Raw genomic sequence first — 55,624 nt, 5'->3', positions numbered from 1 at the left:
AGGCCGAGCCTTGGCCTTTGCCGTGATAGAAAAGTCCAGCGGTAAGCTGATTGGTACCACCCGTTACTGCAACGCGGAGCCTGCCAACCGACGGCTGGAAATCGGTTACACCTGGTACGCCAGTCGGGTGCAGCGCAGCGCCGTCAATACGCAATGCAAGCTGGCACTATTGCAGCATGCCTTCGAGCAGCTGGGCGCGATTGCTGTAGAGCTGCGTACCCATTGGCACAATCAGGCCTCGCGCGCGGCCATCGCACGGCTCGGAGCCAAGCAAGATGGCGTGCTGCGTAACCACCGACTGGAGCCGGATGGCGCGCGACGCGACACCGTGGTGTTTTCTATTCTTGATAGCGAATGGCCGTCCGTGCGCAAATCGCTGCAGTTCAAGCTGGCGCGCCGCGCCGCCGGTTAATCGGCGGTGACGGCATCCTGCTGTTTGACCACTTTGTGCTGGTCTTCGCTGATGCCGAGTTTCCAGTAGCTCGAGAGGTACAGGTCGCCGCGCTCCACCTGACGCTCTTCACGGAAGTAGCGGCGCAGTGCGCGCATGCCGCTGAACTCGCAGGCCGCCCAGACACTGGGGCGGCCATCAAGCCAGGGCAATGTCTGCAGGTGTTCAACGAGCAGTTCCGGCTGCGTACCCGGATGCGGGTTGACCAGCCAGATCAGCTCAACATTGGCCGGTACCTTGAGCGGCTGGATATCCGCCTCGCTGATGACTTCCAGCACCGCATAACCGCGAGCCTGTTCGGGCAGTTGTTCCAGATTCACGCTGATGGCTGGTAGAGCAGTCATGTCGCCTGCCACCAGATACCAGTCTGCCTCCGGATTCAGTGGTTTTTGCGGGCCGGGACCGCCGATCAGGATGCTGTCACCGGGCTGTGCTTCCTGTGCCCAGCTGGCTGCGGGGCCGCCATCGTGGTGCAGGACAAAATCGACGTCCATTTCCAGTTCGCGCTGATAACGTACGGTGTAGGTGCGGACGATGTCTTTGCCTTCGCCATCCGGCGGGAACATCAGCTTGATGTAGGCGCCGTCCTGGTCGGCGGGAAAGGTGCTCATGCCGCTGCCGCCCAGGGTGACGCGCAGCATGTTGGGGGTGACGGTGGTGCTGCGCAGAACCTGCAGCAGACGGGGTTCGGGTCGTTTCATGCGGACATCTCCAGCCTATTCAGTGGTCGGACGCGGGCGCGTCCAGATTGTCTGTCATGCGCCCGGCCAGGCGTATGAACAGGGCCACCTCATCGGCATTTATCTCACGGGTCATGCGCGCCAGAGTCTGTTGCTCAAGCTGTTTTATACGCTGCATCATGGCCTTGCCGGCAGTACTGGGTTCCAGTAACTGACTACGCCGGTCGGTAGGGTTGTCGCGTTTGTTGATCAGCCCGCTGGCGTGTAGCTCATTCAGCACGCGGGTGATCTGCGCCTTGTCCCGCCGCATGCGCTGGGCAATTCGCTGCGCGGTACACTCAGGCAGGTTGCCTACCGCCTTGAGTACCCGCACATGGGTAACCGGCAAGGGCACTTCGGCTTCGCGAATGGCGCTCGCCATCGCTGCGCGGTAGGCGTGTGTGACCCGTTGCAGGGCTTCATTCAGGGCGGTAGCTGGCATGATCAGGGCGGCGTTTCATGTTGACAGTGTCAACCTTATGCTTGGTGGTTGACACTGTCAATCAGTTTGCCGCGCCAAGGGTGGACTCAGGCGGGTTGATAGCCCCCTACCTCAGGGGCGAAGGCCACGCCAAAGCGGTTCCAGGCATTGATGGTGGCGATGGCTAGTGTGAGGTCGCTGAACTCTCGTTCACTGAAACACGCCTGTACCTGCTCGAACAGCTCTTCGGTCACCAGGTTATCCGTTAGCCGGGTCAGGGCTTCGGTCCAGCTCAATGCCGCGCGCTCGCGCGCGTCGAAGAACGGCGTCTCGCGCCAGGCATTGAGTGCGTAAATGCGTTGCTCGGTTTCGCCGAGGGCGCGGGCATCCTTGGTGTGCATGTCCAGGCAGTAAGCGCAGTGGTTGAGTTGCGAAGCCCGGATCTTGACCAACTCCAGCAAGCGCTTGGGCAGCTTGTCTGGGCCCGCCGCTTCCTTGTTCAAGTAGCCTTCCAACGCCATCATGGCGCGGGCGATACCCGGTGCAACGGTGAAATGATCGACTCGCATGGTTTATCTCCTTCAGTTGAATGTGAGCCCAATCTAGCCGCGCCCGGGGCAGCGGTATTGTAGATTTTCGACCTGCGCCGCGTGGTGCTTTGCTATGCTGCGAGCATGACTTCCACCCTTGCTTCGCTCTCCGCGCAGACCACCTGGCAACGCAATCTGGCGGCGTTTGGCTATCGGCAAATATCGCCGATGCTGGCGCTGGCGCCCTATGTGCAGCATTACTGGGAATTGGCGTTGCCCGCCGGGCAGACCTTGGCTCACCGCGAGCTGTTGCACCCCGATGGCGGCAGCTCCTTGCTGTTCCAGCTGGCGGGGGAGCTGAACATCAATGGAGTACGCGCGCAGCAGGGTGTGTTATTCAGCCCGACTGCTGCGCATTCCGGGCAGCTGTCGCTGGCGGCCGGAGTACGGGTGTTTGCGGTGCGTTTCCACCCCGGCATGGGAGCGGCATTCTGGCACTGTGCGGCCAGTGAGTTTGCCAGTGAAGTGCTGGGGCTGGAGGGCGCGCGTTACCTGCGCTTTGATCTACCCGCCTTGACCGAGCAGCTGCAGTTGGCGCCGGACATGCCCAGCCGCGTGGCGTTGCTGGAAACAGCCTTGCGCGGCGCTCTGGCGCAGGGTGCCACAGCGCCGGGAGCGTTAACGCCAACACTGGCGTTGTTGCGCGCGGCGCGAGGTCAACAGCCGCTGTCTCAGCTGCTGGCGCAGGCCGGGTTGGGGCAGCGTCAGCTGGAGCGTTTATTCAGCCGTTATCTGGGTTTGACCGCCAAGCAGTTCAGCCGTCTGCACCGGGTAGCCTACAGTCGCGAGTTGTTGAAACAGGCGCAACCCGAGCCGCTGGCCGAGATCGCCTACCTGGCTAGCTACAGTGATCAGGCGCACTTCAGCCACGACTTCAAGTCAGTTGTGGGGCTTACGCCCGGGCAGTATCTGCGCCGGGTGCGGGCGCGCTACCACAACGCAGAGCAGGCCGATGCCGCGATTGTTCATCGGCCTTGAGCTGCCCCGAACGCAGGCGGCGGCCCTGGCTGCATTGGCAGTGCCGGGCGCGGGCCTGCGCTGGCAAAGTCCCGCGCAACTGCACCTGACACTGCGTTTTCTCGGCGAGCTGAGCGATGCGCAAACCGACCGTGTGCAACAGGCATTGGCGGCATTGCACTGGGAGGGCTTTCCATTGCAGATCAGTGGCGCCGGTTATTTCGGCTCGCCCACCCGGCCCAGTGTTCTCTGGGCCGGTCTTGCCGATACTGCTGCGCTGCACAGTTTACGCGACAGGCTTGATGCCCGGCTGGCCGCCGAGCTAGCGCCCGACCCGCAACGCTTCGTGCCACACGTCACGCTGGCACGCTGCGGCAGCGGGGCAGGTAGCCCGGCCGAGTTCCTGGCCCGCCACCGTCAGTTGCAATTGCCCGCCTGGGCAGTGACCGAACTCTGTCTGTTCACCAGTGAGGCCGGCGAAAACGGCTCGCGCTATCGCGTGCTCGCTCGCTATCCATGCGTGTTGCCCTTGGGAGATAACGATTGTGGTGCCACTGATAAAACGCCTGGAGCCGGGCGCTGAGTACTATTTTGTAGAAGGTTGTTTTATCACCGAGCTGTCGAACAGCGAACAGGACCCTGCTGTCTCGGTGGCCCGTGCGCGCGTGCCGGTGGGTGGAACTACCCGCTGGCATGCGCTGAAAGAGGTGGTAGAGCGCTATTTGATCGAGGCAGGGCAGGGCGAGGTAGAACTCGGTGAGCTGCCACCGCAAAAGGTAGCGCCGGGCGACATGGTGCTGATCCCCGCCGGTTGTGCCCAGCGCATTCGCAACACCGGCGAGGAGCAATTGGTGTTTCTGGCGATCTGCTCGCCGCGCTTTCGGCCGGACTGCTATCAGGATCTGGAGGCCGAGGCTGGCTGATCGACCGAGGCAATTTCGGCAGTGGTCAAGGCACGGTACTGGCCCGGTAGCAGCGCCGGGTCCAGCACTATGTCGCCCATGCTTTCGCGGTGCAGCGTCGCCACCTGATTGCCTACGGCGTGGAACATGCGCTTGATCTGATGATAGCGCCCCTCGTAAATCGTCAGCCGTGCTTCACAGTGGCCCAGTTGCTGCAATTGGGCGGGCGAGGTGGTGAGCTGCTCGGTGGTCATGTAGATACCGGCGGCAAAGCGCTCGACCGTCTCCGCACTGATCGGCCGCAGCGTGGTGACGTGATAGGTTTTGGGCACCTTGATGCGTGGCTCGGTCAAGCGCCGTGACCATAGGCCGTCGTTGGTCAGAATCAGCAAGCCGGAGCTGCTGCGATCCAGGCGGCCGCCAATGTGCAGTTGCGCTTGCAGGTCCGGTGGCAGTAGCTCCATTACCGTGGGATGCTGCGGATCGCTGGTCGCACTGAGATAGCCGACCGGTTTGTGCAGCATCAGAAAGTGCGCCTCGCGGGCCTGCAGCAACTGACCGTCCAGGCTGATGGCCACAAACTGATCGACCTCGTGCCGTGGATCATGGGTGATCAGGCCGCCGACCAGCACGCGGCCGCTGGCTATCAGCAGGCGCGCTGCCTGCCGACTGTGTGCGGTGCGGTTGCTGATAAAGCGATCCAGTTTCATGGCGGGCGATTATACCCGCCGTGCGCGGGTGGCGGGTCAGTCGTCGCCACGTTCCCATTCCGGCGGGCGCCAGAGGTGCCTCAGTCGCTGACGCAGTGGTCCCGGTTGTCGCATGTCGCGCGCCAGATCGCGGTACTCGTGCAGCCAGTGCATCCACAGGCGGTTGTTGTGCTGCGGCGGGCGGGTAATGCCGTACTCGATGGGCACCCCCGCCCGTTCGCAGGTGAAGGTGCCGAACAGCCGATCGAAGACAATGAACACGCCGCCATAGTTGGTATCCACGTAATCCGGGTTGCGCGCGTGATGCACGCGGTGGTGATTGGGCGTGTTGAAGATGAATTCGATGGCCGGGTGCAGCCGGCCAACCAGGGTGGTGTGGATAAAAAACTGATAGACCAGCGAGAGGGCGTAGCACACGCCGATCCATACCGGATTGAAGCCAATCAACGCCAGGGGCACGTAAAATAACCAGCCGCCGTTGAAAATGTTGGTGGCATTCTGGCGCATGGCGGTCGAGAAATTCATCCGCTCAGAAGAGTGGTGGGTGACGTGCGCCGCCCACAGCCAGCGCACGCGGTGGGAGGAACGGTGCATCCAGTAAAAGCAGAAGTCGGTCAGCAGCCACAGAAGCGCGGCAGTGAACGGGTTCAGCGGGATATCCACTAGCCGGTGGTGGTAGGCAAAGGCGTACACCGGAAAGGCGATCAGCCCGGCAAACAGCAGCTCGGTGGTCTGATAACCGGCACCCAGAGCGAAGTTGCGCAGCGCCTCGCGGCCCTCCACCAGCTCGGGGTTGTGGCGGATCTTCAGATATTCCCAGGCAAACACGCTGATAAAGACCGGGGTCGCCAGCATGAACACCAATTGGCGTTCATCCAGCGCTAGCCAGCCCAGGCCGCTGTCCACCAGTACCTGCTGCAACAGTTCAAACAAGCTCATCGCAAGGCACCCTACGCATCAAGGTTTATCAGTGGACCAGCATGCACTGCGAGAAAGGGTATATATTGACTCTGCATGCCGTATTTTTGACTCTAAACGCCAAAACGGAGGCTGAATGGCGACGCCGCTAAGGGTAACTGGCGCCTGGGTACAACTACTGACCCACTGGCTCGACGATCAACAGCTGCCAGCGCCTGAGTTGCGGGTGCTGCTTGATAGCCGTGCCCCCGCCGACCTGGTGCCCATGCCGCTATGGCAGTCCATGCTGGAGCAGGCGGTGGCCATGGCGCCGTCTCGTTCGCTGGCCGCCTTGCAGATAGGTGCGCAGATAAAGCCGCGGCATGTGGGGGTATTGGGCTATCTGCTACTGGCCTGCCACGACCTGGCGCAGGGGATGGCGGCATACCAGCGCTATGAGCGCTTGTTCTACGGTGATGATCTGGTACAGGTCAGCCTGGGCACTAACGAGGTGAGCCTGGCCTGGCCCGCCGAGGCTTCAACCGGCGAGCTGGCGGATACCGTCGCCATAGCGGCGTTGCTGTGCCTGTTGCAGCGCCTGTTGGCAACGCCATTGCGCCCGCGGCGGGTGAGCTTCGCCTTTGTCGCGCCGGCCGAGGCGGGCGCCTATGCGTCCTTTTTCGGCTGTCCGGTAACTTTTTCGGCAGTAGTCACGCGGGTGGATTTTCCTATTGAGATGATGGCGCTGCGCTTGCCGCGCAGCGACCCCGGTGTACAGCAACTGTTGCACCGACAGGCGCAGGCGCTGCTGTTGGCGCTGCCAGACTCGGATGCCTTTGCTCGGGCGTTGCAGCACTGCATGCTGCGGTTGCTGCCGGAGGGCACGCTGAGTCTGAACCGGGTGGCGGCGGAGCTGCACCTCTCAGTGCGTAGTCTGCAGCGCCGGCTGGAAGCGCGCGGGGAAAGTTGGAGCGGCATGGTGGATGGTGTGCGGCAACAGTTGGCGCAGCAGTATTTGGCCGACTCGGCACTGCTGCTCAGCGATGTTGCGCTGTTACTGGGGTTTTCCGAGCAAAGTGCGTTCAATCGGGCTTTTCGGCGTTGGACTGGCGATACACCCGCCCGCGTGCGTCGGCGTCTGTTGTTGCATAGCTGATTCGGTTTACAGTGACGGTATAACCAATATTAGGAATCACCATGTACACGCTCGCCTCGTTCGTCACCCTGCTGGTCGCTCTGCTGCATGCCTACTTTCTGCTGCTGGAAATGTTCTTCTGGGATAAACCGCTGGGGCTCAAGGCGTTTGGCCAAACGCCCGAGAGCGCTGCCGCGACCAAGGTCATGGCGATCAATCAGGGTCTGTACAATGGCTTTCTTGCCGCCGGTCTGATCTGGGGCGTTGCGCTGGGGCCGGCCGGTGATGGTATCAAGCTGTTCTGCCTGGGTTGCGTGCTGCTTGCCGGTATCGTGGGTGCTATCACCGCCAGCCGCAAAATTCTCTATGTGCAGGCCGCGCCCGCCGCGCTGGCATTGGTGCTGTTATGGCTGGCTTGAACCAAGTGCTCCAGTGTGCACTAGACTGGACGCAGGATAAGCCGCAGCGACGTCGCGCCTGAATGCAAACCTACCTTCGCCCACTGCTCCGTTCCCTGCTGCTGTTACTGCTGCTGGGCGTGCTGGTGATCGAGCTGCTGCTTTGGCAGATCGGTGTTTCCACGCGCAGCCAAAGCGCGCAGGAGCTGCTGCTGCGCGGCGCCGAGGTGCGCAGCACGCTGGAAACCCGCCTGCGCGATGGCATTTATCTGAGTCGCGGCCTGGTTTCCTTTCTGCAAAGTCAGCGCGGCTTGCAAGAGCCGGAGAAGGTAGAGGCCTGGCTGGCCAGCATGAATCAGGAAGTCGATTACCTGATCAACATCGGTATAGCACCGGACAACCGCATCGCCTTGATTTTCCCGCGCGAGGGTAACGAGGCGGCACTCGGGCTCTACTATCCCGATATGCCGAAGCAGTGGGTCGCGGTGCAGCAGATTATGCGCAGTCAGCAACCGGCGCTAGCCGGCCCGCTAACCCTGGTTCAGGGTGCGCAGGGTCTGATCTACCGCACGCCGGTGTATATGGACGGTGAGTACTGGGGGCTGGTCAGCACCGTAATGGACGCGCCTGCGCTGCTGGGCATGCTGGATAGCGAGCCGCGCTGGCAGGACCTCAACTTGCAACTGCAGCGCCTTGAGGGTGAGCAGTACACCCGCTTCTGGGGGGCTGATCTGCAGCCGGAGCTTCTGCAGCAAGCGATGCAGATTCCGCTGCCGGGGGTGACTTGGCGTTTGGTGCTGCAACGGCGAGTAGGCGATGCACACTTGCTGCTCTATCGGCTCGGCATGTATGCGGCTCTGGCGTTGTTATTGCTGGCCGTGGGTTACGCGCATGCCAGCAAGCTGCGGCAGCAGCGTGAGCATGAGGCACTGCACGCCGAGACCGAGCGGATAAAAAACGAGTTCGTCTCGACCGTTAATCATGAGTTGCGCACACCGCTGACCAGTATCCTCGGTACCCTGGGGTTGCTGCAGGGCGGCGCGGTCGGTGCCTTGCCGGATGAAGCCAAGCGCATGCTGGCCCTGGCCAGACGCAACGCCGATCACTTGCTCAAGCTGATCAATGATTTGCTGGATATCGACAAGATCATGGCCGGACGGCTGCAGCTTGAGCTGCAGGACATGCCGCTCGACCAGTTGCTGCGCAGTGCGCTGCAGGAACTGGATGGCATGCTGGCCCAGCGCGAGCTGCGGCTGGAGTACACTAACCCGTTCGATGAGGCCCGCGTGACAGTAGATGCCACTCGCTTCAAACAGGTGCTGGACAATCTGCTCTCCAATGCCATCAAGTTTTCTCCGGCTGGCGGTCTGGTTACCGTGGGTGTCAGTCGCGTGAAGGCAGATGCATACTGGCGTATTGAGGTAAGTGATCAGGGTGAAGGCATTCCCCTGGCGTTTCAGGACAAGGTGTTTGAGCGTTTTTCGCAGGCCGATAGTTCATCACAGCGTAAAACCGGCGGCACCGGCCTGGGCCTGCCAATTACCCGTGGGTTGGTAGAGCAGATGGGCGGTGAGGTCGGGTTTACCACCTCGGCGGGCGGCACCTGCTTTTACCTGTTGTTGCCGGCCGCAGGCGCTGTATCCGATCCCACCGCCAGCCCATACAAGGAGCGTACATGAGTAAACTGACTGCTACCGAGATCAAGGCCTTTGTGCCCTCGCGCGACTACGCTGCGAGCAAGGCGTTTTACCGTGATATGGGGTTCACCATGGCCTCTGACATGGGCGATGTGGCCTACTTTCATCTGGGCAATTGCAGCTTTTTGCTGCAGAACTTCTATCAGGCGGCGCTGGCCGACAACTTCATGATGCACCTGCTGGTGGAGGACGCCGCTGCCTGGCATGCCGCCCTGAGCAAGGCCGATCTGGTGGGCAAGTACGGAGTTCGCCTGAGCGCGCTGGAAGAGCAGCCCTGGGGGATGCTCGACTTTACCCTCACCGATCCTGCCGGTGTGCTCTGGCGCATCGGCCAAAATACGTAGCCGGTTTGACCATGGATTTGCGCCGTTACCTGCTCAGCAAGCCTGAAGCCGAAGAAGACTTCCCGTTTGGCCCTGAGCCCGCTGTGTTCAAGATACAGGGCAAGCTGTTTGCCCTGGTCATGCGCCGTGAGGGCGCGATGTGCATCAATCTCAAGTGTGATCCGCAGCAGGCAATTGGGCTGCGCGATCTGTTCCCGGCGGTCACGCCCGGCTATCACATGAATAAGCGTCACTGGAACACGGTGCGCGATGATGGCTCCATCCCGACGGGGGAGCTGCAACGTATGATCGATCACTCCTACGCGCTGGTGGTTAAGGGGCTGAGCCGGCCGCAGCGGCAGGGGCTGGAGGCGCGTCACGGCAAGGCTCAGGTGTATGCCGGCCAAGGCGATGAAGATGACGGTTAATGAGGTCAAGGCCTATTGCGCGGTGCTACCCGGCGTCAGCAGCGAGCTGCACGATACGCCGACCAATGTGCTGGTGTACCGGCTGGCAGACAAGCGTTTTGCCTACTTCAAAACCAGCCAACCGCAACAGTGGCGCTTCAGCGTCAGGGTCATGCCCGAGCGCTTTCTGGAGCTGACGGATCAACCCGGTATCCAGCCCGCCCGCTACCTGCAGCGCTTTCACTGGATTACGCTGATCAACGTAGAGCAGATGCCGGGCGAGCAGCTGCGTGGGCTCATTGATTGGTCCTACGCGCGTGCGTTGCAGACGCTGCCCCAGCGTCAGCGTGAGGCACTGTTGTCTGGCTACGCTGAAAAGGAGTGACAGTGAACATCGGTATTTATCTTTACGATCAGGTTGAGGTGCTGGATTTTGCCGGTCCCTTCGAGGTGTTTTCTACCGCGGCGCGGTTGAGTGCGCCGAGCGGCTGCTTCAAAGTGTCATTGATTGCGCGGGATTCGGCTTTGGTACTGGCACGCGGCGGCATGCATGTTGCCCCAGATCACGGGCTGAGCGATCACCCGCCGCTGCACGCCTTGATCGTGCCGGGTGGTGTACATACCGAGCAACTGCAGCAGCCGGACGTATTGCACTGGCTGCGCGAGCAGTTTACCCAGGTGCAGATTATGGCGTCGGTCTGTACCGGAGCCTTTCTGCTGGCTGAGGCCGGCCTGTTGCAGGGCCAGCGGGTCACCACCCATTGGGAGGATATTGCCGATCTACGTGCGGGCTACCCGCAGCTCGAGGTTGTCGAGCAGCAACGCTGGGTAGATCAGGGCAAGCTGATCACCTCGGCCGGCATCTCCGCGGGCATCGATATGAGCCTGCATCTGGTGGCGCGTCTGCAATCGCGCGATCTGGCCGAACGCACCGCGCGCCAGATGGAGTTTGACTGGACTCGCAATGCATCTGCGTGAGGGCTCTGACGCCGACACGGTCTCCTGTGTCGCGCTTTTTACCGCCTCTGTGCATGGCTTGGCGGGTGAGTATTATACGCCGGCGCAGTGCCATGCCTGGGCGCCGCTGGCGCCCGATATGGGCTTCTGGCAGCAGCGCTTGGCCGGTCTGCAGTGCCTGCTGGCCGAAGACGAAACCGGGTTGCTGGGCTTTATCGGTTACACCCATGATGGGCATATCGACATGCTGTTCTGTGCGCCAACGGCAGCGCGGCGCGGCGTGGCCAGTGCGCTGTATCGCGATGCCGAAGCGCGCCTGCGTAGCCGTGGCGTTGGCTGGCTGCGGACCGAAGCCAGTCTGCTGGCGCAGCATTTTTTCTTGCGCCAGGGTTTCGTCAGCGAAGCACGCGAGGAGGTGGAGCGCGCGGGTGTGTTGTTGCCGCGCTATCGTATGAGCAAGACATTGGACTGAGCCTGCATTGCTGTCGGTGCCGGGGGCGGCTATCTTGGCGACTCCCGGTCCCAGGAAAACAACAAGATGACCACGCACCTGATTTTGCTACCTCTGTTGCTGCAAATTGCTCTGACGCTGGGGTTATACATAGCGCTCACCCGCGCCAAGGCCAAGGCGCTGACGGCAGGAGTGGTCGACGAGGCGCGCCGCGCTTTGCATGATGATGCCTGGCCCGACAGCGTACTGCAGATCAACAACTGCATCCGTAACCAGTTTGAAGTCCCTGTGCTCTTCTATGTGCTAGTGCTGGCTCTGCTGCAGTTGGGAGCAGCGGGCTGGTTGGCGCAGCTGTTGGCTTGGCTATTCGTGCTCAGCCGGCTCGCCCATGCTCTGGTACATACGGGCAGCAACCAGGTACCGCTGCGCCGTCGGCTATTTACCCTTGGCTGCGTGCTGCTGATGTTGATGACGGCATTGCTCGGTTGGGTTGTGGTGGTTGGTTGATGAGTGGCTTTGTTGCGCTGTTGCGTGGCCGCGGGCGGGTCTACCTGCTGGAGGCAATCCTCTGTTTTGCCAGCCCGGTGTTGCTGCTGGGGATGGGGTTGGTGGCCTTGCCGATAGCTTTCGCCGATAACGCCGAGCCGCTGCTGCGCTGGCAACTGACCGGCCTGCTGCTGGGCGGCTTTATCGGACTCTGGGGCGTTAGTCAGCTGGTCCTGAAGGTGGCTTACCCGAGGCGGGAGGTTGCCGGCCCCAGCGCTATAGTGCTCACCCTGTTGGTTGGCATTGGCGCCTTGTTGGTGTTTTATCAGATGATGCGCCTGTCACCCGCAGCTACGCTGTTGCTGGTGGTAATGCCCATGCTGGGCGCAGCACACTTTCTGTTTCTAGGCCGCAATTATCTGGTGCGCCGGCGTGGTTGACAGCCGATGGCTGACGCGTTGCACTGCCGCCTCTGCCTTGTCCTGTTGGAGTTAGCTGTCATATGTCTCTGTCTACCGATGAAGTGCAACTGGTTTCCATTAACGCGGGCGCGCCAAAATCACTGCTGGTAGGGCGCCGTGAGGCGCGTACCGGCCATTTCAAACAGCCGCTGAGCGGCCGGGTAGCGATTGACGCGCGGGGGCTCAGCGATGACTTTATTGGTGATCTCAAGCATCACGGCGGCGCTGATCAGGCGGTCTACCTGTATAGCCAGGACGACATCGACTGGTGGGCGGCGCAGCTGCAGCGCGACTTGGCCCCCGGCTTCTTCGGCGAGAACCTGACGGTCTCGCACTGGTGGCCGACCTTGCGTATCGGTGACCGTCTGCAGGCCGGTGATCTGCTGCTGGAGATTACCGCACCGCGGATTCCCTGTTCTACGCTCGCGGCACGCGTGGGCGACAAGCTCTTTGCCAAGCGCTTCGTCAAGGCTGAACGCTGTGGTGCCTACGCGAGGGTACTGCAGCCGGGCAGTCTGCAGGCGGGCGACAGCTTGACCGTGCGCAAGGCCGATGTGATCTACCCGACGATCAATGAGGTGTTTCGTTACTGCCACTCCAAAGGGCACAACCTGGATTTTCTGCAGCGCCTACTGAGCGCGCCGCTTGCCGAAAAGATGCGTGCCGCGATGCAGGAGCGCAAGGCCAGCGCACTGCAGGCCAGCGGTCAGTTACCGGACATCTGAGCAGTTCAGGCTGGCAGTGTAGCGAGTAACAGCGCGCGGTAGGCTCGCTCGCGTAGCCCTGTTGCCGCACCCAACTGCATGCGTTCCAGTGCCGCCTGCTGGCGCGGCGTGGCACGGTGGCGCCAACCCCGCCACAACAGAGACAGCATCGCCCTGCGGTTACCGTTGAGTGTCTTCAGCTCACCGAGGCCCTGCGCCAGGTCCTCCTCTTCTGCGCTCAGACCGCTGCCCAGCGGGAACGCGGGCAGCAATTGCTGCTGCGCCTCGGTCAGTAGGGAGGCCAATTGCTCTGGCGTATTGCGCTGGTAGGAGCCCGGTAGGCGGTAGTCCGCAGGCAGTTTCCCGGCGCGTTGCGCCTGGATCATCAACCCCTCCTGAAAGCGCGCGTCGCATATCGACAGCATGGCGTCTATCACCTCGGCATCGCTCTTGTCGCGCAGGTCTGCCACCCCGTATTCAGTCACCACCATGTCGCGCAAGTGTCGCGGGATGGTGGTGTGCGGGTACTGCCAGCAGATGTTGGAGCTGACCCGGCCCTTGTGGGTGCGCGTCGCCGGCAGGGTGATGATCGCCCGTGCGTCGTCGAGGGCGAAGGCCTGGGCGATAAAGTCATACTGGCCGCCCACGCCGCTGATTACCTGCCCGTCGGCCAGGCCGTCGGAGGTCACAGCGCCGGTCAGGCTGACCATCAGCGCGCTGTTGATAAAGCGCGCCTGCTGACGCGCCGCGCGCTTGGACTGCTCATGGCCATACAGGCTGTTGGTGAAGGACACCGGCATCATGGCGATCCTGTCGCGCGTGTCCGGCGGCAGGCGTTGCAGGATTTCGTAGAATACCGGGCTGCCGATAAAGAAGCCGGCATGGATCAGTTTGCCATCTACCTCACGCTTGATGACGCCTGCCTCGACGAGAGCAAGAAAACCCTCCACCAGCATTTCGGTGACGCCGTACAGACCGGCCTGAAAAGGCTCGCAGTGCCGATCAAGCAGTGCTTGAGTAGATTCCAGACGTTGTAACACTTGCTGAAAGTCGAGCGGTTGCTGCTGGCGCAGACGCAGGGCATGGGCAATCGCATCGCCAATAGAGCCAATGCCGATTTGCAGGGTGCCGCCATCGGGCACCAGGCTGGCGACCCGCAGGGCGATGGCGTGGTGCTTGAGTGCAGCCGGGCTGTGTGGCGGTGTGAACAGCGGAAACGCGTACTGCGGGTCTTGCAGGATCAGGTCGAAGTCGCCGGCCGGTCGGTCAGCCGCGCCGTGCATGTAGGGCAGGGCGTGGTTGACCTGACCGACGCTGAGCAGTTGCAACTCGCCGCGTTGGCGACGATCCAGTAGGTCGGCGCTGATGTCCGGATTGCAGCTCAGGCTGTAACGCGCCGGCTGACCATTGGCCGTCGGTTCGCCCGCTGCCACCAGTTGTAGAATCAGATTCACCTGCCAACGCAGTAGCGTATCCAGCGCGTGCGTGTAATTCAGGCTGGTATAGTCCTGCTGCATGCGCGGTACGCTCAGCCAGCCGCCGGGGCGCAGGAAGAACTCGCGTACCCTGATGTTGGCAGGCAGCGTGCCCTGGCGTATCGCACTGGCGTACTCCAGCGCGGGATAGTCGGCAAACAGGCGCGCCGACAACGGGCCGATAAAGCGTTGCTCCAGATCACTGCTGGCGCTGGGGGCTTCCAGGGTGAGGGCGGTGCAGATGGTCAGCGAAATGGTGGGATTGTCACGCGCGCGCCGGTAAAGCGCATTCATCAGGTGGTTGGCTTTGCCGAGGCCCAATGGCAACCCAACCACCAGGGTGTTACCCAGGCGCTGCAAAATCGCATCGACCAGTGCCTCGGCGTCATCGAAGCAACGCGGAGCTTCACTCATCTGCGGGGGTTATCCAGCCAGGATCCGGCGCAAAGCGCGGGCCGTGTTTTTCGCTCAGTTCCTGTAACTGCGCTGCCACCGTATCAAATCCCAACTGCGCGGCGTAATGCATCGGGCCGCCGCGGAAAGGCGGAAACCCGGTGGCGAAGATCATGGCGCCATCCAACTGGTCGGCATCGTCGATGACCTGTTCGCGCAGGCATGCCATGCAGGCATTCAGCATCGGCAGCAGCAGGCGCTGCTGGGTACCGCGTGGGGCCTGTTTGCGGCGGTACTTCTTTTGTACCGCGCCGTGTTTCCAGCGGTAAATGCCCTTGCCGCTCTTGCGCCCTAGCTCGCCCTTTTCCACCTTCTTGCGGAGCCAGTCGGGTGTTTCCGGCAGGTAGCTGTCCAGCTGTTCGCGCAGCATGTCGGCCACCCCCACGCAGATATCCAGACCCACCTGATCGGCCAGTTCCAGCGGCCCCATGGGCATGCCGAAGTCGATCGCGACCTGGTCGATGGCTTCTGCACTCAGCCCTTCATCCAGCAGACAGATGGCCTCGACCAGATAGGGCGTCAGTGCCCGGTTGACCAGAAAACCCGGTGCACTGGCGACGGGTGCCGGCAGGCGGCTTATTTGGCCGACAAAGGTGGTGGCGCGCTCCAGGGCGCTGCTGCGCGCGGTGGAGTGGGCCACCACCTCCACCAGCTGCATCTGTGCCACTGGGTTGAAGAAGTGAATGCCCACCAGCCGTCCGGCGTCGGTCAGGCCTTCGCGCAGCTTTTCCAGCGCGATGCTTGAGGTATTGCTGGCCAATATGGCGTCGCGCTTCATGCGTGGCTCCACCTCGGCATAGACCTTGCGCTTGATCTCCAGGTCCTCCGGCACAGCCTCCAGCACCAGGTCGGCCACTGCTACACCGCTGTTGCTGGGGTCGGGGATCAGGTTGTCGAGGATCTGGCGGGTCTGGGCCGAGCTGCGGTGTTTTTGCTGGCAGAGCTGGGTCAGTTTCTGCACCGCCGAGCCAATGTTGTTGGTCTCGGTGTCGAACAGGCTGACGCGCAGCCCTTGCAACGCGCACCAGCCGGCGATATCGCCACCCATAGCGCCAGCGCCAATAACGTGTACGTGGCGCACCGGCGCGGGTTTGTGCATGCCCTTGGTGGGGTCGCCCAGGGCCTTGAGTTGCTCGCGCAGGAAAAACACACGCACCAGATTGCGTGAGGCGGGCGTGTTCAGCAGGTGCGCGAAGGAATAGATTTCGCGGTGTAGCATCTGATCCGGGCTATTGCCGTGACGTTCCCACAGTTTGATCAGCGCGCGCGGGGCTGGATAGTGCTGCGGTGGTGCCTTGCTGTCGGCCTGCTTGCGCATGCGCCAGGCGGCCAGACGGCGTACCCAGTCCAGCCGGAAGGGTCGCGCGCGCAGGTTGCGGCGATCGACCTCAACCTGATCTGCGAGCACTGCCGCCACGGCTTTAGCCAAGTGGCGCTCTTCCAGCAACTGATCGATCAGACCCAGCTTGCTTGCCTGGGCGTCGTGTACCGTGCGGCCGGTCAGCATCATTTCCATGGCCACCAGTGGGTCGATCAGATCCGGTAGGCGAGCGGTACCGCCCAGCCCCGGATGTAGCCCCAGCAGTACTTCCGGCACGCCGAAGGTCGCGCCCCGGACGGCCAGGCGATAGTCGCAACACAATGCCAGTTCAAGCCCGCCACCCAAGGCAGCGCCGTGCACGATGGCGATGGTGGGGCAGCTCAGGTCGACGATCTTCTGCGCCAGCAGGTGGGCTTCAACCAGCTGGTTGATCACGTCCGGTTCGGTCTTGAGTTGGCGAAACTCACTGATGTCGGCGCCTACGCAAAAGCTGTCGGGCTTGGCTGAGCGGATGACCAGGGCAGCGGGCATATCGCGTTGCAACGCAGCGATCACCTCGCTGAGCTCGCGCAGAACGGCTTCAGACAAGACATTGGCACGGCTATCGGCCTTGTCCATCAGCAACCAGGCAACATTCGCCTCATCACGCTTGAGATGCCAGTGCTGCCACTGCCGGGAGGTTGATTTCAGTTCACTCGCGCCAAAGGGCCCAAGTTCCATGCGCCGAGGCGCCAGAGCAGAGAGGATGGGGGCATTCATCGGGTCGGCTCCTTATAGTGTTTCGAGCAGCATGGCGCCCGACTGGCCGCCGCCAATACATTCCGTGGCAATGCCGCGGCGCAGGCCATGACGTTGCAAGGCGTTGATCAGGTGCAGCACGATGCGGTTGCCGCTGGTGCCCACCGGGTGGCCCAGACTGATGGCGCCGCCATCTACGTTCAGGCGTGCCGGGTCCAGCCGGCCCAACGCGTCTTCCAGACCCAGCACGCGCTTGCAGAAAGACGGGTCCTGCCAGGCTTCAAGACAGGCGAGTACTTGGGCGGCGAAGGCTTCGTTGATTTCCCACAGATCGATATCGGCCAGTTGGTGGCCATGGCGTTGCAGCAGCGCGGTGCTGCTGAGCACGGGGCCCAACCCCATGATCTCGGGGTCAAGCGCGGCCCAGTGGCTATCGATGATGACTGCCTTGGGCGTCAGATTGTGTTTTATCAGCGCTTGCTCGGAAGCCAGAATCACCCAGCTGGCACCATCGGTGATCTGTGAGCTGTTACCGGCGGTGACCTGGCCATAGGGCTTCTCGAACACCGGTTTCAGCTTGGCCAATGCGTCCAGCGAGTTGTCTGGCCGCACGCCGTCGTCGCGGCTGTAGTGCTTGCCCTTGCTGTCGAACAGCGGCACTACCTCGTCCTGCAGCCAGCCGGCCTCCTGTGCCGCAGCCAGACGCTGGTGACTGGTCAGTGCGTAGGCATCGGCCGACTCGCGGTCGATGTTGAACAGTTGAGCGACCACTTCTGCGGTTTGGCCCATGTTCAGGCCGACGATTGGGTCGGTCAGGCCGCGCTCCAGACCTATCACCGGTTTCATCAGGCTGGGGCGCAAACGTGCCAGCGCCCTGAGGCGTGCAGGCAGGCTGCGCGCCTGGTTGAGCTCGGCAAACCAGTCGACCGCGCTTTGCCGAAACAGCAAGGGCGCATGGCTGAGCGCCTCGGCGCCGCCAGCGAGGACCAGGTCAGCACCGCCGTCACGTATGTACCGGTAACCGGTATCGATCGACTGCATACCCGAACCGCAATTGATTTGCACGGTGAAAGCCGGCATTTGCGCGCCCATGCCCAAGCGCAGGGCGGCAACGCGGGCGGGATTCATTTCTTCGGACACAACATTGACGCAACCCAGGATGACCTGGTCGAAGGCGGCAGGGTCCAGCCCCTGGCGCATCAACAGCGGCCGCCCGCACTGTACAGCCAGATCCACTGGCGTAAAGGGGCCGGGTTTACCGCGCGCCTTGAGGAAGGGGGTACGGGCACCGTCGACTATGTAGACCGGCTGGTGTCGGGGGGCGGTTGAGAGCGGCTGGCTGTCCATGGGGAGCCCTTGTCTTGATGATTCACTGAGTCACGAGGGCGCGGTCTAGTCGACGGCGCTGCAATCAAGCATAGGACAGAAGGCGGGAGGTTCAGTTCAGTGCCGACGAGCGTCTGATCGCCGAGCTGCAACGAGTCTCTGTGTAGATACAAATACGGCTTGCAACGCTGTGCGCGGCAAGCCGTATTGCCTATGCAGCAGGCTGAATCAGTCGCGTTCCAGCGCCAGGGCGACGCCCTGACCGCCGCCGATACACAGGGTGGCAAGGCCCTTCTTGGCATCGCGCTCGAGCATGCTGTGCAGCAGCGTTACCAGCACGCGGCAGCCGGAGGCGCCGATCGGGTGGCCCAGGGCAATGGCGCCGCCGTTGACGTTCACCTTGTCCATGTCCCATTGCAGCTCGCGGCTCACTGCCAGTGCCTGGGCGGCAAAGGCCTCGTTGGCTTCGATCAGGTCGAGGTCGGCTATCTCCCAGCCGGCCTTGGCCAGGCAGCGCTGGGTGGCCGAAACCGGGCCAATCCCCATGATGGCCGGGTCGACGCCGGCATTGGCGTAGGCGGCAATGCGTGCCAGAACTGGCAGGCCCAGTTCTTTGGCCTTGTCGGCGCTCATCATCAGCACTGCGGCAGCGCCGTCGTTCAGGCTGGAGGCGTTGCCTGCGGTTACCGAGCCGTCTTTCTTGAACGCCGGCTTCAGGCGGCCAAGGCTCTCGGCGGTGGTGCCGTCACGCGGCTGTTCGTCCTGGGTAACAACCACGGCATCGCCCTTGCGTTGCGGGATGGTCACCGCGGTGATCTCGCGGTCGAAACGGCCGGCCTGCTGTGCGGCGACCGCCTTTTGCTGGGAGGCAGCGGCAAAGGCGTCCTGCTCTTCGCGGCTGATGCTGTATTTGTCGACCAGATTTTCAGCGGTGATGCCCATGTGGTAGTTGTTGAAGGCATCCCAGAGGCCATCCTGGATCATGCTGTCGATCATCTGACCGTGGCCCATGCGCTGGCCAGTGCGTGAGGTCGGGATCAGGTGGGGGGACAGGCTCATGGATTCCTGGCCGCCGGCAATCATCACCTCGGCATCGCCGCAGCGAATCGCCTGGGCAGCCAGATGCAGTGCCTTGAGGCCGGAGCCGCAGACCTTGTTCAGGGTGAGTGCAGGGACGGCGTGGGGCAGGCCGGCATGAATGGCCGCCTGGCGGGCCGGATTCTGGCCGCAGCCAGCGGTCAGTACCTGGCCGAGGATGACCTCATCGACAATGGCCGGATCAATCTGGCTTTGCTCCAGCAGGGCGCGGATAACAGTTGCGCCCAGTTCGTGGGCGGGAACATGGGCGAACTGGCCCCCAAAGCTGCCGATGGCAGTACGGGTGGCGGCAACAATCACGACCTCTTGCATGAACGGGCTCCTCTATGCGGCACTTTTTCGAGTGCACAAGCATAGAGGCGGGCCACGTTCAGGACAAGCTTCAGGGCAAGTTGTCTCAGGCCTGATTCAGTCGGTTGGCAATCAGCTCCTCGACGACCGATGGATCAGCCAGGGTGGATGTATCACCCAGGGTATCCAGCTCATCGCAGGCGATCTTGCGCAGAATGCGGCGCATGATCTTGCCCGAGCGGGTCTTGGGCAGGCCCGGCGCCCACTGGATATATTCCGGGCGGGCAAAAGCGCCGACCTGGTCGGCCACAAAGCTCTTCAGTTCCTTGACCAGTTCATCGGACGGCGTCACGCCGTTCATGGGCGAGACATACACGTACAGGCACTGGCCCTTGATATCGTGCGGGCAGCCGACCACGGCCGCTTCGGCCACGGCGTCGTGCAGCACCAGGGCACTCTCGACCTCGGCGGTGCCGATGCGGTGCCCGGAGACGTTGAGAACGTCGTCCACGCGGCCGGTGATCCAGTAGTAGCCATCTTCGTCACGGCGTGCGCCATCGCCGGTGAAGTAGACGCCCTTGTAGGTGCTGAAGTAGGTGTCAACCAGGCGCTGGTGATCGCCATAGACGGTGCGAATCTGACTTGGCCAGGAGCGCTTGATCACCAGATTGCCGCTGGTGGCGCCTTCCAGCTCATTGCCCTCGGGGTCGTACAGGGCCGGTTCCACGCCGAAGAAGGGGCGCGTGGCGGAGCCGGGTTTCAGGTCGGTGCTGCCGGGTAGCGGGGTGATCATGGCGGCGCCGGTTTCGGTCTGCCACCAGGTATCGACGATCGGACAGCGGCGCTCGCCGACCACATCAAAATACCATTCCCAGGCCTCGGGGTTGATCGGCTCGCCAACCGTGCCCAGCAGGCGCAGGCTGGCGCGGGAGCTGCTTTTGACCGGGTCGTTGCCCTTGGCCATGAGCGCGCGCAGGGCGGTGGGGGCGGTGTAGAAGATATTGACCTGATGCTTGTCGATCACCTGCCAGCAGCGCGACGCATCCGGGTAGGTGGGCACACCCTCGAACAGCAGGGTGGTGGCGCCGTTACAGAGTGGGCCGTAGACGATGTAGGAGTGGCCGGTAATCCAGCCGACGTCGGCGGTACACCAGTAGACTTCACCGGGATGGTAGTCGAAGACGTAATGGTGGGTCATGGACGCCATCAGCAGGTAACCGCCGGTGGTGTGCAGCACGCCCTTGGGCTTGCCGGTGGAACCGGAGGTGTAGAGGATGAACAGCGGGTCTTCGCTGTCCATCGCCTCGGCCGGGCAGTCGGCGCTGACCGCCGCGATGGCTTCGTGGTACCAGACGTCGCGGTTCTCATTCCAGGGGATATCTGCACCGGTACGCTTCACCGTGACTACGGTATGCACGTTGGGGCAGTCTTTCAGGGCCTTTTCCACGCTGGTTTTCAGCGCCACGGCCTTGCCGCCGCGCACGCCTTCATCGGCGGTGATCACGGCCTGACAGTCGGAGTCGAGAATGCGGTCGCGTACCGCATCCGGCGAGAAACCACCAAAGACCACCGAGTGCACGGCGCCAATGCGCGCGCAGGCCAGCATGGCGTAGGCGGCTTCCGGGATCATCGGCATGTAGAGGCAAACGCGATCGCCCTTTTTCACGCCGCGCGCCTTGAGTACGTTGGCCAGACGGCAGACCTTTTCGTGCAGCTCACGGTAGCTGATGTGGGCGTCGTCTTCGGGGTTGTCGCCTTCCCAGATGATGGCCGTAGCGTCGCCGCGTTCAGCCAGGTGGCGGTCGATGCAGTTGACGCTGACGTTCAACTTGCCATCGATAAACCAGGCGGCTTCCCCCTTGCTCAGATCGCTCTGGTGTACCTTGCTCCAGGGCTTTTCCCAGGTCAGAAACCGTTCGGCCTGCTCGGCCCAGAACTGATCCGGCTGTTCCAGCGACTGTCGATACATGCGCTCGTAGCCGGCTTCATCGAGATGGCTGACCGCGCGCGCGGCGTCCGATACCTTGTGGTTTTCGATCTTGTACATGGGTGTTTCCCTGTTGTTATTGAAGTCAGGCAGTCGCGACGTTGACCGGAATAGGCACGGTTTGTCGAAACCTGAACACGGCCCTGAAGTATAGGCGGGCGTTCATTTCATGCCCTACAGCGTCGGATATCACCGGGCTGGTTTCAACCCTTCTTTGGTATGAGACGCGCGGGAATGTGGCGGGCTGCGCAGAGCAGGGAGAAGAGCGTAAAGCAGAGAAGGGTGGTGCGCGCTGAATACCCGGCGGCGCGAGGGCGCTGCCGGGTTGGGCTGCCTAGTTCAGGCTGAACTGCAGGTTGTCGATCAATCGGGTGGTGCCGAGGTAGGCGGCGGCCAGGGCTACCAGTTCAGTCGTTTGCTCGTCAGCCGGTTGCAGGCTGTTGGCATCGCGCAGATCAAGGTAATCGGGTTGCAGTCCGGCGGCCACTAGCTGCACGCGGGCTTCCTCAATCACAGCGGCAAAGTCGCGGCGGCCAGCCTGCAGTTTGGCTGCAATCTGCTGCAGGTTCTGATACAGCAGCGGCGCGGTGGCGCGTTGCTCGGCACTCAGATAGCCATTGCGTGACGACAGGGCCAGGCCATCGGCGGCGCGTACGGTGGGCTCGCCCATGATCTGCACCGGCATGCACAGGTCATGCGCCATCTTGCGAATCACCGCCAGTTGCTGAAAATCCTTCTGACCGAAGATCGCAAGGTCCGGCTGCACTATGTTCAGCAGCTTGCTGACCACAGTAGCCACGCCTTCGAAGTGGCCGGGACGGCTGGAGCCGCAAAGGCCTTCGGAGACCACCGGGACCGCCACGCGGGTGTGGCCCTGCATGCCCTCGGGGTACATTTCGCTGACATTAGGCGCGAAAATCATGTGGGTGCCTATCTCGTGCAACTTGGCCTGGTCTTCCGGCAGGGTGCGCGGATAGCTGTCGAGGTCTTCGCCGGCACCGAACTGCATCGGGTTGACAAAGATGCTGACCACTACGTAATCGGTACGCTGCAGAGCCTTCTCCACCAGAGCAATGTGGCCGGCGTGCAGGTTGCCCATGGTGGGGACCAGTCCGATGCGCTTACCTTCCTGGCGGGCACGGCTAACCGCAGCACGCAGCTGCGCAATGGTGTGCAGGGTGTTCATGGATTCAGAACTCGTGTTCAGCTGCTGGGAAGTCAACCTGTTTGACGGCGTCGACATAGGCGCGCACGGCGCTGGCGATGTCTGCCTGGCCGATCATGAAGTTTTTCACGAAACGTGGCAAGCGTCCGCTGATGGATAGCCCGAGCATGTCGTGTACCACCAGTACCTGACCATCGGTGCCGCTGCCGGCGCCAATGCCAATGACCGGAATGGCCACCGCGGCGGTGATCTTGTTGGCCAGCGCTGGCGGCACGCACTCCAGCAACAGCATGCTGGCGCCAGCGGCTTCCAGGGCCTTGGCGTCGTCGAGCAGGGCCTGAGCCTGAGCGTCTTCGCGGCCCTGAACCTTGTAGCCGCCGAGAATGTTCACGGTCTGTGGGGTCAGCCCCATATGCGCGCATACCGGAATGCCGTTGCGGCTGAGCACGCTGATGCTCTCGGCCAGCCAGCCGCCGCCCTCCAGTTTCACCACATGAGCGCCGGCCTGCATCAGCTGGGCGCTGTTGCGCAGTGCGTCTTCAAGGGTGGCGTACGCCATGAACGGCAGGTCGGCCATGATCAGCGCGCCCCGGTTGCCGCGCTTGACCGCACGGGTGTGGTAAGCCATGTCGTCAACGCTGACCGGCAGAGTGCTGTCGTGGCCCTGCAGGACCATGCCCAGGGAGTCACCGACCAGCATCACTTCAACGCCGGCGACACTCTCAAGGTGGGCAAAAGTCGCGTCGTAGGCGGTCAGACACACGATCTTCTCGCCGCTCTGCTTTAGCTTGTTCAACGTCGTCAGGGTTACGTCAGGCATGGCAGATTCCAGTGGTTCGGCCTCACAGAGGCACCAGTTCAGTGTCCGTCGCGCCGGCCAAACAGGGGCGCGACGCGCTGGGTACTCAGGATTATAGGACCCGGTTAAGTATAGTCTTGCTGCTGCAACGTCCGGCCGGTGGGTGCGCAAGATCTAGGCGCAAGCGACCCGACAGAGAACGGCATCCTACGTCTCAGCCGCTGGGTGTCAAGCCTGTTTGCGCATCAGGCTGTTGTATAAAAACCGCCAATGTTTGCAGATCACCACGCGGGCAGGCATCCAGCATCTGCTGCAGCGGCGTGCCATCTGGCATCTGCAGCTCGGGTTGCAGTTCGGCTAGCGGGTAAAGCACGAAGGCGCGGGCGTGCATGTGGTAGTGCGGTACCCGCAGACGTGGGCTGTCGATCCGCTGGTTGCCAAACAGCAGGATGTCGAGGTCCAGAGTGCGCGGTCCCCAGCGTTCGGCCTTGCGCACGCGCCCTTGCTGTTGCTCGATCTGCTGCAGGGCGTCGAGTAGTTGCTCGGCCTGCAGCGCGGTATCGAGCGCGACTACCGCGTTGACATAGCTCGGCTGGTCCTGCGGCCCCATGGGGGCGCTAAGGTACAGGGATGAGCAGGCAGCAACACGGGTGTCAGGAATGCGACCAAGTGCGCGGCAGGCGGCCTCGACCTGGGCCTGTGGGTCGGCCTGGTTGCTGCCCAGCCCGATGTAACAGCGTGTCATCAGGCGTCCGGTGTGTGATTGCGTGGTTTGCGCCGTGAGCGTGAACGCGAACGCGAACGCTTGGGGCTACTGCCCTTGTCGCTGCCGAGCTCGCGGATCATACGCCGACGCTCATCCGGGTTGGCATCCTGATACAGCGTCCACCAGTGACCCAGCCCGTCAGTTTGCTCGCCGGCGCTCTCGCGCAACAGCAGGAAGTCGTAGGCGGCGCGAAAGCGCGGATGCTCCAGCATCTGGTCGGCTCGACGGCCGCTGCGACGGGCAAGACGCGGCTGCATGTCCCAGATTTCCCGCATGGGGATGCTGAAACGCTTGGGAATGGCGGTATGCCGGCACTGTTCTGCCAGCAGTTCATGGGCCGCTTGCTGATGCGCGGGGATGCTCGGAATACCCTGTGCTTCAAGATCACGCACACGTTGCGGCAATGCAGGCCAGAGCAGCGCGGCAAACAGGAAGGCCGGGGTGACCGGTTTACCCTGTGCGATACGCTCATCGGTGTTGGTCAACGCTTGGCGCACCAGCTGCAGGGTGTAGTCGGGACGGTCGAGAATGGCTTCGTCGGTATCCGGGAACAGCGGTGCAAACAGGTCATACTCATAAAGTAGGTCGAAGGTGCTCTGCCCCTGGCCACTCATCAACAGCTTGAGTACCTCGTCAAACAAACGTGCCGCCGGAATATCGTGTAGCAAGGGCGCCAGCTTTTCGATCGGCGCGGCAGTGTGTTGCTCGATCTCGAAGCCTAGTTTGCCGGCAAAGCGGACGGCCCTCAGCATGCGCACCGGATCTTCCTGATAACGCTGCTCGGGCTGGCCGATGAGGCGAACCTGGCGGTTGCGGATATCGTGCACGCCGTTGGCAAAGTCGTGAATCTGGCCAGTGCTGACGTCGTAGTAGAGGGCGTTGATGGTGAAGTCACGGCGCTGCGCATCCTGCTCGAAGGTGCCATAGACATTGTCGCGCAGCAGTCTGCCGGACTCGCTCTGGCGCGACTGCTCGGCACTGGCTTCCTCTTCGTGATTGGCGCGGAAGGTGGCCACCTCGATGATCTCGCGGCCAAAGTGCACGTGGGCCAACTTGAAGCGGCGGCCAATCAGGCGCGAGTTGCGAAAGGTAGCGCGTACCTGCTCTGGGGTGGCGCTGGTGGCGATGTCGAAGTCTTTGGGCTCGATGTTCAGCAGCAGGTCGCGCACGCACCCACCGACAGCGAATGCCTGATAGCCTGCCTGTTGCAGACGCTCCACCACGGTAACTGCGTGCCGGCTTAGGCGCTCTCGGCGCAGGCTGTGCTGGCTGGCGGGAATGACCGTCGGCGTGGTTCGCTTGCGCTGGGGCAAGCCGAACGGAGAGGGGATTTTCTGCAACAGCTTCCGAATCATAAAGGTTGGTTTTCCAACAGCCCGTCATTGCCCGCTTACCGCAATGCTATCGGCGGTGGGCAGTAGAATGAATGTATGAGGCTCAGCGTGGCTCAGCGGAAGTGCCGGCGGCGACTCTGTGAGTGCTGGAGTGTCTCAATTGGCGAGCATTCTAGCCTGAAATGGCTTGAAAGGTAAGGAACAATAGGATATGGAGAAAGCGGGTGCTGCAGGGGAGGCTTGTTGCCGGAGATAAAGCTCAAGGGGAGCATTCACTCCCCCTAATGGTATTTTTTATTGTTGTTATTATCAGAGCTATATTTTTTTTAGACATCAGCGGCAAATGCCGCTATTCGATGAACCCATCTCGGGTTGTCTAAAACAAACGGATTGCTTTGGAAGCTTAGGTTCAGTGCCGGCCTTCATGTGGCTATGGACGGTAGGTTGCTTGGGCAACTTTTATTTTTCTCTTGTCCAGTAGAGCATCCTGCTCGCGACCTGACTGCTATTCTCCAAAAAAATCAGTTTGCTACGTCTCGCACGTTTTGTTTTTGTTGTGTGTGGAGTCGAATATTATTTTTGTTATGTGTTTTGGTTTTTATTGTTGTTGTACGAGATATAAAGCATTTGCCGTGCCAGTTTTTTAAAGCCCTTTAAAAACAATGGCTTGCTGTTTTTCTTTAAAATCGCCCCCGTTGTTACCCGCCCAGTTGTTACCGTAAACCTCGTAAAAGTGTTACCGCTTGGTGGGGTGGGGGTAACAGTTTGGCGGCTGTGGGGTGGGTAACAGGTAACACTTGCTGGCACTTTGCTGTTACCTGGGCAGAAAACCGCTCTGGCTTATGGGCTCGTTGCGGCGGGTGGGGCGGCCATGATGACCGCCTTTGGGGTGCTGGAGGCTGGTTTTTCGGCTCAGCTGTTGGCGGTTTTTTTGCGTGGAATGCCGAGCCGTTGGCGACGTTCCCACAGGCATTTGCGGCTGATGCCCAGCTTGTGCGCTAGCTGGGTTTCGGTCATGTGTTCCTGATGCTCAAGCACAAAGTGCTGGAAGTAGTCTTCCAGGGAAAGATCTTCTGCCGGCTCCTGGCCACTACTGTCGCTGTGCTGCATGGTTTGCAGGGCGTTGGCGGCCTCGGAGGCGCGTTCGTACTCGGCGTCGAGTTCGATGCCCAGCAGGTCTGCGGTGATTTCGTCGTGGTCACAGAGAATGGCAGAGCGCTCGATGGCGTTCTCCAGCTCCCGCACGTTGCCAGGCCAGGTGTAATTGAGAATGGCGTGGCGCGCATCGTCACTGAAGTGCAAGCCTTCCTGCTTCATGTTGCTGGCGGCACGCTGCAACAGCGCTTCGGCAATCAGCAGAACATCCTTGCCGCGATCTCGGAGCGGCGGCAGGCGCAGTTCGATGACGTTCAGGCGGTAATACAAATCTTCGCGAAACAGACCCTGGCGCGCCATGGTCTTCAGGTCGCGGTGGGTGGCCGCTACCAGGCGCACATCCACCTTGTGCGACTGCACCGAGCCCACGCGACGAATTTCCCCCTCCTGCAGCACGCGCAGCAAGCGTGCTTGGGCTTCCAGCGGCAGCTCGCCAATCTCGTCAAGAAACAGGGTGCCGCCATCGGCGGCTTCAACCAGGCCGGTACGCCCGGCGGTGGCGCCGGTGAAGGAGCCTTTTTCATGGCCGAACAGCTCGGATTCGATCAGGGTTTCCGGGATGGCGGCGCAGTTGACCGAAATCAGCGGCGCCTTGGCGCGCTGTGAGCGCTCGTGCATGGCGCGGGCGACCAGCTCCTTGCCGGTGCCGGACTCACCTTGAATGAGTACCGTGGAGTCCGTCGGGGCGACTTTGCCGATGCGCTTGAACAGCGTCTGCATGGATTCACAGGAGCCGATGATGCCCATGTCGTGGCCGTCGCCCTGCGGCTGTGCTGGTGCTGCCGCTTTGGCCGCGGGCTTGCTGGTGGCAACGGGGCTGGCCGGCGCGCTGGCTTGCGCCGCCTGGCGCTCGCTACGGGCCGCGATGATGCGCTGCACGGTTTCAACCATTTCGTCGTGATCAAAGGGCTTGGCGATGTAGTCGACCGCGCCGAGCTTCATCGAGTCCACCGCCGAGCGCAGACTGGCGTAACTGGTCATGATCAGGACCGGGGTGTCAGGCGCGCGTTTGATCATCTCGGTGCCGGGCTCGCCCGGCAGGCGCAGGTCGCTGATGATCAGATCGAACGTGCTGAGATCGTATTGCTCGGTTTCACTGACGGAGCCGGCTTCCTTGACCTGGTATTGGTGCCGCTCCAGCAGCCGCTTGAGTGCGGTGCGGATGATGGCTTCGTCTTCAACTACCAGTATGTGTGACATGTAAACCTCATGCGTGACGGCGCCCGACAGACTCAGGCGTGGACGCCGTTACTGATGTTGCTGTAACGCGGCAGGGTAATGGTGAACCGCGTGCCGCGCTGGGATGTATGCTCGACCGGGCTGTCGATGGTTATCTGCCCATAATGCTCTTCGATGATGGAGTAGACCAGTGCCAATCCGAGCCCGGTTCCTGTCCCCGGTTCCTTGGTGGTGAAGAAGGGCTCGAACAGACGATCCATGATGGCTTTGTCGATGCCGCTGCCCTGATCCTCGATCTGCAGCAGTACCTGATGCTCGTTTTCCTGGGTGCTGACGGTGATGCTGTCGCCGTCGCGGCTGGCGTCCCTGGCGTTGCCCAGCAGGTTTATCAGTACCTGCACCAGGCGCTGGGAGTCACCGGACGCCAGGTGCTTTGGATCACAGAGGTTAACATACTTGACCTCGGGGCCCTTGCGGTTGAGCGACAGCAGGTGCACGGCCTCGTTGGTGCAGGCGGCCAAATCCACTGCTTCGTTGGGATTCTGGTGGCGGCTGCCGACGTGGGCAAAGTTGACCAGCGACTGCACGATACGCGAGACGCGGCGGGTCTGCTCGATGATCTGCTCGGACGCCTCGCGTGCCTCCAGTTGCTCGGATTCGTCGCGCAGGTTCTGCGCCAGACAGGCGATGCCGGTGATCGGGTTGCCGATTTCGTGCGCGACACCCGCTGCCAGACGGCCAATCGAGGCCAGGCGCTCGGAGTGCATCAACTCCTCTTCCAGCATCTGGTTTTCGGTCTGATCCTCGATCAGCAGCACCAGGCCACTGCCGCCCACGTAACCGGGCTCGTCGATGGCGGCCTTGTGCAGGCTCAGCCATTGGGTCTGGCCGTCGATCACCAGTTTCTGTTTGTGCAGGTGCGAGGACTGGTCCTCCACAAAACGCTCCAGCAGATCGCCCCAAGGCCCTGGCAGGCTGGTCAAGCGTGAGCCGATGACGCTGTCGGCCTCGATGCCGGTGAGCGCCTGCATGGCACGGTTCCACATCAGTACTTCATTGTCCTGTGCCAGCGAGCAGACGCCCATGGGCAGGTCCTGCAGGGTTTGTCGGTGATAGCGGCGCAGCGCGTCCAGTTCAGCGGCCAGGCCCGTGAGGCGCGAGTGGTAGTCCTCCAGACGGTTTTCGATGAAGTGAATGTCTTCAGTGACATAGCCGTCCCGGCCCATCTTGAAGGGCAGAAAGGTTTCGATGATGTCCTGGGCAACGGAGGGGCCCATCAGGCCCGACAGGTTGGCCTCCAGGCGGTCACGCAGGCGGCGTAAAGCATAGGGCCGGTGCTCGTCGAAGGGTAGCTTGAGGTCACGCAGTGCCTGTTCCACTTCGTATTGCGCGGTCTTGTTGCCCAGAGGCTTCGCCAATTGTTGGGCAAATTCCTGGGGTGATGCAGCCATTAGCTCCATGCGCTGGGGGCGACTGACGTTGTCAACCGAGCAGGCTTCGGCGGCGCTCTGCTCTTCATTGCTGCGCTGGGTGAACAGCGAAATCAGTGTGAGCACCACGACGTTGACCGCCAGCGAGCTGATGGCCGCCAGGTGCCAGGTATCGGCATTGAAGCTCAGCGTCAGGCCAAATAGCTGCAGCCCCGGCAGGCTGGTGACCAGAGGCAGCAGCAGAGTGATAGACCACACCAGCATGCCGGCAATCAGGCCGCCGATGAAGCCTCGGCGGTTGGCCTGTGGCCAGTACAGGACCGAGAGTGTGCCAGGCAGAAACTGGACCGTGGCGACGAAGGAGGCGATACCCAGGTTGGCCAGGTCCTGCTCGGCTCCGAGTAGGCGATAAAAGCCGTAGCTGGCCATGATGATGGCAGCGATCAGGGTACGGCGAGTCCAGAGCAGCCAGCGATAGATGTTGTTGTCGGCGCTGGGCTGATACAACGGCAGTACCATGTGGTTGAGCACCATGCCGGACAGCGCCAGGGTGACCACGATAATCAAGCCGCTGGCAGCAGACAGGCCGCCGACAAAGGCGAGCAGCGAGAGCCATTCCGAGCCGGCTGCCACGCCCAGGCCCAGTGAAAAGTACTCGGGGTTGGTTGGTACGCCCAGATGCAGGCCGGCCCAGAGAATCGGCGGTACCGCCAGACTCATCAGCAACAGAAATAGCGGCAGGCCCCAACTGGCCGTACCCATTGCCCGTGGATTCAGATTCTCGGTAAAGGCCATGTGGTACATGTGCGGCATGACGAAGGCTGCGGAGAAAAACACCAGCAGCAGGGTGCGCCAGGGACCTTCCTGCAAGGGCGTGTGCAGGGTCTTGAGGGCTTCCTGATTGCTGTCGAGCCAGAGCTGCAGGCCCGCGGGGCCGTCAAACACCACATAAAGCGCATACAGGCCGATGGCGGCAATCGAGATCAGCTTGACCAGGGACTCGAAGGCAATCGCGATGACCAGGCCTTCATGTTTTTCGCGGGCTGAAATGTGCCGCGCGCCAAACAGGATCGCGAACAGGGTAATCAGTACGCAGAACCCCAGCGCCACGGTACCGTGGCCGGATTCCTGCGTCAGTATCTGTACCGAATCGGCGACCGCCTGAATCTGCAATGCCAGCAGCGGTAATACGCCGACTAGCATGAATAGCGTGGTCAGGGTGCCGGCCCAGGTGCTGCGAAAACGGAAGGAAAAAAGGTCGGCGAGCGACGACAGCTGGTAGGTGCGGGTAATGCGCAGGATCGGGCTGAGCAAGACGGGCGCAAGCAGAAAGGCCCCGCAGACGCCCAGATAGTAGGTCAGAAAACCGTAGCCATACTGATAGGCAAGGCCGACGGTGCCGTAAAACGCCCAGGCGCTGGCGTAGACACCCAGTGAAAGTGTGTAGGTGGCTGGGTGGCGGAGTACGGCACGCGGTACCAGGCCGTGCTCGGTCATCCAGGCCACGCCAAACAGCAGGATAAGGTAAATAATGCTGATCAGCAGCAGCTGACTCAGGTCAAAGCTCATCGGCATCTTTTGGGCTCTGTAGCAGCATGCCGGCGATGATCAGGATCAGCCACAGCACATAGGGACGGTACCAGGCACCCTGGGGCTCTATCCACCAATCCATGATAGCGGGTGAGAACAGATAGATGCCGATTACCAGCAGCAGCACCAGGCGGTAGATATACATGGGTATCCGTTGATTTGCGGGCGGCCGCAGAGCGCATTGCCGCTTTGGTCAGGTCCTGATGGTAATCAGGCGGCTGCGCCTTGCCAAGGGCATCAATCAAAGCGGGCGTCGTAGGGCAGGCTTTGCGTGGCGCTGAGGCGCTGTGGTTGCCAGTTTGCAACGGCCCAATTGAGCAGCTCTTCGACACTGGCGCTGCGCAGCTTGGCCGGTGGGTTCTGTGCCAGTGCCTGCAGTGCGCGGAACAGTTGCGCCGGTGCCTGACCCGGGTCGAGTGGCGTGGAGCCCAGACGCTTGCTCAACTTCTCGCCATCTGCTCTTAGCAGCAGGGGTATGTGCAGGTAGCGGGGCGGTGGCTGGTCGAGCAGCTGATAAATCCACTGCTGGCGCGGGGTCGAGTCGAGCAGGTCGGCACCACGCACTACATCGGTGATGCCTTGGGCGATGTCGTCGAGCACCACGGCCAGCTGGTAGGCGTAGATCCCGTCGCGACGGCGGATGATGAAGTCGCCGAGGCTGCTCGCCAGGTTCTGACTGAACGGTGGTTGCAGACGGTCGAGGGTGGTGATCTGTCGATCCGGAACCAGCAGACGTACCGCGTGATCGGGCGCAGGCGGCAACTGGCGCTTGCGGCAGGTGCCGGGGTAAACACCGTCGAACTCCGCCAGGTCGCGGCGTGAACAGTCGCAGTAATAGGCCTTGCCCTCATCGAGCCATAGCTCAAGCTGCGCTTGATAGCGCGCCAAGCGGTCCTGCTGATAGAGGATGGCACCGTCACTGTGCATGCCGTAACAGGCCAGGGTATCGATGATCTGTTGGCTGGCGCCGGGGATGCTGCGCGGCTGGTCGAGGTTTTCCACCCGAATCAGCCAGTGGCCATGGTGCTGACGTGCGTCCAGGTAGCTGGCAAGCGCTGCAACCAGGGAGCCAAAGTGCAGTTGACCGCTGGGGGTGGGGGCAAAACGTCCGACGTAGGGAGCTGCTGGAGGCATGGTGGTCGGTCAGGCGGGCAGGCTGCGAGGGTGCAGCCTGCGGACAACAGGCGGAGGCTTAGCTGCCGACCTGCTTTTCCTTGATCTCTGCCAGCGTCTTGCAATCGATACAGAGGGTGGCAGTAGGGCGGGCTTCGAGACGGCGAATGCCGATTTCAACGCCGCAGGAGTCGCAGAAGCCGTAGTCATCTTCTTCAATACGCTGCAGAGTCTGGTCGATCTTCTTGATCAGCTTGCGCTCGCGATCACGGGCGCGCAGCTCGAGGCTGAACTCTTCTTCCTGGCTGGCACGGTCGGCTGGGTCAGGGAAGTTGGCTGCTTCGTCCTGCATGTGGTGTACGGTGCGGTCGACTTCTTCCATCAATTCCTTTTTCCAGGTATTGAGGATGTCGGCGAAATGCTTGAGCTGCTGCTCATTCATATACTCTTCGCCCTTCTTTTCGACATAGGGGACGAAGCCGCGGATCAACATTGATGTTTTTTGCTTGGCATTGCTGGGCATGAGAACCGCCTCACTTTTTGCTCGATCTTCCTGTTCCAGGTCCCACATACACAACCTGAATGACTCGGCCATTGGCCTGCAAGCGGGCAAAGCTACCAGAACCTGATCACCTGCGCTACTGTTTAGCGCCAGAAGGTGTTGCAGCTGATATTGCCAGCACTGCAGGCCTGCGCCTGGCACGGTATGATCGCCGTTCACGTGCTTTAGTTCAGGACTTTTTATGCCTCAGCAACGCTGGACCCGTCGGGTTCAGGATATCCAGCCCTTTCATGTCATGGCGGTGCTTGCTCGAGCGCGCGAGCTGGAAGCGGCTGGCCGCGACATTATTCATATGGAAATCGGTGAGCCGGATTTCTCGACGCCAGAGCCGATTGTTCGCGCGGGGCAGCAGGCACTGGCCGACGGGCGTACCGGGTACACGCCGGCGCTGGGGTTGCCGGCACTGCGTGAGGCCATTGCCGGTCTGTACGCCCGGCGCTATGGCATCAACCTGGACCCGTCGCGGGTGGTGGTAACGCCCGGCGGCTCTGCGGCACTGTTGTTAATCAGTGCGCTGCTGGTGGAGCCGGGCAAGAAAGTGCTGATGGCCGACCCGGCGTACCCGTGCAACCGCCACTTTCTCCGGCTGGTCGAAGGGCGTGCGGTGCTGGTGCCGACCGGCCCGGAAACCGGCTATCAACTGACGCCGGAGCTGGTCGAACAATACTGGGACAATGATTGCGTGGCCGTGCTCGCGGCTTCACCAGCGAACCCGACGGGCACGCTGTTGAGTCAGCCTGAGCTGGCCGCACTGTCAGCCTGCTGTCGGCGCTTGCGGGCGGAGCTGATCGTCGATGAGATCTATCACGGCCTGACGTATGGCGTGGATGCCTGTTCGGCGCTGAATGTCGCCGATGATGCCTTTGTGCTCAACAGCTTCTCCAAGTACTTCGGCATGACCGGCTGGCGACTCGGCTGGTTGGTGGCGCCAGCCGAAGCGGTGCCGGCACTGGAGAAACTGGCGCAGAATCTTTATATATGCGCGCCGCACATGGCGCAGCAGGCGGCGTTGGCGGCCTTTGGTGAAGCGGCTCGCGAGATTTGCGAGTTGCGCCGTCATGCGTTCCAGGTGCGCCGCGACTTTTTATTGCCGGCACTGCGCGAGTTGGGCTTTCATATTCCCCTGACCCCGCAGGGTGCATTTTATCTCTATGCCGATATGCAGGGGCTCGGTGGTGACAGTCAGCAGCTGTGTCAGCACATCATTGATACCGAGTTTGTCGCGCTGACCCCGGGACTGGACTTTGGCCAGCACCGTGCCGATCAGCACATACGTTTTGCCTATACCACCTCGCTGGAACGGCTGGAGCAGGGGGTCGAGCGCGTAGCCCGTGCACTGCAAAGCTGGCCGGCATGCTGATTCCTTTCGAAGTGCCGTTGACGCCGGCGCGGCTGGTCAGGCGCTACAAGCGGTTTCTCGCTGATGTAGTGCTGGAGGACGGACGCGAGCTCGCGGTGCACTGTCCGAACACCGGGTCCATGCGCAATTGCGGTCAGCCCGGTGACAGGGTCTGGCTGCGCCTGGAACAAAAGCCTGGCCGCAAACTGCCCGGTAGCTGGGAGCTGGTTGAGGTCGCGCCGGGTGAGTTGGCTTGTGTGCACAGTGCGCGCGCCAACAAGGTGGTGGCTGCCGCACTGCAGGCTGGCTTGATACCGCCGCTGGGTGGTTACGCGCAGCAGCGTGCGGAGGTCAGCCTGCGCACCGGGGGCAGTCGCTTCGACTTCCTGCTGTCTGACCCCGGTGAATGTGTGGTGGAGGTCAAATGCGTAACCCTGGCCTTGGGCGGCGGCGAAGGCGCCTTTCCGGATGCGGTCAGCGTGCGCGGGCAAAAGCATCTACTTGAACTCAGCGAGGTCGCCGCCAGCGGCCGGCGTGCCTGCCTACTGTTTTGCGTCATGCACTCGGGAATAGATCGGGTACGGCCGGCCGATGAAGTCGATCCAGAATACGGGCGGTTATTGCGCGCCGCAGTGGCGGCCGGCGTTGAAGTGCTGGCTTGGTCGGTCTGGCCTACGCCAGAGGGATTGCAGGTACGCGGTCAACTACCGGTAGTGCTTTAGGGGCTGTCAATCGAGCCAAAGCTGATCGTCATGAATATGGCAAGGCAGTTGGCGCAGTGACTGGCCGACGCAGGGGCCAGCGACGCATTCACCGGACTCTGGCAAAAATAGTGCGCCGTGGGTCGCGCACTGGATCAGCCGTCGGGAGCTGTCCAGAAACTGATCCGGTACCCACTCCAGTGGCACGCCCCGGTGCGGGCAACGATTTTCGTAGACAAAAACCTGAACGCCCTGACGCACAGCGAACAGTGCCTGGCCTTGATGCATAATGCCCTTGCTGCCGCGTAGCGGGAGATCGCCAAGGCGACACAGTGGGCGGGGTGCGAGCTGGTTGTCGGTCATGGGCTGATTATTACCGGCCGCTGGGTACTTGGCCAGCGTGTTAACGCGGGCTGCGGCGAGGCAGGTAGTGCTTACCTGTATTGCGAGTACCTGCTGAGGATAAGGAAAAAGGATGATAGCGGCCTACCGCTTCAAACCCATTGTTGTTGTGTTGCTGCTGGCGCTGTTGCTGCTGGCGGTCTTGCTGTCGCTCGCGCTCGGGCCGGTCGCCATTCCGCTCGACGACACCCTGCGGGTGCTGCTGCAGCGGGTTACGGCGGCGGATTTGCCGGCGGATCAGGTGTTGATTATCGAGCAGATCCGTATGCCGCGCACCCTGATGGGGCTGTTGGTGGGGGCCACTCTGGCGCTGACCGGCGCGGCCATGCAGGGCCTGTTCCGTAATCCGTTGGCTGACCCTGGGCTGATAGGTGTTTCCAGCGGCGCCGCCTTGGGGGCGGCGCTGGTGATTGTGCTCGGTGCAACGGTACTGGCCCGGCTGCCGGCTGCCTTGCTGCCCTATGCCACGGTACTGGGCGCATTTCTCGGTGGTGTGGCGACTACCTGGCTGGTCTATCGCCTGGGGCAGTCGGTGCAGGGCACCTCGGTGGCCAGCATGCTGCTGGCCGGCATCGCGATAGCCGCTATCAGCGGCGCGGTTATCGGCCTGCTCAGCTACTTGGCGGACGACGTTATGCTGCGCACGCTCACGTTCTGGAATATGGGCTCCCTGGGCGGTGCGAGCTACCAGCGCGTTGCTGTTCTGGCGGTCTGTTGCGCCTTGGTCTGGTGGCGCTTGCCACGCCAGGCCAAAGCACTGAATGCGTTATTGCTTGGCGAGTCGGAGGCGCGTCATCTGGGCGTGGATGTCGAGCGGGTCAAGCGCGAGCTGGTGCTGGTCACCGCGCTGGGCGTTGGCGCCTGCGTGGCGATGGCCGGTTTGATCGGTTTTGTCGGGTTGGTGATACCGCATTTGGTACGGCTACTGTTGGGAGCAGACCACCGGCGCGTGCTGCCGGCGTCGATGCTGCTGGGCGCTGGTTTGTTGGTATTGGCTGACGTTGGTGCGCGGTTGATTGTTTCACCGGCAGAACTGCCCATCGGGATTATCACTGCAGTGCTGGGCGCGCCCTTCTTTCTGGCGTTATTGCTGCGTGCACAGCGCCGTGGAGGTGTCTGATGTTGCAGGTCGATGCACTGGATTGCGCACGCGGCGCCAGAACCATACTGCAGGGTATCTCGTTTCAGTTGGCAGCCGGTGAGGTATTGGCCGTGCTGGGCACCAACGGCGCGGGTAAAAGTACCTTGCTGGCGAGCCTGAGCGGTGAGCTGACGCCGCTCGGTGGCAGCATCATGCTGTCGGGTAGGCCGCTTGCCGGTTGGTCGGCCCAGGAGCGGGCGCGGAGAATGGCGGTGTTGCCACAGAGCTCAACGCTGGCTTTTGCCTTTAGTGTGGCTGAGGTGGTTGCACTGGGCCGCCTGCCACATGCCACTGGGCGACAGCAGGATGAGCTTATCGTCGAGCAGGCTATGGCCGCTACCGATGTCACGCAGTTGCGTGAGCGCAGCTACCTGACGCTGTCAGGTGGTGAGCGGCAGCGGGTTCATCTGGCTCGAGTGTTGACGCAGATCTGGGACGCAGGCGAGCAGGGTTGTCTGTTGCTGGATGAGCCCACAGCGTCGCTGGATCTGGCGCATCAGCAACTGATTCTGCAGCAGGCCCGTGACATGGCCGAGCGCGGTCTGGCGGTGGTCGTCGTGCTGCACGATCTGAATCTGGCTGCGCGCTATGCAGATCGCTTGCTTTTGCTGCACCAGGGGCGGGTCAGCGCCCTCGGTACACCCTGGCAGGTGCTCAGCACCGAGCGTGTCGCCGAGGTGTTCGGGGTTGCCGTGCGGGTGGAGAAGCACCCGCTGCAGGATAGCCCCTTGATCATTGTCTGAGGTGTTGATGAAAACGTTGTCTCTGCTGCTTGCCGGTCTGTTGCTGTCCATGACGCTGCGCGCCGCTGAATTACCCGCCTGGCAAACCACGGAGCAGCTGGCTGCTCCGCATCTGGGGCAGGCCTGGGATACTCGCGCACAGCGCTGGTTAAGTGCGGATCAACTGGTGGCTGAACTGGCCGGCAGTGCACGGGTGGTGGTAGGAGAGAAGCACGACAATGCGGATCATCACCGCTTGCAGCTCTGGTTGCTGCAGCAATTGCAGGCGCGTCGTCCGCAGGCCGCATTGTTGATGGAAATGCTACAACCCGGCCAGCAGGTAGCGGTGGATGGGCTGCAACACCGTGATTTGCCAGCGCCTGCGGCTTTGCAGGCGCAGCTTGACTGGCAGCCGGGCTGGGACTGGTCGCTCTACGGTCCCTTGGTACGCTGGGGGCTACAAGTGCCCGAGCGGCTTTTGGCGGCCAATCTCGGCATGGAGCAGATGCTGCACCGTTACAAGCGCCCGCCGCCGCTCAGTCCGCGTTACTCAGTGGCGGCGCGCGCGACGCTGGAGCAGACGCTGCTGGACAGTCACTGTGGCAAGTTGGATGCCAAGCGCCTGCCGGCCATGTTGGCAATTCAACAGGGCCGGGATGAGCAGATGGCCCGTGTGTTGGCCGAGGCTCCCACGCCAGCGCTCTTATTGGCGGGTGGCTATCACGCGCGGCGTGATCTGGGCATGCCGCTGCATTGGCAGCCGCAGTGGGGTGTAACGCCGACGGTGGTGTTGCTGTGGGAGGCGGGGGCCGGCGAGCTTCCGGGGCGAGCCCAGGCTGATTACGTGTGGCTGACCCCGGCATTGCCGGAGCAGAACTATTGCGCCGGCTGGGGTGAGGATTAAGGTGCTGCGTCGCCGGTCCGCATGGCCGGGCTGAGCTTGAGCATATCCAATACTGCCGCTGCAACGTCGCCTGCACGCGCGCTGAGGCTGATGCGCGTAGGTACCATCAACCACTGATTGATTACACCAACGATAAAACTGTGTACGCACAACAGTGCCAGTTCCATGTCCAGGTCAACGGGTAGTTCGCCGCGCGCGACCGCCAGGCGCAGGGTGGTCAGTAACTGGTTGTCATGCTCCTGGCGCATGGCTTGCAGGTGTTTTTTGGGGCCGCAGGGTTCGTCGGTATATTCGCACTTCAGAAATATAATTTCATGCACCTGACGATTGGTTGGGTCAGACTCCACACGACGAAAAACCTCCGTCAGCAGCTCGCGAAAGAGTTCCAGTGGGTGCGGCTCTTCGGGGTTGCGGGTTGCTTCGCTGAGGGCCGCCAGTGGCATGTGAATGCGCTCAAACAGCGCGTCGAGCAGGTCCGCCTTGTCCTGAAAGTGCCAATAAATGGCGCCCCGGGTAACCCCGGCAGCCTGGGCTATATCGGTCAGTGAGGCGCGCGAGACGCCTTTTTCGTGGAAGCACTGCTGTGCCGCGTCAATGATGCGCTGACGGGTCTCAAAGGCTTCTTCTTTGGTGCGTCTGACCATGATTTTCCGGGGGATTGGGTAAGGATTTTCGGCCGCATGGAGCGGGTTTGTGAGCTAATGTTAACTGATGCCTAAAAGCACTTACAAACATTCATGAATGTAAGTATATTATCCGCCATTACTGCTGTCTCTCGCGTCGTGCTGAGCGAGTGTTTCGGTTAAAAGATCAAAATTTCTGCCTTTACGAGGTTTCCCCATGCTGATCAAGCCAGCTCATGCTGCACTGATTCCGTTGTTAGCCGCCACCTTGTTGATCAGTGCCTGCCAGGATGAGGAACAGGGCGCCGGTGCTGGTGCTGGTGCCGAGCAGGGACCACCCCAGGTAGGTGTGGTGACCTTGCAGGCAGAGCACTTTCTATTGACCAACGAGCTGCCTGGACGCACAACGGCTTATCGCATCGCCGAGGTGCGGCCGCAGGTCAACGGCATCATCGAAAAGCGTTTGTTCGAAGAGGGAGCCGAGGTCAAGGCAGGTCAACAGCTCTACCAGATTGACGATGATGTCTATCAGGCAACGCTGAAAAGTGCCGAGGCCAGCAGCCTGGCCAGTCGATCCCTCGCTGAGCGCTACGGCATTCTGGTCAAGGAACGGGCGGTGAGTCAGCAGGAGTTTGACGAGGCGCGCTCCAGCAGTCTGCAGGCGCAGGCAGCGTTGGATCAGGCGCGGATCAATGTGCGTTACACCAAGGTGCTGGCGCCTATCTCCGGTCGTATTGGACGCTCTGCGGTGAGTGAAGGGGCGCTGGTCAGCAACGGGCAAAGCCAGGAGCTGGCGACCATTCAGCAGCTCGATCCTATTTACGTAGACGTTACCCAGCCTGCGCGCGACATGCTCAACCTGCGCCGCGATCTGGAAGCGGGCCGGCTGGAGCGTAGTGGCGACAACGCTGCCAAGGTCACGCTGAAGCTGGAAGACGGCAGCGTCTATCCGTTGGAAGGCAAGCTGGAGTTTTCCGAGGTGTCGGTGGATTCGGGTACTGGTTCGGTAACCCTGCGCGCGGTGTTCCCTAACCCCGATGAGCTTCTATTGCCGGGTATGTTCGTGCATGCGCAGTTGGTTGCCGGTGCCAAAAGTGATGCCATCCTGGCGCCCCAGCAAGGTATTACCCGTACGCCGCGCGGCACCGCAACGGCGTTGGTGGTTAATGCTGAAAACAAGGTTGAGCAGCGTGAGGTGGAAACCGAGCGTACGGTCGGTAACCGCTGGCTGATCAACTCCGGGTTGAATGACGGCGACCGCCTGATTACCGAAGGGCTGCAGTTCGTGCAGCCGGGCGCTGAAGTGAAAGTGAGCCCGGCCTCTAACGTCTCCGACAGTGTATCCGGGCAGTCCGGTGCTGACGCTCCTGCCGCTGAAGAGCAGACCAACGCTGCCGACCAGGAAGGGTAATCGTCCATGTCTCGTTTTTTTATCGATCGCCCTATTTTTGCCTGGGTAGTCGCACTGGTCATCATGCTGGTCGGCGGTCTGTCGCTACTCAAGCTACCCATTAACCAGTACCCCAGCATCGCGCCGCCGGCTGTGGGTATTTCCGTCGCTTATCCTGGTGCTTCGGCCCAAACGGTGCAGGACACCGTGGTGCAGGTGATCGAGCAGCAGCTCAATGGTATCGATGGCTTGCGCTACATCTCCTCGGAAAGTAATTCCGACGGCAGCATGTCGATTACCGTGACCTTCGAGCAGGGCACCGATCCGGATATTGCCCAGGTGCAGGTGCAGAACAAACTGCAACTGGCCACGCCGCTATTGCCGCAAGAGGTGCAGCAACAGGGGATTCGGGTAACCAAGGCAGTGCGCAACTTTCTGCTGGTGATCGGTGTGGTGTCGCAGGACGGCAGCATGAACCGCGACGATCTTTCCGACTATATCGTGTCGAACATTCAGGACCCCATCTCGCGCACTGCGGGCGTCGGTGACTTTCAGGTCTTCGGTGCGCAATACGCGATGCGTATCTGGCTGGACCCTGGCAAGCTGACCAACTTCAATCTGACGCCGATGGATGTCAGTGCGGCGATTCAGGCGCAGAACGTGCAGGTGTCGGCTGGTCAGTTTGGCGGTTTGCCCGCGGTACCCGGGCAGCAGCTGAACGCGACCGTACTGGGTAAAACCCGTCTGCAGAAGCCTGAGGAATTCCGCAAGATTCTGTTGAAGGTGCAGAGCGATGGATCGCAGGTACGCCTGGAAGATGTCGCCAAGGTGGAGTTGGGCGCACAGGATGCCAGCATTTCGGCGCTCTATAACGGCAAGGCAGCTTCGGGTATGGCAATCAAGCTTGCGACCGGTGCCAACGCGCTGGAAACGGGTAAGGCCATTCGCGCCACTATCGCCAATCTGGAGCCCTTCTTCCCCGAAGGCATGGAAGTGGTGTACCCCTACGACACCACTCCGGTGGTGGCGGAGTCGATTCTGGGGGTAGTACACACGCTGTTTGAGGCTATCGTGCTGGTCTTCCTGGTCATGTACCTCTTCCTGCAGAATTTCCGGGCCACCTTGATTCCGACGCTCGCGGTACCGGTGGTACTGCTGGGTACCTTCGGCATGCTGTCAGTGTTTGGCTTCAGCATCAACATCCTCACCATGTTCGCCATGGTGCTCGCCATTGGTCTATTGGTGGATGACGCCATTGTGGTGGTTGAGAACGTGGAGCGGGTGATGGCCGAAGAAGGGTTGTCGCCGCTGGAGGCCACGCGCAAATCCATGGGCCAGATTCAGGGCGCCCTGGTGGGTATCGGGTTGGTGCTGTCGGCGGTGTTCCTGCCGATGGCCTTCTTTGGCGGCTCTACCGGCGTCATTTATCGTCAGTTCTCGATCACCATTGCCTCGGCGATGGGGTTGTCGGTACTGGTTGCCCTCGTCTTTACGCCGGCGCTTTGTGCGACCATCCTCAAGCCGCTACCGCAGGGGCATAGCCATGAGAAGCGCGGCTTCTTTGGCTGGTTCAACCGGACCTTTGACCGGGGTATCCATCGCTATGAAAAAGGCGTGGCAGGGATACTGACCCGCAAGGCGCCTTACCTGCTGCTGTACTTGGTGATCGTTGGGCTGATGATCTTTCTGTTCACCCGTCTACCGAGTGCGTTTCTGCCGGATGAGGACCAGGGCGTGCTGTTTGCTCAGGTACAAACGCCGGTCGGTTCCACCGCAGAGCGCACTCAACAGACGGTGGACGCCATGCGTGAGTACCTGTTGAAGGAAGAGTCGGATACGGTCAATTCGGTGTTTACCGTGACCGGTTTCAACTTTGCCGGCCGCGGGCAGAACGCGGGCCTGGCGTTTATCGGGCTGCATCCGTGGGAAGAGCGCGGTGGTGATGGGCAGGACGTGTTTTCGCTGGCGCAGCGCGCGCAGCAGCACTTTGCCGGTTTCCGCGATGCCATGGTGTTTGCTTTCGCGCCACCGGCGGTTATGGAGCTGGGCACCGCGACCGGTTTTGACCTTTACCTGCAGGACAACTCCGGCGTTGGCCATGACGTATTGCTGAAAGCGCGCAACCAGTTGCTGGGGATGGCACAGCAAAGCCCGGTCTTGACCAGTGTGCGCCCCAACGGTCTGGATGATCAGCCGCAGTACCAGTTGTTGATCGATGATGAAAAGGCGCGCGCGCTTGGCTTGTCACTAAGTGATGTGAACCAGACGCTGTCGATCGCGTGGGGCTCCAGTTACGTCAATGACTTTGTTGATCGCGGCCGGGTGAAGAAGGTTTATCTGCAGGGTGAAGCAGAATCACGGATGAATCCGGAAGACTTGAAAAAGTGGTTCGTACGCAACGATGTGGGCGAGATGGTGCCGTTCAGTGCCTTTGCCTCAGGCGAATGGGTGTACGGCTCACCCAAACTGGCGCGTTATAACGGCGTGTCGGCTATGGAGGTGCTGGGCGAACCCGCACCCGGCTACAGTACCGGTGACGCGATGGCTGAAATCGAGAGTATGGCCCAGAAGCTGCCCAAGGGTGTGGGTGTGGCCTGGACTGGGCTGTCCTACGAAGAGCGGTTGTCCGGCGACCAGGCACCGGCGCTCTATGCACTGTCGCTGATTGTGGTTTTCCTCTGTCTTGCAGCGCTGTACGAGAGCTGGTCAATTCCGCTGGCGGTGATGCTTGTCGTGCCCCTGGGTGTGATCGGTGCGCTGCTGGCTACGCTGGGCCGGGGGTTGTCGAACGATGTGTTCTTCCAGGTGGGGCTGTTGACCACTATCGGTCTGACGGCAAAGAACGCGATTTTGATTGTCGAGTTCGCCAAGGAGTTGCATGAGCAGGGCATGAGCATTTTTGATGCCGCGGTGGAGGCTTGTCGCCTGCGCTTACGCCCGATCGTCATGACCTCGCTGGCCTTTACTCTGGGCGTGGTGCCGTTGGCGCTGGCCACGGGAGCGGGTGCTGGCAGTTCGCACGCCATTGGTACCGGTGTGATCGGCGGCATGATGACTGCAACTGTGCTGGCGATCTTCTGGGTGCCGCTGTTCTATGTGATGGTCACAACCCTGTTCAAGGGTAAGCAGGCGCCGGGTACCGAGCCGAGCACCGAGAAGAAGGAGGAGCAACAGTGAAGCGCTGTTTATTGAGCCTGGCCGTCATGGCGGCCCTGGGTGGTTGCTCGCTGATTCCTCAGTACGAGCGACCTGAAGCGCCGGTTGCGGCCGCCTGGGAAACCGGTGACCAGGCCAGTGCAAACAGCACCGCGCTGGTCGGCTGGAAGTCCTTTTTCAAGGATCCAGAGCTGCAGCAACTGATCGAAATCGCCTTGGAAAACAATCGCGACCTGAGGGTTGCCGCGCTGAACGTTGAGGCCAATCGCGCGCTGTATGGCATTCAGCGAGCAGAGATCTATCCGCAAGTGAATATCAACGGTGACGGTAGTCGTATGCGTCTGCCGGCGGATCTGGCTGACGGCAATGACAGCATGATTACCAGTCAGTATTCCGCAACGGTAGGTGTGTCTTGGGAGCTGGACCTGTTTGGTCGGATTGGCAGTCTGCGCGAGCAAGCGCTGCAAGAGTTTCTTGCCAGTGATGAAGCTCGGCGCGGCGTGCAGATCAGCCTGGTGGCCAACGTCGCCAATACCTACTTCACCTGGCAGGCGGATCAGGCGTTGCTGGAGGTGACCGAGGAAACACTGCAAGCCTACGAAGAGAGCCTGGCGATTACCAACCGCAGTTACGAGGTGGGCGTGGCGTCTTCGCTGGAGTTGTCGCAGGCCCGCAGTGCCGTGCAAAGCGCGCGCGTCAGCTTGGCGCAGTATCGGCGCTATGTCGCTCAGGATCGCAACGCGCTGACCGCGCTTCTAGGTCAGGCCGCGCCGAGGTTGCCGGCACAAAATGCATCTCTGAATCAGACGCTGGTAGCCGAAGTGCCGGTGGGACTGCCCTCCGAAGTGCTGTATCAGCGCCCCGATATTCTGCAGGCCGAGTATGAGTTGCGCGCGGTCAATGCCAGTATCGGCGCGGCCAAGGCGGCTTTCTTTCCGAGTATCAGCCTCACCGGTGCCGGCGGCAGTGCCAGCAGCGATCTGGATGGCCTGTTTGATAGCGGCTCGGAGTACTGGAGCTTCACTCCCAGCATCAGCGTGCCTATCTTCCGTGCCGGGGCGCTGAAGGCCAGTCTGGATTACGCCGAGGTCATCAAGAATCAGCAGGTGGCGCAGTACGAAGGGGCTATCCAGAAAGCCTTTCAGGAGGTGGCGGATGGGCTGGTCGCGCGGGACACCTACGTCGAGCAGGTCGCTGCTCAGCGGGCCCTGTTGGAGACTAGCGAGGACTACTACCGGCTTGCCGAACGACGCTATCGCACGGGTATCGATAGTTACCTGACGTTACTTGATGCGCAGCGCCAGCTGTTCGAGGTGCGTCAAGGCGTGGTGGCAGATCGTCTCAGCCAACTGATTAGCGAGGTTAACCTGTTCAAGGCGCTCGGTGGGGGCTGGTACGCCGACGAGCTGCCAGAGCATCGGGAACCAGAGGCCTGATCGACGTCAAGTAGCACCGACAACGCCGAGGCAGTGATTGCCTCGGCGTTTTTTTATGTCGCGACCTTAGCCCTAGCCAGGTCAGCGTCAAATTCTGAGCAAAAAAATGCCCGCTCAATGAGCGGGCGAAATCCGTGATTAGCCTGATGAGGAGATAACCGTTTGTCTCGCGACAATCTGTTATCAAAGCCATCTCGCGATGACTTGTTGCTAATGATAACGCATATCATTAGCGCGTCAAGCGTAAATGAGAATTATTTTCCATTAAGCTGTTTGTAGTGCGTCAATTCCTTGTTCATCAGGTCGATCCGCCTCGCCATGCTTTCGATCAGGCTGTGCGCAATGCGTGGATTGCTCTGCATCAATGCGAGGAACTGTTCCTTTGGAATCATCATGACCGTCGTCGGCGCGCTGGCGATGACGGTGGCGGAGCGCTTCTCTCGGGTAAACAGTGCCATAGCACCAAAAATTTCGTCTTTCTGCACATCACCGACCTTGATGCCCTCAACGAAAGCTTCTGCGTGGCCTTCGGTAATGATGAACACATGGTCGGCCTCGTCACCCTGGCGGATCAGCTCGGCCCCTGGAGCGAAGTGTTGAAAGCCGGTTACCGGTCGCACCTCAGGTTGCTTGCTGTGCGCTAGCGCGTCGGACATCAGTGCAGCCTGGCCGAGAATGTATTGGGTGAACTGTTCCTGCCGCTGGCTGTTGCCATGAATATGCTTGAATAGCGCTTCGCGATCATAGGGGATCAGCGTGAGCGGTTCTTCGCTCATGTAGTTGCAAGGGGCGGTATTCAAACCTTGGCGCAGACCTATGAGGTCGCCTTCCTGAATATAGAACAGGGGCTTGCCGTCGATCAGTGCGTGCAGCAGGCCGCTTTTGAGTAGGTAGAGGCGATGTTGGCCGATGTGTTGGTAAAGGTCATCGACCGCATCGAGCTCGATGGGCGCGTCGCAAGGTTCAAGCCCGTTCAGTAGCTGTTCGGGGATGCGCTGCAGGGTGTTGATGAGTTTTTCAGCGTAGGGGGGCTGATCACCTATGAGGTACATAACGGAATTCCTTTTAATTAGATCCTGCTCTACCGCGATGTGGCGTCATACCGCTGGGTAGATACCGGCTGGGCCGCAGCGCCAGATATACATTACTGCAGGGGCCCCTCTGCTCGTCAACATAAAAGCCACCGCCAGCGCCTGACAACTAATTTGCCTCAGGCCTGTGAGCTGTGTCGCGGAAACGAAGGCTGGCGCTAAGGCGGTGCTTGCGCCTGCAATTGCTGCAGCAGTTGTTCCTTGTATTGTGGGTCGAGGTCATTCCAGTGCACGTCCTGCAAGGCGCCGGCAATTGAGAACATCAGCGCCTTCGAGGCGTTGAAGCCACGCGCGCGAACGGCGCTATAGGCGCCGACGGGGCCGAGTTGACGTAGTTGTTCGCGATTGTGAATGCCGGTGGCGTGCAGCCACTGGACCGAGGTCTTGCCCAGGTTGCGCATCCCGAGAAGTTCATCTTGGCTCATGTACACCCCGCGTCATGGAAACGGGGTGAGAGGAGCAGAGGCTGGCTAGGCCAGTCGCTGGGGTGTCCGGGGTGGCAGCCGGACGCTGAGAGGTGTGCAGCATGGTATCGGGCTTCTTTTTATTGGTATCCCGATACCAGTGTAGATACCTCTGCTTGATCCGTACAGAACGGCTCTGGCTCGCGTTAGAGGCGCTTCTTCAGCTGCTCCGACAGTGCCTGCATGCTGCTGGCGCTGGAGGTGTCTACCTGTACGCTGATCTGCTGCTCTTGCTCCGTCAACGGCTCCAGGTGTTGCTGCTGCTGCAGTACTACTTGCATATCTGCATCGGAGGGATCGGCACCCTCTCGGCGACGTTGAGCGATCCATTGCTCTATGGTCTGCATTGGCACCTCGCAATGCAGGATCAGACAGGGCGCGCATTGCTCTTCAACGGCCTCGCGCATCTGCTGGCGCTGGGCGTGCTTGAGGTGGGTGGCGTCGATGATCACGGCGAAGCCGTTGGCCAGAATGAGCTGCGCCAGCGCGGCCAGCCGGTCATAGGTTTTGGTGCTGCGCTCGGGCGCGTACAGGCCAGAGTCCAGTGCCTGATTGTCGGCACTGCCAAACAGGCGTTTACGCTCCATGTCGGAACGAACCCGAATAGCCCCGACTTCGCTGACCAGGTTTTGCGCCAGCGTACTTTTACCGCTGCCGGACAGGCCAAACATCAAAATACCGAAGCGCGCAGGGACTTCGGTGTAGCGTTCGGCGAGGTTTGCGTAGCCGCGATAGCGCGTCATAACCTGCTCGCGCGCTTCGGCGCTGCTGTCGTCGCTCAGACCGAACAGGGCCACCTTGGCACGCACTATGGCCCGGTAGGCCTTGTAGTAATTGAGTACCGCGAGGCCTTCATAATCTCCGGTTTGCTCCAGGTAGCCGCTCACGAAGCGTAGCGCCATTCCGGTCAGGCCACGATCTTCGAGATCCATGGCCATGAAGGCGACATCGCTCATGACATCGGTCCAGCGAAAGGCTTCATTGAACTCAATGCAGTCAAACAGGGTCACTTGTCCATCGACCAAAGTGACGTTGTCGAGGTAGGTGTCCCCATGGCATTCGCGCACCAGCCCGGCGGCTTTGCGTTCGGCCAGTTGGGGGGTCAAGCGTTGATAGGTGGTGTTCGCCCACTGCTCCAGTTGCTCGAGCTGAGCCAGATCATTGGCGTCGTCGAGGAAAGGACGAATCTGGTCGAAATTCTGTGCAACCGGCGCGTGGACCTGATCGGGATTCCCGTACGGCTGGTCGATGCCGGCATGCTTGATTTGCCCGTGAAAGCGCGCCAGAGTGCCGGCCAGTTCGTCTATATGATGATTTTTCAGGCGGCCCTCGCGCTGCATGTTACCCAGCAGATCCGGCTGACGGAACTGGCGGGTCTTCACCAGATACTCGATGATCGGGCTGTCGCCGGTGAGCGTGGGCGCTTCGGCGCTGCCGCGCACGGGAATCACGTCCAGATACAAATTGGGCGCTAGGCGGCGATTGAGACGCACCTCTTCCGCGCAGAAGTGTGCGCGTTGCTCCAGGCTGGAGTAGTCAAGAAACCCGAAATTGACCGGTTTCTTGATTTTATAAACGTAGTCGCCGGTCAGCAGTACCCAGGAAATATGCGTTTCCATCAGGGTGAATTCGCTCACCGGATGGTCGTAAAGCGCGGGATTTTGCAGGGCTTGTAACAGAGTCTGGCTCACAGAGTTTCCTTGCTGGGGCTGGCAATGAGAACATTATGCGGGTTGGCTGGTCTGAGGCCAACCATGGCAACAGGCCGATAGTGTGCTGTCGGTCTCAACGGGTGTGAGGTATAGCAGGGCGATATGGCTAAAAAACGCAAGGCGCGGGCAAAGAAAAAGAGCAGTATGAAGCAGCGCCTGGGAGGCTGGGCACTGAAATTGGGACTGGTGTGTTTGGTGCTGCTGGCGGCACTGGCCATGTACCTGGACGCCATCGTGCAGGAGAAGTTTTCCGGCAAACGCTGGGCTGTCCCGGCCAAGGTGTTTGCGCGGCCTTTGGAGCTCTACGCAGGTCAGCATCTTGGCCGAGATGATTTTTTGACTGAACTCAAGGCGCTTGGTTACCGCACGGTCAATTCGGTCAGTGGGCCGGGTCAGATGGCGGTCAGTGGCAGTCAGATTGACGTTTATACGCGTGGCTTCCAGTTTTTCGAGGGAGCCGAGCCGGCGCAGCGTGTGAGTGTGCGTTTCAACGGTCAACAAGTCGCCAGTATCGGCGGTGGCGCCAATCTGGTGATGGCACGGCTGGAGCCGATGATGATTGGCGGTATCTACCCTGCGCACAACGAGGACCGCATTCTGGTGCGCCTGGATCAGGCGCCCCCCTACCTGGTGGATTCGCTGGTGGCAGTGGAAGATCGCGAGTTCTTCCAGCATTTTGGTGTGTCTCCCAAGGGCATTGCGCGCGCCATGTACGTAAACCTGACCTCCGGCAGTTTACGGCAGGGTGGCAGCACACTGACCCAGCAGTTGGTCAAGAACTTCTACCTCAACAGTGATCGCAACATCATCCGCAAGGGGCTGGAAGCGATGATGGCGGTGCTGCTTGAGCTGCACTATTCCAAAGAGGAAATTCTCGAGGCCTACCTCAATGAGGTGTTCCTCGGCCAGGATGGCAACCGTGCGATCCACGGTTTTGGTCTGGCCAGTCAGTATTACTTCGCTCAGCCACTGCAGGAGTTGCAGTTGCATCAGGTGGCATTGCTGGTGGGCATGGTCAAGGGGGCATCCTATTACAACCCGCGTCGCAATCCGGAGCGGGCCACCGAGCGCCGCAACCTGGTGCTCGATCTGATGGCCGAGCAGGGCATGGTCAGTGCCGAGCAGGCGGTGCAGGCAAAGAACAAGCCACTGGATGTGTCGGTGGGTGGCAGCATGGCCGACACCAGCTATCCGGCTTTCATGGATCTGGTCAAACGCCAACTGCGTGCCGACTACCGCGACGAGGATTTGACCAGCGAAGGCCTGCGGATCTTCACCAGCTTGGATCCGTTGTTGCAGCACAAGGCCGAGGAGGCGGTAAAAACCACTCTCAAGCGCCTTGGGCCTGCCGCGGAGGATGTGCCGCTGGAGTCGGCCATGGTGGTTTCGGGTGCGCAGACTGGCGAGGTGTTGGCGGTGGTAGGCGGTAGTAACCCCCGCTTCTCTGGCTTCAACCGGGCGCTGGACGCCTCGCGTCCGATCGGCTCGCTGATCAAGCCAGCGATTTATCTAACGGCACTGGAGCAGGCCGATCGTTATTCCCTGGTTACGCCGATTGATGATGCGCCTATCGAGTTGGAAGCCGAGCCGGGCAAAACCTGGTCCCCGCAGAACTACGGGCGTGAGAGTCACGGCCTGGTGCCGCTGTATCTGGCGTTGGCAAAGTCCTATAACCAGGCTGCGGTGCGTCTGGGCATGGATGTTGGCGTCGACAAGGTGCTCAATACCGTGCGCCGGCTAGGCGTGGAACATGACTGGCCGGCTTATCCATCAATGTTGCTGGGTTCAGGTGCTATGACCCCTATGCAGGTCAGTGACATGTACCAGACCCTGGCTAACGGCGGCTTCAACACACCGTTGCGGTCGATTCGCAACGTGCTTACCGCGCAGGGCGAGCCGCTCAAGCGTTACCCTTTTGAGGTCAGACAACGCTTTGATTCCGCCAGCATCTATCTCACCCAGGAGGCGATGTCGCATGTGATGACGGAGGGCACTGGCCGTTCGGCGTATAACCGCGTTCCTTCCAGCGTGCGTCTGGCCGGCAAGACAGGCACTACCAATGATTTGCGGGATAGCTGGTTTGCTGGCTTCTCGGACGATCTGGTTGCCGTCGCCTGGGTGGGACGTGATGACAACGGGCGCACTCGGCTGACCGGGGCAACGGGCGCGCTGCAGGTGTGGAGCGCCTTCATGGGTGAAGCGCACCCGCAGAGCTTGTCGGCGGTGCCCCCAGCGGGGATTGTCAAAGCCTGGGCTGACCCAAATACTGGTCTGGGAAGTGATCCGTCCTGCGTGGGTAGTATTGAAGTGCCGTTCCGCCAGGGCTTTGAGCCGCTGCCGGGACCTGGTTGCCGCCCGGTGATTGATACCGAAGCCTTGCAGGATGGCGCCAACAAGGTGCTGGATACCATTCGTGGCTGGCTGCGCTGATCAGCACTGCGTACACTGCCGCGATCAGGCTTGGAACACGAGCGGTTGTAAAGAGAGGATGAAGCAGATGGGTATCAGACAGGGTGTGCCGCTGGCGGCCATATTGATAATGTTGGCGGGTTGCGCGGGCTCGGGCGGCGCTATTCCGGTAGTCGACAGCGGGCGGCCCGTGTCCAATGAGGACATGCAGACCGGCGCAGGGCGCGTAACTCCCGCTGCACCTGTGACCGGTCAGCCGCGCGACAGCGGCGTCGTGGTCATGGTGCCCAATGCCGAGGGTGGCTCCAGTCAGGTGGAATCGTATCCGCTGGATTCGCAGCCTTCATTGCAGACCGGTCCTGGAGTTAGTTCTACCCCGAGCAGCGGGGGATTCGGCTCCAACAATGCTGGCGGCGTGCTGCAACAGGATGAACAGCTTGATGGCCCTGTGCTGGCTTTGTTGACGACCGCGCGGCAGCAGGAAAGCAATGGTGACCTGAACGGGGCTAATGCAAGTCTGGAACGCGCCATGCGGATTGCGCCACGCGAACCTCAGGTGCTGTACCGCTTGGCGCAGGTGCGCTTGGGGCAAGGCGATGCGGCGCAGGCTGAGCAGCTCGCGCAGCGTGGTTTGAGCTATGCCTCTGGCCGCCCGGAGCTGCAGGCTGGCCTGTGGGAACTAGTAGCGCAGGCTCGCGAGCAGCAGGGTGATGCGGCGGGTGCCCAGCAAGCCAGACAGCGAGCCAAAGTCTCCTCTTGAGTTCGCAGCAATGGCACGCTCTGGCGGATGCTCTGTTGCGGCTAGAGCTGGGGCTCCGGGCGTTGGGGCTTTGGTCGGATACGCGTCCTGCAGCAGAGCGGCTGAATAGTCCGGCGCCTTTCTGCGTCGACACGCTCACTTTTGAGCAATGGTTGCAATGGGTATTCATCCCGCGTCTGGCCTTGCTGATCAATCAGCAGGGCCGACTGCCAGCAGCATGCAATATTATGCCGATGGCGCAGGAGGCATTGGCGCCGCTCGGGCGTCGTGGGCAGCCGCTACTGGGAACTGTTGCCGAGGTGGACCGTCTGGCATCCCTGCTGGTCCACCGCTGAGTCACGCTGTCGGGCTTAGTCGCAGTGCGTAGCCAGGTCTTCGCGGGCTTTCGCTATCATGGCCTGACGTTCCTCTTCCCCGATGCGTTCCATTTCGCCGGCCTCATTGGTGCGCCCCAGGCGTGGATTGTTCTCCAGCGTGGTCAGGTCTGCGCGCAGCTTGGCGCATTGGGCCTCACGCTGGGCCTGTTGTTCGCGTTCTGCTTTCTTGGTTGCCGTCTCGGTTTCACCATTTTGCAGATCGGCTTCGCCCTGCGCTTCTGTCGCAGCGGGTGCCATATTGCTGCCCAGCTTAGGCGGAGCGGTGACATCCATGCGTTCGTACTGATCACTGGCGGGGGGTTGCTGGCTGAACTGCGTTACGCCGTTCTCGTCTACCCACTTGTAGAGTTTCGCGGCCATGGCTTGCGAGCAGAGCATGCTCAGGGCGATGGCGATAAGCGTGTTGCGCATACGGTTTTCTTCCTTGTTCTCATCGGGTTTCGGCGAGTCGTTGGCTAACTATAGCCAAAGCCAGTGTTTCGGGTACATCCCGACTGTTGTAATTGTGCAACTTGGCTTGACTTGTGGGGCTTGAGAATAAACAATTCGTGGTTCTCATAAGCCAGCTGATATCGGTGCTCACCCGCAACTGATACGGCGGGCTTTGTTGCTCAATCCAGGAGGCGAAACCCGCCAGCTCCTGGCCTGGCACCCGCACGCGCTACCTCGCGCTGGGGGAGGCAGCTCCAAACAGCAGGAGTCAGTCTCCAAGCACGTAGTCAAGCTGATGCATGGCAACTACCGTTGTCACTGCGCTGCCGAGCAGTAAACAGGTATCCGGCTGCCCACCTTTGGTGGACGGCATGCTAGAGGTGATTCAAAAGTGGAGCTTTTATCCGGCGCTGAGATGGTCGTCCGCTCATTGCGTGACGAGGGTGTTAAATACATTTACGGGTACCCCGGTGGTGCCCTTCTCCATATTTACGATGCGATTTTTCGTCAAGACGATGTCGAGCATATTCTGGTGCGCCATGAGCAGGCCGCCGCTCACATGGCTGACGGTTATGCGCGCGCTACCGGCAAGGCGGGTGTAGTTCTGGTGACCTCGGGTCCCGGCGCCACCAATACCATTACTGGTATTGCGACCGCGTACATGGACTCGATTCCCATGGTGGTTATTTCGGGGCAGGTCGCCAGTAATGTTGTGGGCACCGACGCCTTCCAGGAAACCGACATGGTCGGCGTATCCCGCCCAATCGTGAAGCACAGTTTCATGGTCAAGGATCCGCGCGATATTCCCGAGATTATCAAGAAGGCCTTCTATCTGGCCCAAACGGGACGCCCGGGTCCGGTTGTGGTCGATATCCCCAAGGATATGACCAATCCGGCGGACAAATTTGAGTACAGCTATCCCAAGAAGGTCAAGCTGCGCTCCTACAATCCGGCTACCCGTGGTCATTCTGGACAGATCCGCAAGGCAGTCGAGATGATGCTCGCCGCCAAGCGCCCCATCGTTTACTCCGGTGGTGGGGTTATTCTGGGTGGTGCGTCCAGTCAGCTGACCGAACTGGTCAAGGCGCTCAACGTGCCAATCACCAGTACGCTGATGGGGTTGGGCGCCTATCCCGGCACTGATCGTCAGTTCCTTGGCATGCTGGGTATGCACGGCAGCTACACCGCCAATCTGGCAATGCATCACGCGGATGTGATCCTGGCGATCGGCGCACGTTTTGACGATCGCGTGATCAATGGCGACAACGCGGCCAAGTTCTGTCCGAACGCCAAGGTTATTCACGTCGACATCGATCCGGCGTCCATCTCCAAGACGGTCAAGGCGGATATTCCAATTGTCGGTCCGGTAGAGAGTGTGCTGAGCGAGATGCTGGCGATTTTCAAGGAAATCAATCAGCAGCCAGATCAGGAAGGCCAGGCTGCTTGGTGGAAGCAGGTCGACGAGTGGCGTGGTGATGGCAAGCTGTTTCCTTATGATGCTGGCGACGGCTCTATCATCAAGCCGCAGCACGTTATCGAGACCTTGTGGGAAGTCACCAAGGGCGATGCCTTTGTTACTTCTGACGTTGGTCAGCATCAGATGTTTGCCGCCCAGTACTATCCGTTCGACAAGCCCAATCGCTGGATCAACTCCGGCGGGCTGGGCACCATGGGCTTCGGTTTCCCTGCAGCCATGGGCGTGAAGATGAACTTCCCGGAGGCTGATGTCGCCTGTGTGACCGGTGAGGGCAGTATCCAGATGAATATCCAGGAGATGTCCACCTGCCTGCAGTACGACCTGCCGGTGAAGATCATCAACCTGAACAACGGTGCGTTGGGTATGGTGCGTCAGTGGCAGGACATGCAGTACAACAGCCGCTACTCGCATTCATATATGGAATCGCTGCCTGACTTTGTTCGTCTTGCCGAGGCCTATGGTCACGTCGGTATGCGTATCACCGACCTGAAAGACCTTAAGCCGAAGATGGAAGAAGCATTTGCCATGAAGGATCGTCTGGTATTCCTCGATATTGCCGTGGACACCAGCGAGCACGTTTACCCCATGCAGGTTCGTGGTGGTGCGATGCGAGACATGTGGCTGAGCAAAACGGAGCGCACCTGATCATGAGACATATCATTTCCGTATTACTGGAAAACGAACCAGGCGCGCTGTCTCGAGTTGTAGGGCTGTTTTCCCAGCGTAACTACAACATCGAAACCCTGACTGTGGCGCCGACGGAAGATCCGACCCTGTCGCGTTTGACGCTGACGACAATCGGTCATGACGAAGTTGTTGAGCAGATCACCAAAAACCTCAACAAGTTGATTGAGGTGGTAAAGCTGGTCAACCTGTCAGAAGGGCCTCACATCGAGCGCGAGCTGATGCTGGTGAAGATCAAGGCTACTGGCGCGCAGCGTGCTGAAGTAAAGCGCACCACGGATATTTTCCGTGGACAGATTGTGGATGTTTCCGCGAGCGTCTACACCGTGCAGCTGGCGGGTACGACCGACAAGCTGGAGAGCTTTATTGAGGCTGTCGGCCCCACGTCTGTGCTGGAAGTGGTGCGCACCGGGGTGTCCGGGATCGCCCGTGGCGAGAAAGTGCTGAGTATTTGACTCGTTGTGGTAACAAAAAAACGCGGCCTAGTGCCGCGTTTTTTTATGCCCGCAACAGCAGGCACTGGTTATTTCATCGGCATGTTGCCACACTGTTCAGCTCGGTATTCTCGATAAGGTAGCGTCATGACAGAGCATCAAACCCAAAAACCTGAGTCCGAACAGGATGCCCCGCACACGTTGTTGCCAATTGATGAGCACGTGGAAGAAAGCCATGGCCCGGACGGCAAGAAGGTACGCCATAAAGGGATTTACCTGCTGCCCAACCTGTTCACTACGGCCGCTCTCTTTTCCGGCTTTTACGCCATTGTCAGTGCGATGGATGGCAATTTCGCCCACGCGGCTGTGGCGGTGTTTGTCGCAATGGTGCTGGATGGTCTAGATGGGCGTGTGGCGCGTTTGACTAATACCCAAAGCGCCTTTGGTGCGGAGTACGACAGCCTGTCGGACATGGTTGCCTTCGGTGTTGCGCCGGCAGTGGTGGTATTCAGTTGGGCTTTGACCGATATGGGCAAGGTCGGCTGGTTGTTTGCCTTTATCTATGTCGCAGGCGCTGCCTTGCGCCTGGCGCGCTTCAATACACATATTGGTGATGACGACGGCAGATACTTCACCGGGCTGCCCAGTCCTTCCGGCGCGGGTCTGGTTGCCGGCATGGTCTGGTCGTTGTCCGATTTCGGTATTGATGGTGGCGACATCTCGGTGCTGGTCGGCATCATGACCGCGCTGGGCGGTCTGTTGATGGTCAGCAACTTCCGTTATTACAGCTTCAAAGACTTGGACTTCAAGGGGCGTGTGCCTTTCTTTGTAATCCTTGTGGTTGTCTTGGTGTTTGCGGTGATCTCTTCTGATCCGTCGCGTATCCTTTGGGCAATCTTTGTCGGCTATACAGCATCGGGGCCGGTGATGTCCTTATGGCGCTGGAAGCAGCGTAAAAAGGCAGCCGTAGAGCAGGGTGAGGAAAAGTTGTAATTAAATCGTCGCCGGGGGCTTGACGGCCCCGCTGAAGTCTCTATAATTCGCCCTCTCGCTGAGCAGGAGGCTCGAAGTAAAGCGCTTATTAATCAATAAGTTAGCTTGAAAATAAGGGTTGACAGGCTGGCGAGATGGCGTAGAATGCGCCGCTCTGATTCGGGGCTGAAGTTAAGGTCTGAATCAGGTTGATGAGAAGCTCTCATCGAGTTTGACGGAAGGTGTTGACAAGGGGTTTAGCTCCTGTAGAATGCGCCTCCCTGACACGCAACGGCGAAGCCGGAGCGGGTGCTCAAGCAGGTTTTGAAGCGGTTAAAAACTTCAAAAAAATGCTTGACGGAACAGAAGGTTAGCGTAGAATACGCGGCCTTGGTTAGGCGGAGACGCTGACCGAATCGCTCTTTAACAATTTGAATCAAGTAATTCGTGTGGGTGCTTGCTGAATGGATGTGATGATCCGAAAGATTATCAGCCAAGCAAGTTACTCTGTGAATTCAAGAGTTTTTTGTAAAGCTGAGCCTAGTTTAGG

General features: G+C 60.7%; 54 protein-coding genes (1 of these 54 cut by a window edge). 29 read left to right on the top strand and 25 right to left on the bottom strand.

Annotated elements, in window-relative coordinates:
* Window positions 1–412, top strand: partial view of a GNAT family N-acetyltransferase gene (locus V7747_RS14745; protein WP_335616780.1) — the 3' portion only. It extends 188 nt beyond the left edge of the window; only the last 412 of its 600 coding nucleotides appear in the window; its start codon lies off the left edge, out of view; the stop codon is at window positions 410–412.
* On the opposite strand, the gene V7747_RS14740 is transcribed toward V7747_RS14745, so the two are convergent.
* The 3 genes from V7747_RS14740 to V7747_RS14730 form a co-directional block, all read right to left on the bottom strand.
* The gene (locus tag V7747_RS14740; protein ID WP_335616779.1) at window positions 409–1,152 is read right to left on the bottom strand and encodes a siderophore-interacting protein; all 744 of its coding nucleotides are present in this window, start codon (window positions 1,150–1,152) and stop codon (window positions 409–411) included. The genes V7747_RS14745 and V7747_RS14740 overlap by 4 nt on opposite strands.
* A 19-nt stretch (window positions 1,153–1,171) precedes the next feature.
* Window positions 1,172–1,612, bottom strand: coding sequence for a MarR family winged helix-turn-helix transcriptional regulator (locus V7747_RS14735; RefSeq protein WP_335616778.1), 441 nt, complete (start codon window positions 1,610–1,612; stop codon window positions 1,172–1,174).
* An 86-nt stretch (window positions 1,613–1,698) separates the two neighbouring features.
* On the bottom strand, window positions 1,699–2,160 hold the full coding sequence (locus tag V7747_RS14730; RefSeq protein ID WP_335616777.1) for a carboxymuconolactone decarboxylase family protein: 462 nt from the start codon (window positions 2,158–2,160) through the stop codon (window positions 1,699–1,701).
* Between the two features lie 105 nt (window positions 2,161–2,265).
* Here V7747_RS14730 and V7747_RS14725 point away from each other — a divergent pair, with 105 nt between their 5' ends.
* The 3 genes from V7747_RS14725 to V7747_RS14715 are packed head-to-tail and all read left to right on the top strand — an operon-like array spanning window position 2,266 to window position 4,061.
* Window positions 2,266–3,159, top strand: coding sequence for an AraC family transcriptional regulator (locus V7747_RS14725; RefSeq protein WP_335616776.1), 894 nt, complete (start codon window positions 2,266–2,268; stop codon window positions 3,157–3,159).
* The gene (gene thpR / locus V7747_RS14720) at window positions 3,134–3,721 is read left to right on the top strand and encodes an RNA 2',3'-cyclic phosphodiesterase (RefSeq protein WP_335616775.1); all 588 of its coding nucleotides are present in this window, start codon (window positions 3,134–3,136) and stop codon (window positions 3,719–3,721) included. The genes V7747_RS14725 and thpR overlap by 26 nt, the downstream gene beginning before the upstream one ends.
* Entirely contained in the window at window positions 3,684–4,061 is a 378-nt protein-coding gene (locus V7747_RS14715) for a cupin domain-containing protein (protein WP_335616774.1), read from the top strand. The genes thpR and V7747_RS14715 overlap by 38 nt, the downstream gene beginning before the upstream one ends.
* Here V7747_RS14715 and V7747_RS14710 read toward each other — a convergent pair.
* Together V7747_RS14710 and V7747_RS14705 are read right to left on the bottom strand one after the other, a co-directional pair.
* A complete protein-coding gene (locus tag V7747_RS14710) occupies window positions 4,034–4,750 on the bottom strand; it encodes a pseudouridine synthase (RefSeq protein ID WP_335616773.1) in 717 nt (238 codons plus the stop codon). The genes V7747_RS14715 and V7747_RS14710 overlap by 28 nt on opposite strands.
* 36 nt (window positions 4,751–4,786) lie before the next feature.
* Window positions 4,787–5,689, bottom strand: coding sequence for a sterol desaturase family protein (locus tag V7747_RS14705; RefSeq protein WP_335616772.1), 903 nt, complete (start codon window positions 5,687–5,689; stop codon window positions 4,787–4,789).
* 115 nt (window positions 5,690–5,804) lie between these two features.
* On the opposite strand from V7747_RS14705, the gene V7747_RS14700 reads away from it, so the two are divergent.
* The 11 genes from V7747_RS14700 to V7747_RS14650 all read left to right on the top strand — a co-directional run bounded on the left by V7747_RS14700 (window position 5,805) and on the right by V7747_RS14650 (window position 12,687).
* Window positions 5,805–6,803, top strand: a complete 999-nt coding sequence (locus tag V7747_RS14700; RefSeq protein ID WP_335616771.1) for an AraC family transcriptional regulator — start codon at window positions 5,805–5,807, stop codon at window positions 6,801–6,803.
* Between the two features lie 41 nt (window positions 6,804–6,844).
* A complete protein-coding gene (locus V7747_RS14695) occupies window positions 6,845–7,201 on the top strand; it encodes a DUF1304 domain-containing protein (protein ID WP_335616770.1) in 357 nt (118 codons plus the stop codon).
* Window positions 7,202–7,263: 62 nt separating this feature from the next.
* Window positions 7,264–8,859 carry an ATP-binding protein gene (locus V7747_RS14690; protein ID WP_335616769.1) on the top strand — a complete coding sequence of 532 codons (1,596 nt, stop codon included), beginning with the start codon at window positions 7,264–7,266 and terminating at the stop codon, window positions 8,857–8,859.
* A complete protein-coding gene (locus V7747_RS14685; protein WP_335616768.1) occupies window positions 8,856–9,221 on the top strand; it encodes a VOC family protein in 366 nt (121 codons plus the stop codon). The genes V7747_RS14690 and V7747_RS14685 overlap by 4 nt, the downstream gene beginning before the upstream one ends.
* Window positions 9,222–9,232: 11 nt before the next feature.
* A complete protein-coding gene (locus tag V7747_RS14680; RefSeq protein ID WP_335616767.1) occupies window positions 9,233–9,628 on the top strand; it encodes an MmcQ/YjbR family DNA-binding protein in 396 nt (131 codons plus the stop codon).
* Window positions 9,618–9,992 (top strand): MmcQ/YjbR family DNA-binding protein, encoded by a 375-nt coding sequence (locus V7747_RS14675; protein ID WP_335616766.1) that lies wholly within the window; start codon window positions 9,618–9,620, stop codon window positions 9,990–9,992. Before V7747_RS14680 ends, V7747_RS14675 begins: the two co-directional genes overlap by 11 nt.
* Window positions 9,989–10,585, top strand: a complete 597-nt coding sequence (locus tag V7747_RS14670) for a DJ-1/PfpI family protein (protein WP_335616765.1) — start codon at window positions 9,989–9,991, stop codon at window positions 10,583–10,585. The genes V7747_RS14675 and V7747_RS14670 overlap by 4 nt, the downstream gene beginning before the upstream one ends.
* Window positions 10,572–11,036, top strand: coding sequence for a GNAT family N-acetyltransferase (locus tag V7747_RS14665; protein ID WP_335616764.1), 465 nt, complete (start codon window positions 10,572–10,574; stop codon window positions 11,034–11,036). Before V7747_RS14670 ends, V7747_RS14665 begins: the two co-directional genes overlap by 14 nt.
* A gap of 66 nt (window positions 11,037–11,102) precedes the next feature.
* Window positions 11,103–11,522 carry an MAPEG family protein gene (locus V7747_RS14660; RefSeq protein ID WP_335616763.1) on the top strand — a complete coding sequence of 140 codons (420 nt, stop codon included), beginning with the start codon at window positions 11,103–11,105 and terminating at the stop codon, window positions 11,520–11,522.
* Complete coding sequence (locus V7747_RS14655; protein WP_335616762.1) at window positions 11,522–11,941, top strand: hypothetical protein; 420 nt, start codon at window positions 11,522–11,524, stop codon at window positions 11,939–11,941. The genes V7747_RS14660 and V7747_RS14655 overlap by 1 nt, the downstream gene beginning before the upstream one ends.
* A gap of 62 nt (window positions 11,942–12,003) precedes the next feature.
* On the top strand, window positions 12,004–12,687 hold the full coding sequence (locus V7747_RS14650) for an MOSC domain-containing protein (protein WP_335616761.1): 684 nt from the start codon (window positions 12,004–12,006) through the stop codon (window positions 12,685–12,687).
* A 5-nt stretch (window positions 12,688–12,692) separates the two neighbouring features.
* Here V7747_RS14650 and V7747_RS14645 read toward each other — a convergent pair whose 3' ends face one another.
* The 14 genes from V7747_RS14645 to dksA form a co-directional block, all read right to left on the bottom strand.
* Entirely contained in the window at window positions 12,693–14,555 is a 1,863-nt protein-coding gene (locus tag V7747_RS14645; protein ID WP_335616760.1) for an acetyl-CoA hydrolase/transferase C-terminal domain-containing protein, read from the bottom strand.
* Window positions 14,548–16,674 carry a 3-hydroxyacyl-CoA dehydrogenase NAD-binding domain-containing protein gene (locus V7747_RS14640; protein WP_335616759.1) on the bottom strand — a complete coding sequence of 709 codons (2,127 nt, stop codon included), beginning with the start codon at window positions 16,672–16,674 and terminating at the stop codon, window positions 14,548–14,550. Before V7747_RS14640 ends, V7747_RS14645 begins: the two co-directional genes overlap by 8 nt.
* Window positions 16,675–16,686: 12 nt before the next feature.
* Window positions 16,687–18,000: an acetyl-CoA C-acetyltransferase gene (locus V7747_RS14635; protein ID WP_335616758.1), complete on the bottom strand. Its 1,314-nt coding sequence runs from the start codon at window positions 17,998–18,000 to the stop codon at window positions 16,687–16,689.
* Between the two features lie 207 nt (window positions 18,001–18,207).
* On the bottom strand, window positions 18,208–19,389 hold the full coding sequence (locus V7747_RS14630) for an acetyl-CoA C-acetyltransferase (RefSeq protein WP_335616757.1): 1,182 nt from the start codon (window positions 19,387–19,389) through the stop codon (window positions 18,208–18,210).
* An 85-nt stretch (window positions 19,390–19,474) separates the two neighbouring features.
* Window positions 19,475–21,415, bottom strand: coding sequence for an acetate--CoA ligase (gene acs / locus V7747_RS14625; protein ID WP_335616756.1), 1,941 nt, complete (start codon window positions 21,413–21,415; stop codon window positions 19,475–19,477).
* Between the two features lie 274 nt (window positions 21,416–21,689).
* On the bottom strand, window positions 21,690–22,541 hold the full coding sequence (gene panC / locus V7747_RS14620) for a pantoate--beta-alanine ligase (RefSeq protein WP_335616755.1): 852 nt from the start codon (window positions 22,539–22,541) through the stop codon (window positions 21,690–21,692).
* 4 nt (window positions 22,542–22,545) lie between these two features.
* Window positions 22,546–23,340, bottom strand: coding sequence for a 3-methyl-2-oxobutanoate hydroxymethyltransferase (gene panB / locus V7747_RS14615; protein WP_335616754.1), 795 nt, complete (start codon window positions 23,338–23,340; stop codon window positions 22,546–22,548).
* 193 nt (window positions 23,341–23,533) lie between these two features.
* On the bottom strand, window positions 23,534–24,064 hold the full coding sequence (folK, locus tag V7747_RS14610; RefSeq protein ID WP_335616753.1) for a 2-amino-4-hydroxy-6-hydroxymethyldihydropteridine diphosphokinase: 531 nt from the start codon (window positions 24,062–24,064) through the stop codon (window positions 23,534–23,536).
* The gene (locus V7747_RS14605; RefSeq protein ID WP_335616752.1) at window positions 24,064–25,440 is read right to left on the bottom strand and encodes a polynucleotide adenylyltransferase PcnB; all 1,377 of its coding nucleotides are present in this window, start codon (window positions 25,438–25,440) and stop codon (window positions 24,064–24,066) included. Before V7747_RS14605 ends, folK begins: the two co-directional genes overlap by 1 nt.
* An 891-nt stretch (window positions 25,441–26,331) precedes the next feature.
* Entirely contained in the window at window positions 26,332–27,774 is a 1,443-nt protein-coding gene (locus V7747_RS14600; RefSeq protein WP_335616751.1) for a sigma-54-dependent transcriptional regulator, read from the bottom strand.
* 32 nt (window positions 27,775–27,806) lie between these two features.
* On the bottom strand, window positions 27,807–30,758 hold the full coding sequence (locus V7747_RS14595; RefSeq protein WP_335616750.1) for a sensor histidine kinase: 2,952 nt from the start codon (window positions 30,756–30,758) through the stop codon (window positions 27,807–27,809).
* Complete coding sequence (locus V7747_RS14590; RefSeq protein ID WP_090475058.1) at window positions 30,742–30,918, bottom strand: hypothetical protein; 177 nt, start codon at window positions 30,916–30,918, stop codon at window positions 30,742–30,744. Before V7747_RS14590 ends, V7747_RS14595 begins: the two co-directional genes overlap by 17 nt.
* A 92-nt stretch (window positions 30,919–31,010) precedes the next feature.
* Window positions 31,011–31,907 carry a tRNA glutamyl-Q(34) synthetase GluQRS gene (gene gluQRS, locus V7747_RS14585; protein WP_335616749.1) on the bottom strand — a complete coding sequence of 299 codons (897 nt, stop codon included), beginning with the start codon at window positions 31,905–31,907 and terminating at the stop codon, window positions 31,011–31,013.
* Between the two features lie 58 nt (window positions 31,908–31,965).
* The gene (dksA, locus tag V7747_RS14580; protein ID WP_092287745.1) at window positions 31,966–32,409 is read right to left on the bottom strand and encodes an RNA polymerase-binding protein DksA; all 444 of its coding nucleotides are present in this window, start codon (window positions 32,407–32,409) and stop codon (window positions 31,966–31,968) included.
* A 220-nt stretch (window positions 32,410–32,629) separates the two neighbouring features.
* Between dksA and V7747_RS14575 the strand changes: the two genes are divergently transcribed.
* Window positions 32,630–33,808: a pyridoxal phosphate-dependent aminotransferase gene (locus V7747_RS14575; protein ID WP_335616748.1), complete on the top strand. Its 1,179-nt coding sequence runs from the start codon at window positions 32,630–32,632 to the stop codon at window positions 33,806–33,808.
* Window positions 33,802–34,509: a DNA/RNA nuclease SfsA gene (gene sfsA / locus V7747_RS14570; RefSeq protein WP_442909274.1), complete on the top strand. Its 708-nt coding sequence runs from the start codon at window positions 33,802–33,804 to the stop codon at window positions 34,507–34,509. Before V7747_RS14575 ends, sfsA begins: the two co-directional genes overlap by 7 nt.
* 6 nt (window positions 34,510–34,515) lie before the next feature.
* Here the strand turns inward: sfsA and V7747_RS14565 are convergent, their stop codons facing one another.
* Entirely contained in the window at window positions 34,516–34,851 is a 336-nt protein-coding gene (locus tag V7747_RS14565; protein ID WP_335616747.1) for a Rieske (2Fe-2S) protein, read from the bottom strand.
* 112 nt (window positions 34,852–34,963) lie between these two features.
* Between V7747_RS14565 and V7747_RS14560 the strand changes: the two genes are divergently transcribed.
* The 3 genes from V7747_RS14560 to V7747_RS14550 are packed head-to-tail and all read left to right on the top strand — an operon-like array spanning window position 34,964 to window position 37,657.
* On the top strand, window positions 34,964–36,010 hold the full coding sequence (locus V7747_RS14560) for a FecCD family ABC transporter permease (RefSeq protein ID WP_335616746.1): 1,047 nt from the start codon (window positions 34,964–34,966) through the stop codon (window positions 36,008–36,010).
* Entirely contained in the window at window positions 36,010–36,774 is a 765-nt protein-coding gene (locus V7747_RS14555; protein ID WP_335616745.1) for a heme ABC transporter ATP-binding protein, read from the top strand. The genes V7747_RS14560 and V7747_RS14555 overlap by 1 nt, the downstream gene beginning before the upstream one ends.
* Before the next feature lie 7 nt (window positions 36,775–36,781).
* On the top strand, window positions 36,782–37,657 hold the full coding sequence (locus tag V7747_RS14550; protein ID WP_335616744.1) for a ChaN family lipoprotein: 876 nt from the start codon (window positions 36,782–36,784) through the stop codon (window positions 37,655–37,657).
* Here the strand turns inward: V7747_RS14550 and V7747_RS14545 are convergent.
* Window positions 37,654–38,301, bottom strand: coding sequence for a TetR family transcriptional regulator (locus V7747_RS14545; RefSeq protein WP_335616743.1), 648 nt, complete (start codon window positions 38,299–38,301; stop codon window positions 37,654–37,656). The two genes, V7747_RS14550 and V7747_RS14545, sit on opposite strands and share 4 nt — an antisense overlap.
* 196 nt (window positions 38,302–38,497) lie before the next feature.
* Between V7747_RS14545 and V7747_RS14540 the strand changes: the two genes are divergently transcribed.
* From V7747_RS14540 to V7747_RS14530, 3 genes are read left to right on the top strand one after another with little or no spacing between them, the layout of a single operon-like run.
* On the top strand, window positions 38,498–39,691 hold the full coding sequence (locus V7747_RS14540; RefSeq protein WP_335616742.1) for an efflux RND transporter periplasmic adaptor subunit: 1,194 nt from the start codon (window positions 38,498–38,500) through the stop codon (window positions 39,689–39,691).
* A gap of 6 nt (window positions 39,692–39,697) precedes the next feature.
* A complete protein-coding gene (locus tag V7747_RS14535; protein WP_335616741.1) occupies window positions 39,698–42,847 on the top strand; it encodes an efflux RND transporter permease subunit in 3,150 nt (1,049 codons plus the stop codon).
* Entirely contained in the window at window positions 42,844–44,262 is a 1,419-nt protein-coding gene (locus tag V7747_RS14530; protein WP_335616740.1) for an efflux transporter outer membrane subunit, read from the top strand. The genes V7747_RS14535 and V7747_RS14530 overlap by 4 nt, the downstream gene beginning before the upstream one ends.
* A 254-nt stretch (window positions 44,263–44,516) precedes the next feature.
* Here the strand turns inward: V7747_RS14530 and V7747_RS14525 are convergent, their stop codons facing one another.
* The 3 genes from V7747_RS14525 to V7747_RS14515 form a co-directional block, all read right to left on the bottom strand.
* Window positions 44,517–45,314, bottom strand: a complete 798-nt coding sequence (locus V7747_RS14525) for a cyclic nucleotide-binding domain-containing protein (RefSeq protein ID WP_335616739.1) — start codon at window positions 45,312–45,314, stop codon at window positions 44,517–44,519.
* A 197-nt stretch (window positions 45,315–45,511) separates the two neighbouring features.
* Window positions 45,512–45,778: a TfoX/Sxy family protein gene (locus V7747_RS14520; protein ID WP_335616738.1), complete on the bottom strand. Its 267-nt coding sequence runs from the start codon at window positions 45,776–45,778 to the stop codon at window positions 45,512–45,514.
* 185 nt (window positions 45,779–45,963) lie between these two features.
* Window positions 45,964–47,508, bottom strand: coding sequence for a bifunctional aminoglycoside phosphotransferase/ATP-binding protein (locus tag V7747_RS14515; protein WP_335616737.1), 1,545 nt, complete (start codon window positions 47,506–47,508; stop codon window positions 45,964–45,966).
* Window positions 47,509–47,631: 123 nt separating this feature from the next.
* Between V7747_RS14515 and mrcB the strand changes: the two genes are divergently transcribed.
* The 3 genes from mrcB (at window position 47,632) to V7747_RS14500 (ending at window position 51,033) form a co-directional block, all read left to right on the top strand.
* Complete coding sequence (gene mrcB, locus V7747_RS14510) at window positions 47,632–49,959, top strand: penicillin-binding protein 1B (RefSeq protein ID WP_335616736.1); 2,328 nt, start codon at window positions 47,632–47,634, stop codon at window positions 49,957–49,959.
* Between the two features lie 109 nt (window positions 49,960–50,068).
* Window positions 50,069–50,698 (top strand): tetratricopeptide repeat protein, encoded by a 630-nt coding sequence (locus V7747_RS14505; protein ID WP_442909279.1) that lies wholly within the window; start codon window positions 50,069–50,071, stop codon window positions 50,696–50,698.
* Window positions 50,695–51,033 carry a YqcC family protein gene (locus tag V7747_RS14500; RefSeq protein WP_335616734.1) on the top strand — a complete coding sequence of 113 codons (339 nt, stop codon included), beginning with the start codon at window positions 50,695–50,697 and terminating at the stop codon, window positions 51,031–51,033. The genes V7747_RS14505 and V7747_RS14500 overlap by 4 nt, the downstream gene beginning before the upstream one ends.
* Before the next feature lie 15 nt (window positions 51,034–51,048).
* Here V7747_RS14500 and V7747_RS14495 read toward each other — a convergent pair whose 3' ends face one another.
* Window positions 51,049–51,486, bottom strand: coding sequence for a DUF4124 domain-containing protein (locus tag V7747_RS14495; protein ID WP_335616733.1), 438 nt, complete (start codon window positions 51,484–51,486; stop codon window positions 51,049–51,051).
* A 412-nt stretch (window positions 51,487–51,898) separates the two neighbouring features.
* Between V7747_RS14495 and V7747_RS14490 the strand changes: the two genes are divergently transcribed.
* The 3 genes from V7747_RS14490 to pssA all read left to right on the top strand — a co-directional run bounded on the left by V7747_RS14490 (window position 51,899) and on the right by pssA (window position 55,095).
* Window positions 51,899–53,629 carry an acetolactate synthase 3 large subunit gene (locus V7747_RS14490; RefSeq protein ID WP_335616732.1) on the top strand — a complete coding sequence of 577 codons (1,731 nt, stop codon included), beginning with the start codon at window positions 51,899–51,901 and terminating at the stop codon, window positions 53,627–53,629.
* A 2-nt stretch (window positions 53,630–53,631) separates the two neighbouring features.
* Window positions 53,632–54,123: an acetolactate synthase small subunit gene (ilvN, locus tag V7747_RS14485; RefSeq protein WP_092287764.1), complete on the top strand. Its 492-nt coding sequence runs from the start codon at window positions 53,632–53,634 to the stop codon at window positions 54,121–54,123.
* Window positions 54,124–54,249: 126 nt separating this feature from the next.
* Window positions 54,250–55,095, top strand: a complete 846-nt coding sequence (pssA, locus tag V7747_RS14480; protein WP_335616731.1) for a CDP-diacylglycerol--serine O-phosphatidyltransferase — start codon at window positions 54,250–54,252, stop codon at window positions 55,093–55,095.
* The last annotated feature ends 529 nt before the right edge of the window (window positions 55,096–55,624 follow it).

Origin of the sequence: Halopseudomonas sp. (assembly GCF_036960865.1) — a bacterium.
GTDB lineage: Bacteria > Pseudomonadota > Gammaproteobacteria > Pseudomonadales > Pseudomonadaceae > Halopseudomonas.
Note: the sequence above shows the minus strand (reverse complement) of the source record. Positions and strands in the feature narration are given on the sequence as shown.

Coding starts and splice junctions, on each gene's coding strand:
- gluQRS (WP_335616749.1), bottom strand. CDS start 31,907: ATGCCTCCAGCAGCTCCCTACGTCGGACGTTTTGCCCCCACCCCCAGC.
- V7747_RS14555 (WP_335616745.1), top strand. CDS start 36,010: ATGTTGCAGGTCGATGCACTGGATTGCGCACGCGGCGCCAGAACCATA.
- panB (WP_335616754.1), bottom strand. CDS start 23,340: ATGCCTGACGTAACCCTGACGACGTTGAACAAGCTAAAGCAGAGCGGC.
- V7747_RS14645 (WP_335616760.1), bottom strand. CDS start 14,555: ATGAGTGAAGCTCCGCGTTGCTTCGATGACGCCGAGGCACTGGTCGAT.
- V7747_RS14550 (WP_335616744.1), top strand. CDS start 36,782: ATGAAAACGTTGTCTCTGCTGCTTGCCGGTCTGTTGCTGTCCATGACG.
- V7747_RS14730 (WP_335616777.1), bottom strand. CDS start 2,160: ATGCGAGTCGATCATTTCACCGTTGCACCGGGTATCGCCCGCGCCATG.
- sfsA (WP_442909274.1), top strand. CDS start 33,802: ATGCTGATTCCTTTCGAAGTGCCGTTGACGCCGGCGCGGCTGGTCAGG.
- V7747_RS14710 (WP_335616773.1), bottom strand. CDS start 4,750: ATGAAACTGGATCGCTTTATCAGCAACCGCACCGCACACAGTCGGCAG.
- ilvN (WP_092287764.1), top strand. CDS start 53,632: ATGAGACATATCATTTCCGTATTACTGGAAAACGAACCAGGCGCGCTG.
- V7747_RS14660 (WP_335616763.1), top strand. CDS start 11,103: ATGACCACGCACCTGATTTTGCTACCTCTGTTGCTGCAAATTGCTCTG.
- V7747_RS14545 (WP_335616743.1), bottom strand. CDS start 38,301: ATGGTCAGACGCACCAAAGAAGAAGCCTTTGAGACCCGTCAGCGCATC.
- acs (WP_335616756.1), bottom strand. CDS start 21,415: ATGTACAAGATCGAAAACCACAAGGTATCGGACGCCGCGCGCGCGGTC.
- V7747_RS14495 (WP_335616733.1), bottom strand. CDS start 51,486: ATGCGCAACACGCTTATCGCCATCGCCCTGAGCATGCTCTGCTCGCAA.
- folK (WP_335616753.1), bottom strand. CDS start 24,064: ATGACACGCTGTTACATCGGGCTGGGCAGCAACCAGGCCGACCCACAG.
- V7747_RS14725 (WP_335616776.1), top strand. CDS start 2,266: ATGACTTCCACCCTTGCTTCGCTCTCCGCGCAGACCACCTGGCAACGC.
- V7747_RS14565 (WP_335616747.1), bottom strand. CDS start 34,851: ATGACCGACAACCAGCTCGCACCCCGCCCACTGTGTCGCCTTGGCGAT.
- V7747_RS14595 (WP_335616750.1), bottom strand. CDS start 30,758: ATGCCGATGAGCTTTGACCTGAGTCAGCTGCTGCTGATCAGCATTATT.
- V7747_RS14560 (WP_335616746.1), top strand. CDS start 34,964: ATGATAGCGGCCTACCGCTTCAAACCCATTGTTGTTGTGTTGCTGCTG.
- V7747_RS14535 (WP_335616741.1), top strand. CDS start 39,698: ATGTCTCGTTTTTTTATCGATCGCCCTATTTTTGCCTGGGTAGTCGCA.
- V7747_RS14600 (WP_335616751.1), bottom strand. CDS start 27,774: ATGTCACACATACTGGTAGTTGAAGACGAAGCCATCATCCGCACCGCA.
- V7747_RS14505 (WP_442909279.1), top strand. CDS start 50,069: ATGTTGGCGGGTTGCGCGGGCTCGGGCGGCGCTATTCCGGTAGTCGAC.
- pssA (WP_335616731.1), top strand. CDS start 54,250: ATGACAGAGCATCAAACCCAAAAACCTGAGTCCGAACAGGATGCCCCG.
- V7747_RS14685 (WP_335616768.1), top strand. CDS start 8,856: ATGAGTAAACTGACTGCTACCGAGATCAAGGCCTTTGTGCCCTCGCGC.
- V7747_RS14700 (WP_335616771.1), top strand. CDS start 5,805: ATGGCGACGCCGCTAAGGGTAACTGGCGCCTGGGTACAACTACTGACC.
- panC (WP_335616755.1), bottom strand. CDS start 22,541: ATGAACACCCTGCACACCATTGCGCAGCTGCGTGCTGCGGTTAGCCGT.
- V7747_RS14695 (WP_335616770.1), top strand. CDS start 6,845: ATGTACACGCTCGCCTCGTTCGTCACCCTGCTGGTCGCTCTGCTGCAT.
- dksA (WP_092287745.1), bottom strand. CDS start 32,409: ATGCCCAGCAATGCCAAGCAAAAAACATCAATGTTGATCCGCGGCTTC.
- V7747_RS14735 (WP_335616778.1), bottom strand. CDS start 1,612: ATGCCAGCTACCGCCCTGAATGAAGCCCTGCAACGGGTCACACACGCC.
- V7747_RS14520 (WP_335616738.1), bottom strand. CDS start 45,778: ATGAGCCAAGATGAACTTCTCGGGATGCGCAACCTGGGCAAGACCTCG.
- V7747_RS14680 (WP_335616767.1), top strand. CDS start 9,233: ATGGATTTGCGCCGTTACCTGCTCAGCAAGCCTGAAGCCGAAGAAGAC.
- V7747_RS14655 (WP_335616762.1), top strand. CDS start 11,522: ATGAGTGGCTTTGTTGCGCTGTTGCGTGGCCGCGGGCGGGTCTACCTG.
- V7747_RS14605 (WP_335616752.1), bottom strand. CDS start 25,440: ATGATTCGGAAGCTGTTGCAGAAAATCCCCTCTCCGTTCGGCTTGCCC.
- V7747_RS14590 (WP_090475058.1), bottom strand. CDS start 30,918: ATGTATATCTACCGCCTGGTGCTGCTGCTGGTAATCGGCATCTATCTG.
- V7747_RS14690 (WP_335616769.1), top strand. CDS start 7,264: ATGCAAACCTACCTTCGCCCACTGCTCCGTTCCCTGCTGCTGTTACTG.
- V7747_RS14540 (WP_335616742.1), top strand. CDS start 38,498: ATGCTGATCAAGCCAGCTCATGCTGCACTGATTCCGTTGTTAGCCGCC.
- V7747_RS14650 (WP_335616761.1), top strand. CDS start 12,004: ATGTCTCTGTCTACCGATGAAGTGCAACTGGTTTCCATTAACGCGGGC.
- V7747_RS14635 (WP_335616758.1), bottom strand. CDS start 18,000: ATGGACAGCCAGCCGCTCTCAACCGCCCCCCGACACCAGCCGGTCTAC.
- V7747_RS14665 (WP_335616764.1), top strand. CDS start 10,572: ATGCATCTGCGTGAGGGCTCTGACGCCGACACGGTCTCCTGTGTCGCG.
- V7747_RS14705 (WP_335616772.1), bottom strand. CDS start 5,689: ATGAGCTTGTTTGAACTGTTGCAGCAGGTACTGGTGGACAGCGGCCTG.
- V7747_RS14675 (WP_335616766.1), top strand. CDS start 9,618: ATGACGGTTAATGAGGTCAAGGCCTATTGCGCGGTGCTACCCGGCGTC.
- thpR (WP_335616775.1), top strand. CDS start 3,134: ATGCCGCGATTGTTCATCGGCCTTGAGCTGCCCCGAACGCAGGCGGCG.
- mrcB (WP_335616736.1), top strand. CDS start 47,632: ATGGCTAAAAAACGCAAGGCGCGGGCAAAGAAAAAGAGCAGTATGAAG.
- V7747_RS14740 (WP_335616779.1), bottom strand. CDS start 1,152: ATGAAACGACCCGAACCCCGTCTGCTGCAGGTTCTGCGCAGCACCACC.
- V7747_RS14640 (WP_335616759.1), bottom strand. CDS start 16,674: ATGAATGCCCCCATCCTCTCTGCTCTGGCGCCTCGGCGCATGGAACTT.
- V7747_RS14525 (WP_335616739.1), bottom strand. CDS start 45,314: ATGTACCTCATAGGTGATCAGCCCCCCTACGCTGAAAAACTCATCAAC.
- V7747_RS14630 (WP_335616757.1), bottom strand. CDS start 19,389: ATGCAAGAGGTCGTGATTGTTGCCGCCACCCGTACTGCCATCGGCAGC.
- V7747_RS14575 (WP_335616748.1), top strand. CDS start 32,630: ATGCCTCAGCAACGCTGGACCCGTCGGGTTCAGGATATCCAGCCCTTT.